Source organism: Microbacterium sp. CBA3102 (genome assembly GCF_007954505.1).
Lineage (GTDB): Bacteria > Actinomycetota > Actinomycetes > Actinomycetales > Microbacteriaceae > Microbacterium > Microbacterium aurugineum.
In genome coordinates this window covers 3,237,279-3,291,627 of the sequence record NZ_CP042412.1, presented here as the reverse complement: position 1 = coordinate 3,291,627, position 54,349 = coordinate 3,237,279, and the positions used below count along the sequence as shown (strand labels likewise).

Sequence of the window (54,349 nt, the reverse complement as noted above, 5' to 3'; positions counted from 1 at the left end):
CGCATCCCGGAATCGCTCGGAATATGCACGAACCGCCTTCGTGCGCGCCCGGTTCTCGGGACTCCAGTCGTACACAGGTATGGATCGGTGCTCGGGGAGCGGGAGCCGCGGACCAAGAATCCAATGCCCAGCGTGGTCGTCGGGCTCTCGATGCGCCTGCTCAAACTTCTGCAATCGCTCCAGAACGGCTTTCACCCGGGTAACACCCGCGGCCTGCGCCAGCCGCACCAGGTCGTCGGTGCTACGTCGCGCTTCCGACGACATGCTGCCCAGCAAGAACTCGGCTGTTCGCGCTTCGGACCGCCACAACGCAAGCTGCGAACCCACCTGATCGAGATCGACAAGCTCGGGATAAACGGTCGCTATCCGCGGCGCCGCTGCCTCGAGCGCGTCCAGAGTCTCGATGTCTCGAAGCGCTGCTGCGAGCCGCCCAAACCATGAGTCGAAATACTTCATGGTTCGGCGACCCCAGAACCGGGGGTCTAATTGAGCCTGTAGCGCGTAGTGCCGAAGATGAAGGCTCGCAGCGTTCCACTGCTTGGCTTTGTAGGCATGCATCGGACTGGCGTACTTCACCCTCGTATAGTTGCACGACCATAGTGCCGCCAAGCCTCAACGCTCGAGATTACGGGCCAGCGCTCGTCGCGCTCGGCGGCCAGAGCTGTTTCGAGGTCGCGCCGGGCCGGCGTAAGACGCGCGAAGTTCGTATACTCACCATCGCGGCGACGGGTGCGAAATCGATTGAGCGCGTTGTCGCTCAACTCGAGCGCGACTCCGCGAAAGTGCCGAGAGTTTCACCGGCATCGCGAAGTGTTGCGTAGTCCTTCGACTCGAGCTTTCGTTGGAGGGCTGAGTTCAGCGAGGAGGCAGCTTTCGCATCGATGGTTACCAGCGAGAGCAATACTTCCGTGGCTTGCCGAAGCTTCTCTGCGCTGACTTTGATTCCGTCAACATCGGACGAAGTTATCGCCTCGAGTCTTAGGGGGTCGGTGATCGCTCGAGCGACGTCTTCCATAGCTGCCGTAACTGCGGGTGCCGTTCTGAGAAAAGCGGTCAGTCGATCGATCTCCTTCATGTGCGGAGTGATCTCTCCGCTCGTGACGCGCGTTGACTTGGCCCAGTTCTTTTGCATCGTGCGATTCACCCAGTCATGAAGGATGCCAGCGCGCGCACTCGCCCGCATCGCATCGAAGATCGCTGGGAGCAGCGAGTCACCTTCCGAACGCTGCACGAGGCCCTCGGCTAACCGGTTCTCTGGGAACACCTCGTTCGAAGTTGTATAGCGGAAGAGGCTGATACCGGCCAGGTCGGCGGCGTCCTTCGCCGCTCGCGTGTACCCCGAACTTGAGTAGAACAGCAATGCCTCAGCATGGGGTGCGGCACCACGTAGTCGCTGAACATCGGGCGACCCGATTGCGACGGCGTGGTGCTTCACCTGCGCGGCGGCACCCTCTGCCGTTACATCAATTCCACCATCGATGCCGTCGGGCAGTCGCCTGACTCGTTCGAAACCGAGGTTACGCATGTGAGCAGCTGCAAGCTCCTCAGCCATCTGCCACGAGAACACGATCACGTCCCGACCTTACCGGGGCGCTTTGACAGTTGGCGACTACGCAAGCTCCTGGCCGAACCAGACCTCGCTTCCCTCTGCGTTACTGCTGGGAAACGACGTTGCTGACGGCGCGACTGAGCACAGGAACACTCCACGACCGGAACAACCGAAGCGCTGGTAACGGGGATATTCTCATGCTGCATACAGACGACACCGTCGCGTTCTGTGAAGCAACACCTTCAGGAAGTTGAAGCCCAATACTGTGACGTGGCCGAGGCTATGGCTGCGCGGCGGCCAGAGGCGGTGGCAGCACTTCATTTCACCGACGTGTCGCAATACCACTTCTCGTAAACCCTCCACAGAGACCGTCGTGCGCAGAGGAGAGCTGCTTCGAGCGGGGGAGACGTTGGCAGGTCTCGGAGGGTGGGTACATGCATGAGCAGTCCACGAAGGCGCACACGCTCGCGAGCGGTCTGAGCGATTCTCCGATAGGCCTTGCTGCGTGGCTCATCGAGAAGTACACGAACTGGACGGACTGCGGTGGCGATGTGGAGGCGGTCTTCACTCGCGACGAGCTCCTGACCTGGGTCAGCGCGTACTGGTTCGGTAACTGCATCGGCTCATCCTTCGCGCCGTACGCCTCCGGAGGCTCCAAGCCGTGGCAGCGGGTAGTTGCGCCAACGGCGTCCACCATCTTCCCGAAGCACCTGGTCAACGCACCCCCGGAGTTCGCCGAGCGCTTCTTCAACGTGGAGCGCTGGGAGGAGATGCCTTCCGGTGGTCATTTCGCGGCGTGGGAGCAACCAGACCAATACTCGACAGGGATTCGAGCAGCGCTCATTCTTTCATCCGATTGACGTGCGACGGCGCCATGCGTTGGGCGCTCAGCCATCCTTGTTGCGGTCAAGCCCCCTGGCCTCCCCTCGTTGCCTCACCGAGATTGAGCGCCCGCTCGGCTCGGTGATAGTCCGGTATACACAGGGCGAGTAGCGGCCAGGGCGGCGATCCTCAGGAGCTCTCCGGTTAGCGGGCAGTCGCGGATGCTTCATCTACAGAAGCTGTCTCGGACGGGTTTCGCCGAATGCCTACTCATGCACACAGCCGGCTCCACGGGCGGAATCGCGCTCGTCGACGAAGTGCTCGAGGTGACAGAGATCGAGGCTTGAACGATGGGGATCGCTAACGATCAGTCGTCCTCGAGCTCTACCGCGTTACCCCACACCCAGCAACGAAAGGTGTGTGCCTGAGCGCGGAACTCGATCCCTGCGGCGAGGGGCGTTGAGCGCACGATCTTCGCCTCAACGCGGATTGATTCAGGACCGAACCTCACCCATGCCCGCACACGCCTCTGCAGGGCGTGAGGGTAGACCGTGAGGGGCTGTTCCCGTAGCGCGAGTTCGCGATCTGTAAGCGACTGCAGCGGGCCGCGCTTGGCCGCGGCGAGGATGGCTTGGTGTTGCGCCTGCATGTCGTAGTACGGGGCGAGTCGCTTGCTGGTTCCCATGCCGGCGCCCTTCCTCCGGCCTGAACCCAGACTAGCAACGTTCGAACATGCGTTCTATGTTCTGAGTTCCCTGGGGTTCGCGCCGATAGTCCGGATAAGGGGTCTTATCGTGCCCAATGGGCCAGACGTTGAAGTGAGGTGGGGCTGAGTTGCTGATCGGCGTCTGAGCAGTGCTCGAGCGGGATCGCGAGGGGTCGATCGTCTGCAAAGTAGATTCGGGCAGCAACCGGACCGATACGCTTCGACCGTGAACATGAAGTCGCTCGCCGCCGTCGCTGTCCTCGCTACCCTCCTCCTGAGTGGATGCTCAGCAACGACGAAGCCGTCGTTGCTCGACGCCCCCGAGGGGTACCAGAACATTGAGAATGAACTCGCAATTCGCGAGGCCCCGGACGGTACCGCGTGCTCTATCTCGAGCGTCGGATGCCGTGTTGTGGAGGCGTTCGCGATCCAGGACTGCCCGAATGGCGCCTACATCGAGGCGAAGGTGCTGGATGGGGGGGCGTCGTCATCGGTATGACGAACGCCACGCTCCCCGCTCTTAAGGCTGGTGACTATGGCAGGTTCGAGATGCTGATCTCGGAAGCCGGAGCTGCGAGCACGGAGCTATCGACCCTGAGGTGCAACTAAGCGAGGGCGACGGCGGGCTTCACGTGATCTCGCCAGCCTTCAGTGCGCGCTTGATCTCCTTCAGCGATCGCCAGGGGCGACTGCTCCCGTAGTGACGTTTCTGGAGTCGGAAGCCGCCTGCCCCAGCAACCGGGCGATCCAGGGCGGCGCTGTATAGCTCGGCGCGACCGGTGGCGCACCGCTCTTTGCGCTGGGCCTGATCGGGGGCAGCGTGATCGTTGCAGGAATCCTGCTCCTGCGCGCCCGCGGCCGAGCGCATACCACCTGACGCACACCAAAGAGCGGTGCCGACCGGGTGGGTGTGCCCGCTCTTCGATTAGGCGGTGAGGAACGCGCAATGTCGCCCTGTCGCTTGTAGCGCGCAGCCGCTAATCATCGTAGGACGAGTCGGGTCGATAGGATTCGGCTCATGAACGAGCAATCCGAGTCTCCGGCGGCACTGTCGGCTGGTCACCGTAAGCGGAATCTGATCATCGCGGCTGTCGCCGTCGTGGTTCTTGTTGCGGCGGGCATCACGACGGGTGTCGTTGTAGCGGATGCGAATGCTCGCGCCGAGGCCCAGGCTGCAGCCGATGCGCAAGCCGAGGCTGAGCGCGTCCAGGCGGAACAGGACCATGCAGACGCACTCGAGGAGGCGCAGACCGCGTTGGAAGCGGGCGAGTTTCGCTACGTCGAGTCAGAACCCTACGGCGACGCTGCGAAGCGGGAAGAGCTTCGGACGGAGATCGACTCCCTCACCAAATTGCTCGACTCGTCGGAGCCGACGACCGAGGAGTTGAAGGACGCGGCGACCTCTGTGGACATCGCAATCCTGCTGGTCGGTTCGAAAGAGCAACGCGATGCAGAGGTGGCAGCTGCGGCGGAGAAGGCGCTCGACAATCAGTACGAGACAATGGCGGCGTCATTCGAGGGGAACGGCATGTCCCCTCCATTCGACGGCCGCGAGTACTGCGAGTACCTGCACGAGTACTACACCCCAGACAACGTGTATCCGATGTTGTGGGGAGACCAGACCGAGTCACGTCAGATCGATATCGCCGCGGTGCGCGTGTACTGCCCGGAGTTTGCTCCGAAGATGGACATGGTGCTCGGTGGCTTTTACGACGGTGATCACATCGTCGGTCAGACGATCCAGCCGGGGACGTACCGGACGGCGACGGGAGTGAAGGACTGCTATTGGGAGCGCAACGACGGCTCCGGTGACATCCTCGACAACAACTTCGTCGGAGCCGCGCACAACGGCGTCACGGTGACGGTGAACTCTGGAGAGGGCTTCACGACGAACGGCTGCGGCCTATGGATTCCTGCGGGGTAGAAGGAGACCCCGGCGACCACTCACTTCTGCTCGATTGCTAGGAATATAAGACGAAGTGCCCCAGCAATCGAGCGCGGCAGAGCAGCGAGGATCCGCGTGCTTCTGGGGCAGTCGCGTGCGGGGTCATAAAGGGTGGCGACCCGTCGGGGCTTATGACCCCGCGCTAGATCTCGTACTAGCCTGCACGTCCTCAAGCCCAGACGAGTGGTCAGCGCGGCGTGAGATACGGTCGGGACATGGTGAAGCACTTCGATGACCTCTCTTCGGCTCTCCGAGAGTTCAGGATGCCCATGGAGAACCACGCCGCGATCTACCAGATCAAGAACGTGGTCGGGGGATTCGCGCCCGGGATCAAGGTGCGCAAAGACCTGATCATCGCTCAGCGCCTCGACGGAAAGCCTGAGATTCAGATCGGGCTGGGATCCGTTAGCGGTTTCGTCTCCGAGGAAGAAGCCGCGGTAGCTGCGGGCGGGCGTTCGAAGCGCCCGAGCGACCGCGGTAACGGCCTGTGGCGTGTGGACCTGCCTGTGCTCAGCCGCGGTTGAGCCCGTGGGTAATGCTGTCCAACGCTCGCTTGAAGTGACTCTCAGCGGCGTTAATATCCCGGAGTGGCGTCGAGGGGTCGAAGACCCGAAGTAGTGAGTATCGGAAGGTCGACGGATTTCGCTCCTTCAGCGCGACGTTGCCGCCGTGCCCATTGGTGGCGTAGGTGCGCCATCGCTGCAGGATGTTCTCGGCGCCGTCTGCCTTACCCACGTAGTGGCGACCGTCGCGGGTGTCGGTGATCAGATAGATCCCGACGACCGACGAGAGCGCTGTCTGCCAGGCGGCGTACCGACGCTCCTTCACGACGGCCCTCAGCATGTCGTACGAGACGACCAGTTGGTCGAATCCTGGGAAGCGCGGAGGCTGAGCATCGGCGACCTCGAGCACGGGATAGGTCGCGGCTGTCGGGCCGTAGACGCGCCACACCCGCCCCGCCTTCCATCCGATCACGAGTCGGCCACGCAGGTCTTGGAGGTGATCAGTCTCGACGAGGTCGAACTCCCGGAGCTCACCGTCGTTCGAGAGCTCTCCTCGGTTCTCGACGACGCGCCAAAGGCGCCCACGATCGCCGCCTTCCGGCATGAGCACGATCCAGAATCGCGGCGGGGCGACAGGGAAGATCTGCGACTTCGCCGACTGGCGGCGTGTGTACGCGAGGATCTCGTCGTCCATCGAGCCTGCGTGGACGCCAGCAAGGCGGCTCGACGCCGGCTCGGCGTTATAGGCATGCCTGATCACCAGTACGTCCTGGATGAACAGCGACTCCGAGTCGAGGATCGTTCCGAGCGTCAACGGCATGGGACTGAGACTATCGACCAGGAGGCCGAGAGACGTCGGTGACGGTGATCCGCTCGAGAACCCGAGGCTCCGGCAGAAACGGCCCCCGGCGGTGCGCCAGGGGCCGTTCGAGTAGTGCTCAGCAGATCACTGCAGGGTGAACGTCGCGCGCCCGATCTCGGTCATGCCGAGGTCGTTGGAGGCGACCAGCTCGACGGGGGTGGTCTCGTCGTCCAGCTCGTAGGCGACGGCATTGGCGACGGTCCCGCCGTTCTTAATGTCCTGAAGCTGCGAGTCGAGGAACTGAGCGTCCGGGAGGGAGGCGACGTTGAGCTCGTTCACAGCGTTCGGGTCGTTGTCCTGAATCGCAGTGAAGGTGCCGATCCAGGCGGTCGTCGGATCAATCGCGTCGTCGGAGGTGTTGGTGACCTCGTACCAGAACGCGATAACGGGCTTCTCGCCGTACTCGTTCCCGGGCTGGCCGACCGCGATCTTCTTCGAGTCCGTGATGGTGACCGTGTACTCGGGCAGGGTCAGCACGTTGTCGACGAACGATGCATCGCTGCTCGCCTCCTCGACGGTGGCCGTGTCCTCGGAGACAGCAGTGGTCGTCTCCGGCTTCGGCTCGGCGGCCGGAGCCGAGCATCCGCTGAGCAGCAAGGCGACGACCCCAAGAGCGAGCACGGCAGAGTTCTTCTTCGATAGGCGCATGAGCGCATCCCCCAACAAGTGTGTGTGTGAATGCCGACGACACGTCAGCGAATCTCAAGCTAGCGGCACACAGGCGCCGCACAGTGCGTGGATAGATTCGAGGAGGCGATCGTTATCAGCCCGTCATCGGACGGCACACGAGCATGCGGGGCATTCCTCGGCACTGCGTTGGGCGCTCGACGGGCTAGTGCTTTTTGAACCGCGCGACTGCCAATCCTGGAACTCGAAGCTCAAAGCGTGACCCAGCCGACCAGCCAGCTGAGGATGAACCAGGCGCTCGCGATGAGTCCGATCGTGCCCATGACGATCGCCGCGCCCCGACGCGGTGTGCCGCCGGCGGCAGTCAATCCCTGGTGGATCGACTTGATCCCGAAGACGACTCCGAGGATACCCAGAATGATCGCGAAGAAGTATCCCGCGCCGGTCCAGTAGGTGGCCGCCTGCATGCCAAGGTTCGGGTCGTCGCTGCGCGCGAGGGCGATGACCAGGACGAGAGTCAGGCCGATCATCAGGACGCTCGCGGCGGGCCAGATGAGGGCGTGGACACCCCGTCGGAGATCGAGCGGTACCGCGACAGGTGCGTGATCGGCGGTCGCAACGCGTGCGTCTGCGACTGCCGACGATGAGGCAGACGACGCTTGCACCGGGGTGACCTCGGCGTGCTGCGCCGCCCACCGCTCGTAGAAGTGCGCGGATAAGCCTGGTGAAGCGGCGACGGTCTCGGCTGTCGAGTCGGAGATCTCGAGACCCAGCAGCGGGCGCAGTTCCGGGTCTGTGAGCATGCGGGCGAAAACATCGGGGCTGACGTTCTCGGGTGTGAGCGGCATGTCGATCATTCTGGCAGGAGGGTGGGGAGATGGCGCGATGGGGTCCCCTGCCATGGTCCTATACCGGATCCCGCGCGATCCGCAGTCTCGCGGTACTCTCGCTGAAGAGTTGGACGATGGGGGAGCTGGTGGAGTTCAAAGGGTACGGCTCGAAGGTGCGCCTCGACGACGGGGTCCTTAGTGTAGAGGCATCTAACGGCGCGACGAAGATCGCACTGGGCGCGACAACTAGAGACATACCCGTTGCGGAGATCACGGCGCTACAACTGAAAAAGCCGACGCTTCTTGCCAACGGCCTGATCTCGATCCAAAGTGGTGTCGGTGTCACTCTGATCCACTTCCTGAAGAAATCGAGCGCTGACGCTGAGGCCCTTTTTCAGAAGCTGCAGGACGCCGCGAAAGCACCAACTGATGCGGTCCCGACCGGCAAGCTAGCGAACGAGAAGCTCGACGCCTGGGCCGCGAGACTTGCAGCCGATAACGCTCGAACTCGCGAGCGCATGGACGAGGTGAGGCGGAAGAGGCAGCGAGAATTTGAGCAGTGGAAGTCGGCCAATCAGGTGATCGCGGATGAATGGCGCGAACGCGCCGCGAACGCTAAAGCGTCACGTGCGGGCCTTGGCTCTTCAGCCGGCGAAGAGTCGGCATCGGAGATCGCGGCGGTGGCAACGATTCTTGATCTGGCTGAAGGAGAGGTGACTGCGCTTCCCAGCTCGAGCGAACTCGTCGACGTTGCCGGCGATCGCACCGTTTCGGAGGTCATTGACGAACTCCTGAATCTGGCAGGCAGCGCGGGCGGCGCTGGGGATGTGCTTCTCGAAGAGAAGTACATCCTCGATGCGACCAACTATGCGCGTGTTCACGGCGATCGCAAAGAACGCAAGCGCACCACCAGAGAGATCGAGCGCCGTGACGTCCAGGGTGAAGTGCGCGTTGGATCGCGGCGGATCGGCATCGTCGATTCGGAGGGCCTCCTCGCTCAATGGTCCCGGAAGGGAGCGCTAGTAGGTCCAGGGGGAAGCGACGCGAAGTCAATCGAGGTGAGGTCAGACCGAATCATCGCTGGGGATACTGCCCGGCTTGTCGACGAATATACGTCCGCGCAGGTGTACCTCGATGGACAGACTCAGGTGGTGCAGCGCCCTACACTCACTCGCATGGCATTGCTGTCGCCGCTTCCCGGTTCGGCGATCATCGCGGGAATGGCTCTTCAAAAGAAGACGACCATCGATACTCGTGAGGCGGAGTTTCAGATCGGCTCGGTGGGATGGCAGTTGAGGATCCGGATCGCACCAGGTGCAGTGAATAGTGCCCGGGCGATCGCGGAGCAGGTGAATCGAGTCGCGTCATCGCTCGAGAAGCCGCCGCTCGCCGAGTCGCCGACGGCTGTCGGAAGCTCTGAGAGTGCGAGCGGGGCGATCGAACAGCTCGAGCGGATCGAGTATCTCGTTGATCGCGGAGCTATCGACTCGGATGAGGCTGGGCGTTTGCGTGCCCTCATCTTGGATGCTCTGTGATCACCCCGAAAGCCCGCCAGCTGTGCGCAGAGCTCCTTCGAGGTTCTGCTCATTCGGTCATCGCAACGCCGTCAGAGGTGATGAGTTCGCACTGGCTCGTTTCGTCGTCCCGCTCTTCTGCAACGGCATTGGTCGCGGCGCGGCCCGTCATGGTCGCCTGGAGCAGGTAGCTAAGGTGACTACTCGATCTGTGCACGACGCGTGGAGACTGTCTCGGTGAGTGCATCGGTGCCCGCAAAGTGCGTGCTTGTCATCTCCTGTTCGGCTCCGCGGGAGAGCAACGAGCCTCCGCTCTCGAGCTCACAAGGAAGGTCGAGTTCGCCGCTTGTGTTCCTGAACGGGATAACGGGCCTGTAGTCGTCGTACGATCCGATCGAGTACCCGCTTCGCGATTCTGTTGACTGAGGGTCTGTCTCGGAACGCTCCTGCGACGCGAGGGCTGAGCGCATAGTAGATGCGGACAAGTGTTCTGCCGGGAGCGGTCGTGTTCAGACATTCATCCCTGAACTGGCGAAGGACGAGCACTTCCGCCGCATCGTACGAACCGTAGACGGCGGTTGCGATGTAGCAACCCCCGGACGACTTCGTGTCGGTCGAAGATTCCGGCTGCGGCCTTCGTGAGGCAACCGCGGACGTTGCTGCCATCGTCTGCGCTTCAACCTGCCGCAAGATGGAAAGCACCATCTGGACGCGTTTGGCGTGCTCCGAGTCCGAACCTCGAGAGGCCAGTGGGTCCGCCTCGGCTTGGGTAATGAGTCGCCTAGCTTCGCGCAGTAGAGGTTCGCCGCGGGCTACATCACCCGAGCGGTGTAAGGCCAGTGCGAGGTTGATTCTGAGAACGGCGCGCGCAACGGGGATGATCAAGCGCGTCTCGAAGTCCCGGGGGATCCCGTCCGCACCATAGGGGATTGCGTCGAGAGTTTCGTCTGCTCGAAAAAGCGCCCCTATCGCGGCCTGGACATCCTCGTTGTCACCGATAGCGATCTGGCGAGCGGCGAAATTGTTGTAGGAGCATGCGACGCTTCGGCGTGCCTCATACTGAAATCCCTGCGCATCCACCAAGCGAGACATCTGCTCGATGGTCCCGATAAGCGAAGCATCATCGGGAAGGCGCGACAGCGAGGTCTCCTGATCTTCGTCCGGTGACCCCTTGAGGATCAGTGCCTTTGGCAGCGCTTCCTTGTTGAGCGTGATGGGTCCTAGCGGGCGCTTGGTCGCGGCCATCGCGAGGCTGTCAGCGATGACAGACGGAACCGATGTCTGCCCGACCTGCTTGCGACCCCATGCGGCCACCTTCCCGGCTGTTGTAAGGGCAACAGCGAAATGTGTTCCAGCTGCGATGGCGGCCACGTCCCCGAGCCCGTCTGGGATGTCTGTTTGTCCGAACTCGTTTTGTCCCCAGCCGACCACCTGACCGTCTGCCCGTAGCGCGAGGCTGAAGGCACCGCCTCCCGCCACAGCCACGACGTCTTTGAGATTCGTCGGGGGCGTCAGGTTGGCGTCGCGAAGCTGGTCCTGTTCGGCCCAAGTCAGAACCGATCGGTCCTCCAGCACAGCCAGACCGTGAGCGAAACCGGCGCCGACGGATGCAACGCTCCGCGATGCCCCAGGCGGCGGATCCGGCACAGCGCCCATCATGAAGTCGCCTAACTTCTGCCGCGACACGGCGCCATTGGCATCGATCGACAGAGCAAAACCTCCGCTCTTCGAGACGACGGACGGCGGCGATGAGGCTTGCCACTCTATAGCGGCCATGGCGTCGTGCACGAAGTGCTTTCCCCAGCCGACAACTGTTCCATCGGTCTGCGTCGCGAAGCACATCCCACCTCCGGCCGCGATTGCTGTGACATCCCTCAGGCCATCCGGAACCTCGGTCGCGCCCCACCCGACGACTGAGCCGTCAGAGAGGAGGGCGAGACTCACAAATGTGCCGGCGGCGATTGCCGTGACGTCACGGAGGTTCTCCGGCGGAGGTTCAGCGTTCCCCCACGACAACACACGGCCGTCGGTGGTGAGTGCGAGGCAGTGCTCTGACCCTGCAGCAATTGCGCGGACCCTCATGCTCGGCAAACTCCATCCGATGTGATGCAGAACGTTGGGCTTGCGTGCCGGGAGCAGGTCATGAGGGGACTCTAGCGCTCGCCTGCACCTCGGGAAGACTGGGGTCGGCTTGCGGTGCATGCCGGCGCTGGCAACAGCGCGTTGAATGACCGCCAGCCACTTCCTCTAGTTCAGCTATCGCTATTTCGCGTAGCCGTCAGGTAGCGCAAGAGTATCCAGCGCACCGGTAGTTGAATGTCCACCTGAACAGGAAAATTCCAGTTGCGTAGCGAGGTAGCCCAGCGTCGAAGGTTCGCGGCGGGGGTGAGGTGTCTAGCCGTTCCATAGTCAAGATCGGCGGTTTCCTTGATTTACTCGCTACAAAGCTACAGTTCATTGAACTCCCAGGTCATGCTGCATTTTTTGTGTAGCGACTGGGTAGCGCCACTCAAGTACCGAGCTACAGCCTGGCTACTCGGGCGTTCGTCGCTCTATCTCCGTGCATATCCGGAAAGATATTGACCTGGTGGTGGCAACTGCCAGTGGTGCACGAGCAGACGGAGCTAGCCGTTGATGAGGGAAGGATCTTCATTCCATTAGCGTCGCTGCTTGCGCTACCCTCCAACCATGGCTATCGCGGCGACGAGCTGCTGCGAAAAGCCGTGCCCAGGTTGAGCTCGCGTGACACCGAGGCCCGCTTGTTCGCCCACCCACCAGAGGCATAGCTCTTCGAGCAGCGGATAGGGAACGTACGACGCGGTGAACCTTGGCATGAACAGTTGCGCAAAAACAGAGGATGTCCCCGTGAGCACCTGTTGAGTGAAACGGATGCGGCCGAGCGGTCCGAAGCGTGGACGTGCCTCGAATCGGTGGCCGGCCTACGTGGATCGCTGGCTCGGTACGACGATCGCGAACGGTCAACCGCTTCGTAAACGCTTCGAGACGGATCTCAGATCGACGAGAGCGCGCCCGCGGCGACTCTGACGGGCGGCGTGGAGGCCCAGTTGTGAGCTGAAGACAGGAGGCGCATCGAGCAGGCCGGATGCGTCTCCTGTTGTCGCACGTCTAACCTACGCTGTGCCTATGGACTCTCGAAAGCCCGCCCCGCCCGACCGCTCCCGCATGAAAGCGAGACCGTCTGAAGACGTCGTCCAGGCGCTCGCTGATGCGATCACGAGGCTCAACGGGGATGGCGACTTCATTGCTCGCGCGCTGACTGAGTCGCTCTTGTCGGAACGACCGATCGAAGCCGAGGAGGCGCTGTCGCCCCAGGAGATCGACTTCCTGATCAGCTCCGGAACGTTTACTGCCGAGGAGTTCGAGGAACTCTCTCTCAGCGTAGCCCGCGGGTATCTCCCCGCCCGGGCGGCATCGTCGCTCCTCGCGAGCTTGAACCAGAGCATGTCTGCGGACGATGCTGCGGCATTCCTAGATCTGACCCCGACAGAACTCCGAGACTCCGTCAGCGAAGGTCGACTTTACGCAGTCAACTTCGCGAGCCACCAGCGATTTCCGTCCTGGCAGTTCAGTCTCTCGTCGCCGGGCAAAGTGCTCCCGCACCTGAAGGAGATAGTCGCGCTTCTTGAGGGCCAGGACTGGATCTCGGTCTCGGGGCTGATGTCCACTCCGCAGTCGACCATGGTCGCTCATGGAGAGCAGACGCCCGTCGAGTGGTTCCGAAACGGGGGCGACATGGACGCCCTCGAGCAGATCTTGGAGCCCAAGAATGGGGGTAGGTCGCCGCATGACGCGCAAGAACCCGCGATGGATCTGGGGTGAGGTGAGAAGTGGGCTTTGATTGGCGAAGCGAGTGGTCGGCATTTCAGGTCGCCCTAGTTCATGAGACTGCGAAGCGCTACGTGGAGTGGCACAGACGGGCGTCGGAAGACTGGGACGCTTGGGACGAGTATGGCCCCCAAGGCCAGAGGGCTCTTGAGGATGAGTTTGCGGCGATGTTTCTCGCGCAAGATGAGGCGCGAATCGAGTTACTACGAACTGGCCTGACACCTCACTTGCCGAAGGGCGGGGAGTCAGCTTCGAAGCCAGCCAGCGCGTCTGTCTCAGGCTGAGGGATCCGCAAAGTCGCGGAACGTCCATAAGCGCCGCTGGCGAGTCGGCCTCGGCCAGGCGAGGTCCGCTGCTCGTGCGTTGCACACGTTGTACACGTTGTACACGTTGTACACGGTGCGCACGGTGCAAAGTCTGCATACGTCGTGCACGTCGCACACCTACATCGCAGTCAGGAATTCGTCGCGGCTTGCCGCGCAGGTGACGACGCGATGGACAGCAGCACGAGTGACTCGGATAGCTGCGATAACTGGTCTTATCGTCGGTAAAGGGCCAGATAGGGAAGTGAGATGGGCTGAGCAGGTGAGAGCGCGTTCCGCATGATTTCAGGCGACGCGCCGCCGCGTGATGACTTGATGCCCGGAGCGGCCAGGAGCCTCAGTCGCGGCCGTCCGCGACGATGAATGCGATGCCGTCCTCGTGCTGCCAGTGAGATGCGATGCCGAGGGAGCGCTTCTTCAGCTCATCCCGGAACGCCTGGATATCGTCGTCCGTGAAGGTCCACGCATGCCGCAGAAGACTCGCACCCAGATACCGGCTGCCAGCATCGTCGAATCCTGGAGACGCCCGCCGAAAACGATCGTTTGTGGCGGGACCGGAACCGTCGGCGCTTTAGAGGCGCCACAAACGATCACCGAAAACCCCTTACGGCAGGGATTTTCGGCGCATCGCTGCGAGGGGCGCGGTGTTGAATCCGACGCCGGCCCGCGAGACCTGTTCGGTGTCACGAGCCTTCGCGTGCAGGTCAGCCGCGGTCGCGTGCCATTCCTGCTTCGGTGTTACGGGTGCCGACCGTGATGCCGTGCGGGGATGCGGCGTCGATGCGTTGTCGGTCCGTGGTGTGTCATCGGTGAACCCGCCGATGACAGGATCAAGGGAACCGGTGTGGAGCTGGTCGGTGAGGATAGCTTCACTTCCCACTGTCCACACAACGGTTGCGTCGATCGACTCGGCGAATTTCTCGACGAGTCGCACGTCCTCCCCGGAGAGTTTGTCTGGGTCTGTGGTGTCTGTCCACGGTGGGTTGTGGGTGATTCCTACGCGTAGGTCGCCGCCCTGGGCAGCGCGGAGAGTGCCATCGACGTCGGCGGGTATCCCCGCGCACCCAACGAGCATCATTGCGGCTGCGACAATCCCGCCGATCGCGGACGCACTCGACCGGCGTTTGATTGACATCTGATTTCCCATCTGGTTGCTGTGGACAAGTGCGCGGTGTGATCGGCACCCACCTGCAGGCGACAATTCAGGCAGCGATTGCCCGGCTGAGGTCGTCATCCCACCCCGGGGATTGCGCCACGCCAGGGGGCTTCTGGGTATGGAACCGGGCATCACCCTGTTCCGACGGCGGGCCTGAGAGCCGGGATCCTCGACGAACGATGATCACCCGGATTCCTCTCGGGTCAGGCGGACACGACGGGATCTCGATCGGTTTACAGCTACGCGGCTTCGGCATGGTTCTGACACTCAATGCAGGCGGATGCATGGGGGACCACTTCGAGGCGCGCCGGCGCGATCTGCCGCCCGCATCGCACGCACTGACCGTACGTGCCCGCATCCAACCGCTCCAGAGCCGCGCTGATCTGTTGGATCGTGACACGGTGCGCCGCTGCTGTCTGGTACGCGACAGGGTCGATGGTCGGAATCGCGCGAGGCTCCAGCTCGGCCAGAAGACTCTGACGCTCCTGGAGACGTTGCTCGAGCTGTGTCCTCATGTCGAGGGTGTGGGGGGTCTCGACCGTTACGTCAGAGAGGGGGAAATTTGCCATGACTGCTCCTTTGGGTACAAAAAAAGCGCCGCTTCCGCGACGCGCTGGGTGACCGGGTAGCCCGACGACGGGTCTACGGGGATGCAGCGCGGGATGGGGACCGGAAGAGCAGGTCGCCGCCGGTGAACCGGGGCGGAAGGACCTCGTGCCGCGCACCTGCGATGTCGACCACACTCGTCACGACGGAGGCGTCTGCGAAGCGCTCCGAGCGAATGGGGTCAACACCGGTGGTCATGGCCCTCACCATAGCCTCACCTACAGAAAACGCAAGTTACCCACCTCGGTAGGCGAGCCGGTTGCGTTAACCCCCCGACTAGCTAGGGTGAGGGCATGGCAGCCCTTCTTGCTTCACGCAACGCTCTCGTTGCACAGCCGGCTGCCCGCTCCCGGGTTGCTGCGGATTCTTCCCCCAGTGACGGTTCGCGGTTCTTGCGTGTTCGACGGGCTCCACCGCAGCGCGCGTAACGCCTCGTAGCCACGTGCGCCGCGTCCTCTGGGACGCGCTCTCTTGCCGTACCCAAGGAAGCCCCATGACCACCGAACACAGCCCCGCCGTACTCATCGGCGAAGCCGCGACAGCGCGCATTGCCGCGCTGCAAGAAACGCTCCATCGTCTCCGCGAACGTGAAACCCGCACCACCGCCTCGCGCGCATCGTCCTTCGATGCGGAGATGCCATGCGAATGACACACCACCGCAGTTCGCGGCACTTCGTCGAGGTGACCGGCGACCCCCTGCAATGCCTCAGCGCCACCGCAGAAGCCAAAAGTTCTGCGTCCTTGCCACCGAGCGTGAGCGTCATCGGGATCGACGGCACCAGCGCGCACACCAGAGCAGGACTGGCAGCCCTCCTTCGCCGCCACAAGCGCAACACGTCGACAGTCCCCGCCTCGCTGTCTCACGTCATCGTCGTCATCGATCACCCCCACTGCACCGACGCGTGGACAACCTCGAAGGTTCACCGATGGGCCATGTCCATCCATCGACGCATCCAACGAGCACGCGGCATCGACACCGACGTCACCGCACTCCTGGTGAACCGAGACGTCGACCCCCACCTCATCTGCGAACGTATCCAAGAGCTCGCAGGGCGCCCTCCAGGAGTGAATCCGGCAGCAGTGCACACCATGCACGACATTCGTGCACACACCATTGCCCAAGCATCCGCAAACGACTTCATCTGAAAGGAAAGGCCTTTTCCTACACCGCGACTGCGCGGCGGATTGCAAAGTTGACTTCCCTTGGAAGACGGCTATGGTCAGAGGTTCATCCGCCAGCCAATAGGGGAAGCGAGTTCTGATGCCCGGTAAGTCACCAACCACACGTGGAGCGAAAAAGATCGCTCAGCTGTCGATCAAGGAAAAGCGAGCGGCCAAGCGCGAAAAGCGCGAACCCGACGTCTTCCTCAAGCCACGCAAGGGAGCGAGCCGCTGATCGGCTGACCGGGGGACCCCTTGGGTGCGAGGAGTTCCCCGGTCGCAAACCGACCGCTCGCAACCGTTCAGGAGCAGGATGCAACCCCCTACAGTGTTCACCATCGGTCACTCCACACACCCGATCGAGGAGTTCATAGCGCTGCTCGAAAACAACGGCGTGCAACAACTCATCGATGTGCGGACGGTTCCCGGCTCCCGACATAACCCGCAATTCGGCGCGCAGGCGCTTGAGGAAAGCCTGACGGACGCCGGCCTGCAGTACGCGCGGATGGAAGAACTCGGCGGTCTCCGCCACACCCCCGTGAACGTCGAGAGCATCAACGGCGCCTGGCGCAACAAAAGCTTCCGCAGCTACGCCGACTACATGCAAACCGAGCCCTTCTCGCGCGGAATAGACCGTCTGATCGATCGAGCAAAAGAGAAGACTGTGGCCATCATGTGCGCGGAAGCGGTCCCGTGGCGCTGCCACCGGTCTCTCATCGCGGACGCGCTGCTCGTTCGCCACATTTCTGTGAAGGACATCATGAGCGCCACCTCCACCAAACCCCACACACTCACGTCGTTCGCATCGGTGGAGGGCAAACGGGTCTGGTACCCGCCCACTAACCTGGAAGGGCAACCGTAGGCATAGCGAGCCTCTCGCCGATGTGACCGAGTTGTCATTCCGAGAATGGATGTCGTCCACCATGGGCACACTGCACTACGGCGGGTCGGAAGCGCCGATCCACATCGAGGAACGTGCCCTCGCACACCTCAAAGTGATCGTCGCCACCAAGCTCCGCCGCAACGAGTCCTTCACCCTGTCCTGGCGTCATCCGGAAGGGGACCCTGAAGGGCGCAGCACCATCTGGCTACACCCGTCGATCCCACTGCAATTCACCTTCGATGAGCTCGAACCCCCGCAACTCAACCTGCAATGGATCCACACGCTGATGGAGTCAGCCAACAGCTCCGGAGGCATCACGTTCCTCGAGGGAGTCCTGGAAACACCCACAGGATGACCCCCCACTCGAGTGGGAACGATACTACGCGGGCCCGCCTTGCGTATTGCGCGTTAAAGACTCTCTAGCCGAGGGGCAGCCTTCTCGAAACGATGAGTTCCCCAGAACCGAGGCTCCGAGAGGGCTCGTCACAGAAACGTGACATCGCCTCGTTGCGTGTGGCGTAGCGCCCCAGACGCTCCGCAAGTAGCCCCAGCTACTAACCAAACGTTACCATCCATGTCCCCCAAAAGGTGGACATGGCGGCCAAGCTGCAGCGGCGCGGCGATTGCTACGGGAACTTACCGCAGTGCCCTCTCGACGTGCCGACGAAGGTCCTCTACGACATCCGTCGCATACCACGGGTTCCTGGCATGCCAGCGAAAGTTCAGCGGCGAGGGGTGCACCAGCGGGAATCGTTCGGGAAGGAACTGCTCGTAGTTCCGCACGGTGTCGGTCAGAGTCTGTGTGGTGGCGATCGGTAGATATGCCTGCTGGGCATATCTACCGATGAGAAGGGTCAGTCGGATACTTGGCATCAACGAGAACAAAGGTGGGTGCCACCGAGCGGCGACGCCTGGTCGCGGAGGTGCATCGCCCGATCCGTTCCGACCGGGTCCCGGGTAGTAAAAGTCCATCGGCAGGAGAGCAAACTGTTCCGGGTCACGGAACTGTCTTTCCGTGACCCCCAGCCATTCCATGAGCGTGGCGCCACTCGCGTCGTCCCAGGGCACCCCGCTGGCTTGTGCACGCCGACCCGGCGCCTGACCGATGACAGCGACACGGGCGCTCGCGCCCGCCGTATATACGGGATCCATGCCCTGCTCTCGGAAACCGCTGTTGGCGACATCGTGGATCAGCTCATGGCGAAGCAGAGCGAAAGGATCAGGAGCTTCGACGTTGCTCAAGAGATCTCCTGACATCGACTCGTTCACCACACATCGGTGTCTCCTCCTCCCGAAGAAGAGTACGAGCGGCACCATCATGACAGGTCGCCGGAGACCCATCGCTGTACACCACTCTCCACCAAGGACTGTCATCTTCGAGCCGTGCCACCAGCCGGCCTGCCCTGCCTGGGATGAACCCCCACCAGCGAAGCAATCTCGCCGTACGTGATCACCTGCCCGAGGGAACTGCGTCGACGATTCGCCGAACCTCTTCCAGAAGACTCAAGGCTGCCTCCAAGTGCGGGGTCTGAGGAGTGCGTCTTCTACGTTAGCGAACGGCCCGACCACGAAGATCAGACGCAGATGCGCCTGCCGTACAACTATGTGGTCGGCCGTCGATCATGGACGCAACGTCTCACGCGGGTATCGGCCACACTGTGACTAGCACCGTAAGTAGGGTAGGTCGCATGGCGATCCTGTTTTACGGTCCAGGCACCGAGCCGATTCACATCGAAGATCGCGCGCTCGCTCATCTCAAACTGGTGATTGCGACGAAGCTCCGCCGCAATGAGAGTTTCACGCTCTCCTGGAAGCACCCCGTCGGCGAACCCGGCGGGCGTTCAACGATCTGGATTCATCCCTCGATTCCGTTGCGGTTCGTGTTCGAAGAACCGGAACCACCTCAGATCAACATGAAATGGGTGGAGCAGCTCATGCAGACGGCGAACTCCAGCGGCGGGATTGCGCTCGTCGATGAAGTGCTGGACACGCCCGAACTCGAGCAGGCCTAGAGCAGATCCCAGCTCCCCGACCCATTCAGCGAAAGCACGGCATCGTCGGAATCGACATGCACGTCCTCTTCAGAGATCACAACCCGGCTGCTCGGGGTGATCAGCGCTCTCACCCGTCGCTCATCCGCGGTTACGAAGAGCACTACCCTCCCCGTCCTCGTGACGGCAGCTTCCAGCCGATCACACAGCTGCTCGATGTCCTGCGAGGGAGCAAGGACAAAACTGGAGCCGTCGATGCTGACACGAGTCTGCACCACCGAACGCTCACGCATGCCAGAACCCTACATACGAGTGCTACGCGCTCGATGGGGGTTGCAATCACGCGCGGATTGAGGCAGTCTCCGAGTCGCGCTCCAACCGTGTTTCTTCTACCGGTTCAGGCGTGAGGTACAGCCCCGTGGGGGAGTTCGCGCCAAAGGCGAGAGCATCCACCCAGGCACGGTTGATCGCTGGCGCTCGACTACCGAAGAATTTGAACACCATCGAACTGCCCGGGTGGATCCAGACGCTTGTACGGCCCCCACCAGTGCCCACGTCTTCCTTCCACGTGAAAGTGAAAGGTTCACCGCGCCGCAACTTCGCAGTCATCACGAGCTGAAGATGCGTGAGAGCACGATCTTCGATCTCAACCTTCGGCCCACCCTCGTAAATAAACTTGCCCATGACGGATCCTTTTCTTGTCTCCACGGATACCCGACTTGGAGCCACGACGATAGTCGCTAGCCCCGTCCTTCAGTCTGTGATGTCCGAACACCACATTACTTCGGTGCGTCCACGAGACCTTTTGTCATCCGAGCAAAGGTGCGACCATGGATCTACCGCGCGGTGGGTCGGTCGGTACTGGGGAGTGGGCGCAACGCACTGTTCGAGCCGGCGTTTGAGCCGGGCTGGGCTGCCCCTAACGACACCCTGGTTCAGGGACAGCCCAGCAGTGACAGCCGGGGACTACTCTCGTCGCCCCCCGAAACGACAGATCTATGGCGTGGACGAGCTGCTGTAACTTCCGCCGATTGAACCGGGCTTGGACGTAGGGCAACGCTCTCGTCTGTTGCGGATTGCTGATAGTGACCCGCGTCACTGCGACGAATTATCACGGCGGCTGCTTAAGCAAGCCCCTCTGAACACCGGGGAGGCCCCGGCTACGTTGTTTGTGGCCGCGCTACGTAGGCGGTCTGGTCGGCGGAGTCCCCAGCGAAGCCGACCGGCGGTCCCGACCAGTTCCCCAGACTGAACCGGGACCGCTGCTGTGCCCCGCCACACTCTCAGCGGCTCATTCTTTTCCCCGCGGCCTCTTCAAGCAGTTTCACGGCGAGCAATTCGCCCGCGACAGATCCGAGCCGGTCGTTCGGCAGCGAGGTTCAGGAGCTGCCGAAATCGATCGTTTACGGCGAGGTGTCTCGTGCAGCGCTGAATAGGGGTGTGACTTGCGGCGATAAGTGTCGTGGTTCCCGCGCCGATTATCCTCCTATGAGGAGTGCTTCTTGGGCGGCGTCGACGGCCTCGGGGATGAGGTGCGTCTGCTTGTTGATGTCGAGTATGCGGTTGAAGAAGCAGATCGCCGAGTTGGAGAAGGTGAACGAGATCCTCCGGTCAACGAGCATGTTTTTCGCGACCGAGCTCGGCCGCCCCTCGTAGAGATGATCGCGTTCGTCGACAAGATGCGTGGTCGTTTCGGGGTCGAGCTCGTGTGCCGTGTGTTGCGGCAGGCCGAGGTGGGGTTCCTCACCGCCCGCGGATACCGGGCCACGAAAGCGCGTTCGGCGTCGGCGCGGCAGCAGCGCGATGAGCTATCGCTGGAAGCCCTCCTGAACGCGACCTCCAGCACGGTCGAGTTCGATCTCGATCTGAGTCGCAAAACGATCGTGCTGACTCTCCGTTAGGGGAATGGACAAAGCGGAAGCGCGATCTGGATCGAACTCTGTGAGCCGTCGCGGGAGGTACTTGCCCGCGCCGATCCAACGCGAGTTCGAGAGCAGTATGAGTTCAGCCGTTTTCTCGTAGAGGAGGGCCGCAAGTATGTGACGTTCAACCGGGTCGGTTGCGTCTCGATAGTCATCCAGCAAGTCCGTTATGACGTAGCGACGGAACGTTGCTTCCGTAGGGTCAAGGGTCGGCCCAGCCTCGTATTTGCAAGACCACTCGTGTTTGTACCTCTCGTGTTCGGTTGCGCCACGGACAGCGATCCCATCAATAAGCATCTGGACAATCACTGGTCGATGCTGTTCGAACCCGCGGTTCGCCCAGACCGTGAAGCCCGCTTCGGTATACGCGAAGACCTCAAAGATCTCGTCCTCGAAGCGGTACGCCGCCGCCAGACTCGTGCGGTCGTCGGCGAAGATCTCTTCACCGAGAAGGAGAAGGTCGATGTCGCTGGTCGAGGTCCTCGTTCCGCGAGCCGTGCTTCCCGCGAGCAGCGCGACACTCGCGTGCGGAAAGTGGTGCGAGACGAAGCGTTCGACGATAGCGAGATAACTCATGAGATAAGAGCATAGGAGCTGGGCTCAAAGCCGCGTCACACCGCTTAGGCTTCCGCCGGAAACGATCGTTTGTGACGTGCCAGCGCTTGCTCCGCGAAAAGCGGGGTCAGAAACGTCCGCCGATACTTAGTTTCGACGGACGTTTGCGGTGCGGTCGGTGACGATGGGTTGGCCCGTGGGTTCAGGGCGGGCTTTGCGCGCTTGGAGTGTTGCGGCCGTGAGAGATCCAATGGCGATGGCAGAGAGGGTTACGGCTGCTGCTAGCAGACTTGCGCCTCCGAGCCATCCGGCGATCGGGTAGGTGATCAGGAAGCAGGCGTGGGAGAGCGCGAACTGTGCCGTGTAGACGAGGTTCCGGTTCTGCGGTGTCGAGGCTTCGGCCAGCAACCGGGACGACGGCGTGTTCACCAGGGAGGTGCCCATGCCGAGCAGTATCCAGGTGAGAAGAGACGCGGGCCAGCCGGCTGTGGTGGCGGTGAGTAGCCCGGTGAGTGCCACGGCGGCGAGCAGCCCCACGACGATGAGCGGGTGCGGCGTCGCATGGCGACCTCTGCCGCCCGGTAGGTGCGCAACGTCTCGAGGGTTTGTCGGGCGAGGGCCTTCTGCTCCGAGACGTCGTCCTGCCAGTAGTGGCGCGTCGCTGAGCTCGCCGTCTCCGGCCGCGCAGGGATGGATAGAGGCTGCGTCGCGTTCGGGTCGAACGGGTGCGCGTCACTCATGCGAGGGAGAGGAAGAGCTTCTCCAACTCGTCCGGGGTGCTGGTGCCATCGGCGTCGGGATCGGTCATGCAGTCGCGCAGCGCGGTGGAGATGACGAGGAACCCTGCCCGGTCGAGAGCCTTCGAGACGGCCGCGAGCTGCTGGACGACGTCGCGGCAGTGTGCGTCGCTTTCCACGGCCGTGATGACGGCGGCGAGCTGCCCTTGAGCGCGCTTGAGCCGGTTGACGACCTTCCGCTTGGCCTCAGCGTCGTGGGCGAACTCTGCGATGGGGGTTTCGATTGCGCTCATCTTCGTTCCTTCCGGGGAGTTGACAATCACGATACCCCCTGGGGTATGCTGAGTCCACTCCAACCCAATACCCCAGGGGTATTACAGATTGAGGATTCACATGTGCAGAGCAACGAAGTGCCGAACCTGCGGGAAGACCACGTGGACTGGCTGCGGGCAGCACGTCGCGTCCGTGCGCAAGGGCGTGCCGGCGTCGGATTGGTGCAACGGCCAACACACCCGCGGTGAGGTCCAGGCCGCGCAGTCGCAGCGTGGCGGGTTCCTCTCCCGCCTGTTCGGGAAGTGACGCGCATGGCCACGATCGATCTGACCGGTGAGAGCTTCGGCGGCACGGTCGCGGGGGAGGGCATCGCCCTCGTCGACTTCTGGGCGGCGTGGTGCGGCCCGTGCCGCGCGTTCGCTCCCGTGTTCGAGGCCGCGTCCGAACGTCACCCCGACGTCGTCTTCGCGAAGGTCGACACCGAAGCGGAAGTCGGTCTCGCCACGGCGAACCGCATCACTTCCATCCCCACGCTCATGGTCATCCGTGACGGTGTCCTGGTCTACAAGCAGCCCGGCGCGCTCCCCGAACCCCAGCTTGAGCTTCTGATCAGCAAGGCCCGCGAACTCGACATGGACGACGTGCGCTGGCAGATCGCCGAATCGCCCATCGCGGCCTGAAAGGACCCCCTATGTGTGCACAGATCACCTGCTCAACCTGCGGCAAGCCCACCTGGGCCGGCTGCGGACAGCACATCGAACAAGCCCTCGCGGGCATTCCCCGTGACGAGCGCTGCAGCTGCGCTCACTGACAGCGACACGAAAGCCGAACCATGCTCCTCGAACGCCTCTATGACGACGACCTCGCCCACGCCAGCTATGTCATCGGCTGCCAGCGCACCGGCGAAGCGATCGTGGTCGACCCGCGCCGCGACGTGCAGGTCTACCTCGACCTCGCCGCGAAGAACGGCATGACCATCACCGCCGTCACCGAAACCCACATCCACGCGGACTACCTCTCCGGCACCCGCGAGCTCGCCGCCCGCACCGGAGCGACGATGTACGTCTCCACTGAGGGCGGTCCCGACTGGCAGTACGGTTCGGGGTTCCAGGACGCCACCCGGATGATGCACGGACACCGCATAACCATCGGGAACATCACCGTTGACGCGGTCCACACCCCCGGGCACACCCCCGAGCACCTGTCGTTCCTGGTCACCGACGGCGCCGCCTCCTCCGAGCCGGGATACGTCCTGACCGGTGACTTCGTGTTCGTCGGTGACGTCGGGCGACCAGACTTGCTCGATGAGGCCGCCGGCGGTGTCGACACCCGCTTCGACGGTGCTCGCGACCTGTTCGCCAGCCTCCGCGACCGTTTCCTCACCCTGCCCGACTACGTGCAGGTGCTCCCCGCTCACGGGTCGGGATCCGCATGCGGCAAAGCGCTCGGCGCCGTCCCCAGCTCGACCGTCGGCTACGAACGGCGCTTCGCGTGGTGGGCACCGTACCTCGCGGCCGGCGACGAGCAAGGGTTCATCGACACGCTGCTGAACGATCAGCCCGACGCGCACGCGTACTTCGCGCGCATGAAGCGGCAGAACCGCGTCGGGCCGGCCCTGCGCGGCCAGCTCAGCCCGCTGACCGAGTACTCGGCGTCCGAGCTTCACGAGGACATCGAGGGCGACCGAGTCATCGTGGTCGACACCCGCCACCACTCCCTCGTCCACGAGGGCACCGTGCCGGGCGCGCTGAACGTCCCCGGGGTCGCGAAGGCAGCCAGCTACGGCGCATGGGTCTACGACCCCGACACCGAAACCCGTCCGCTCGTGCTGCTCATCGACTCCTCGAACACCGCAGCCCAGTTCCGGGACCACCTGCTGCGCGTCGGTATCGACCAGGTCGACGGGTTTACCACCACCCTCGACGGTCTTCCCACGGTGCAGCCTAAGACGATCGCCCCGACCGACCTCGACCAGGTCGACGCGGCGCTCCTCCTCGACGTCCGCAACCGCACCGAGTACACCGCGGGCCACATCCCCGGCGCCAAGCAGCTCTCCGGCGGCCGTGCCCTCTGGCACACCGACGAACTGCCCGCCGGCAAAATACTGACCTACTGCCAGAGCGGGGTCCGCAACAGCGTCGTCGCCAGCGCCCTCCGCCGCGCCGGGCACGACGTCATCGAAATCGAAGGCAGCTACAACGCCTGGGTCGCCGCCACCGCACCCCAGACCACCGCCGCCTGACCCGACAAGGAGCTCGAGTGAGTACGTCCATCGTCATCGCCATGACCCTCGCGGTCCTGGTCGGTGTCGCACTCGGGCTCCTCGGCGGCGGGGGCTCCATCCTCACCGTCCCCATCTTCACTCTCGTCCTCGGCACCGGAACGAGAGAAGCGATCGTCTCCTCCCTCTTCGTCGTCGCCACCACCAGCGCGGTCTCCACCGCGTTCCGGATCGGTCGACGCGAGGTGCGGTGGAAGGTCGCAGCGATCTTCGCCGCGACCGGGCTGGTCGGGGGCGTAGCTGGCGGGGTGGTCGGCCAATTCCTTCCGGAACCTGTCCTCACCATCTTGTTCGCGACGATCATGATCCTCACCGCGATCGCGATGATGCGGCCCCGACATGAGCACGCTGAACCTCGTCAGACGCCGCCCGTTGTCCGCGGGATTCGAACGGCAGCCACGGGCCTCGGGGTCGGAGTTCTCACGGGAGCTCTGGGAGCTGGCGGCGGGTTCCTCATCGTCCCCGCCCTTACCTTTCTCGGCCTCCCCATCGCCGCAGCCGTGGGGACGTCGCTCCTGGTCATCGCCGTGAACTCGTCCGCTGGGTTCCTCACGCAGATCAGCACCGCGGCTATCCACTGGCCCACCGTCCTCACCTTCACCGCCCTCGCCGTCGCCGGTTCCTTCATCGGGCTGGCCCTTTCGCACCGCCTCCCCGCAGCCAGCATCCGCACCGGGTTCGGGGTCCTGGTGCTGGCCGTGGGGCTGACCATGCTCACCACCCTCATCATCCAGGCCCTCTCCGCCTGACCACCGCAGAAAGCCCTTCATGCCCAACGCGACCGACACCGCGCCCCGCACCGGGGAACACGTCGACGGATACGAGGTGCCCGTCCTCGACGAGCACGCCATCCGCATCGCCGCCGGCATCCTCCTCGCCGCCGGCATCACCGCCCTCGCCCTCACCCTCGTCTCGGGCAGCATCCGGCCGCTGCAAACATTCGGCCTGTTCTTCCTCGTCGACATGACAACCCGCATCCTGATCAGCGACCGGCTGTCTCTCACCCTCGCCCTCGCCCGGGCGCTGAGGCGTCGCTGTCGCCCGCTCTGGGTCGGCGCGCCGCAAAAGGTCTTCGCATGGTGGCTGGCGCTTGGCATTGCCGCCGTGTCATGCGTAACGATGAGCGCCGGAATCGTCCCCCTCACCGTGACACTCGGTCTCTGCGGGATCTGCTTCACTCTCCTCTTTCTGGAAGCCGTCTTCGGGTGGTGCGCGGGATGCGCCCTGCACCAACGCCTCACCCGGCAACCCACCCGCCACTGCACCAACGGCGCCTGCGACAGATAAACCCCCACCCAAAGCTCGAAAGGACGCTCTCATGCGCCGCCTCGCCCTCACCACCCTCACCGTCATCGCCGCAATCACCCTCACCTCCTGCGCCGCCACACCCGCACCGCAGGCCGACCTCGACCCCAACGCGGTCATCATCGACGTGCGCACCCCCGCCGAGCACGCCACCGGACACCTTGACGGTGCCCTCCTGCTCGACGTCACCGCAGGCGAACTGCAACCCGCACTGCCCGACCTCGACCCCGAAGCCGCCTACCTCGTCTACTGCCGGTCAGGCAACCGGGCAGGAGCCGCCATCGACCTCATGAAGGAGGCCGGCTTCACCGACCTCCGCAACCTCGGATCGCTCGAGGACGCAGCCAGTGCAACGGGACTCCCCATCGTCCAGCCCTAAGACGTGCGCGCTCGTCCCCCCACGAGCGCGCACCCCTGCGCGCCTCGCGCGCACACCGCATCGCTCGAGCTGGTCTCGCGATGCACAACCTACGCTCCCACAGGTGCCGAAAACGATCGTTACCGGTCAGTTCGCGCGATGACGTCCAGGAAGTCCCGTATGTGAGGGGGCGGAGTCGTCCCGGCCCAGATGGCGGTGAGCGGGCGGGTGATCTGGAGATTGTTGATCCGAACTCGCACGAGTCGGCCGGCGCGGGCGTCCTCGGACACGGCGAGGGAGCTCAACGCGCCGGGGGCTATGCCGGCCATAATCGCGCTGCGAACGCCGAGCGTGGTCGTCAGCACGGCTGCGGGCTCGGCTGCGAGAGGAAAGCCCGCCTCGGTGAGGGCGTTCTCGAGCGCTTGTCGGGTGCCGCTGCCGGTCTCGCGGAGCACCAACCCAGTGCCCGCCAGTTCACGGACGGACACCTGGCGGGTCTTCGCCCATCGGTGACCGTGCTGCACAACGACTTCGATGGTGTCGTAAGCGACGGTGACTGACCGGAGGCCGGCGGGAACGACAGGGGTCTCGATGAGCCCGAGGTCTGCGGTTCCCTCGCGTATGGCCTCGACGACCGTGCTGCTGTTGGCGGCTGTGAGTTGAACGACCGGGCCGTCATTGCCGTGAGAGATGCGCCACCGGGCGATCCATTCCGGTAGGAGGTGTTCTGCGATCGTGAGGCTCGCGGCGATGCGCATCATCTTCCCGCGATCCGTGCGGAGCGAGTTGACAGCATCCGAGAACTCATCGGCCGCCGTCAGCAGCGTTGTTCCCCAGCCGACAATCAGCTCGCCCGCCGGAGTCAATCGCGAACCCCGTGCAGAACGCACCAGGAGTCGCACGCGCAAATCTTTTTCCAGTTTCCGGATGCGCAGAGACACCGCCTGCTGACTCACGCCCAACTGCGTGCTTGCCGCCGACATGCTGCTTTCCTTCGCGACGAGCGCCAAGGCTCGCAGTGCCTCCAAGTCCGGCTCGTGGCGCATCTTCCGCCTCCCAAGCACAAGCATAACTTGTATGGCGGACGGTATCTGCCTCTACTCGCACGAGCGGTCCGAGGAAATGATGGATGCATGACCCATGCCCAGGACGTTGCGACTGCCCGACCGGAACACACGCTGCTTGCCCGAGTCCGCGCGCTGCTGCCCGGGCTTGTCCTCTGCCTCGCCGCGGCCGGAGCATCGTACGGGGTCAGCCTGCTGCTGCCGGGAGTCAGCCCGCTCATTATCGCGATCGTGCTTGGCGTACTCCTGGCCAACGTCGTCCGGCTGCCAGCGGCAGCCTCCGACGGCATAGACTTCTCCGCGAAAAAGCTCCTGCGCGCCGGCATCGTCTTCCTCGGACTCCAACTGGTACTGACAGACATCCTCGAACTCGGAGCCCCGATGCTGGTCGTCATCGTGTGCATTGTCGCCGGCGGACTGTTCGGCACCGTTCTCCTGGGGAAGCTGCTACGGGTTCCATCCGGGCTCTCGCTGCTAATCGCCTGCGGATTCTCCATCTGCGGCGCGGCAGCCGTGGCGGGCGCGGCAGGGGTCACCGATCCGGACGACGAGGCCGAGGAAGACACCATCACCGCGGTCGCCCTCGTGGTGATCTTCGGAACGCTGATGATTCCCGTCGTCCCACTGATCACGGACCTGCTTGGCCTGGGCTCCGAGACGGCCGGGATGTGGGCAGGGGGTTCCATCCATGAAATCGCGCAAGTCGTCGCCGCTGGAGGCATCATCGGTGGCGGAGCGCTCACGGTCGCGGTCATCGTCAAACTCGCCCGAGTGCTGCTGCTCGCCCCTGTCGTGGCCATCCTTAGCATCCGGCAGCGCCGACTCAGCCGTACGGCAGGCGAACCCAGTCAACAGAGGTCGAGTTCGAAGCTGCCGCCCATCGTCCCGCTGTTCATCATCGGGTTCATCGCCATGGTGCTCCTGCGTTCCTTTATCCCTCTGCCGGACTTCGTGCTGACGACCGGCGGGCTGCTGCAGACAGGGTTGCTGGCTGCAGCGATGTTCGGACTCGGCTGCGGCGTCAAGATTCGGAACCTCATCAAGGTGGGCCTCAAGCCCTTCGCCCTGGCCGCGCTCTCCACCCTCCTCGTCGCCACCATCGCCTATTGCGGAGTCACCCTCGCCGGCTGAACATGGCTGGCACCAGGGCGTCACTACGCGCCGCAAACGATCGTTTTTGGCGTTACTGGCCCGGTGGCTCCTTATGAGGCGCCGCAAACGATCTCCGGAATCCCCTTTCGGCAGGGAACTTCGGCGCACCACGTCAAAAGGCCTTGTGTCGGTGATCGCTCAGACAGAACTAGCTGACAGCTGGAGGTGTGGGTGGCGTTCAGTTTGCGTCTGCGCTGCTGGGCTGATGTTCCACCGCTGGCGCGCGTCCTTCTTGGTACACGGAGGGTTCCGGTTCGGGGTGTCGTCGCCCCTGGACGATGAATAGGACGATGCCGAGGGCGACGACGACGAAGGATGCCCAGACGTTCGCGGGGATGCCGATGAGGGCGTCGCTGGTGGGGTCGATTCTGATGGCCTCGAGCCAGCTGCGTCCGAGGCCGTACCAGATGAGGTAGAGGGCGAAGGTGCGTCCCCACCGGAATCGGTATTTGCGCTCGAGGAGGAGGATGATCGCGACGCCGATCAAGTTCCAGATGATCTCGTACAGGAACAGCGGGTGGAACAGTGTTCCGTCCGGGAGGCCGTCCGGGAACATGGTGTCTGTCGGCAGGATCTCGAGCCCCCAGGGAAGGGTGGTGGGGAGCCCGAAGAGTTCGTGGTTGAAGTAGTTGCCGATCCGACCCATGGACTGCGCGATGAGCATCGCGGGCGCGAGAGCGTCGGCGAAGGACCAAAGCCGGATGCCGGTTCGTCGGCAGCCGATGTACGCGCCGACAGCGCCGCCCAGGAGGGACCCGTAGAGGGCGTTGCCGCCGTCCCAGATGGCGAAGATGTTTCCGAGGTTCGCGCCGGGATAGAAGTAGTCTCCGACGTGGGTGAACACGTGGTAGAACCGGGCTCCGATGATGCCGATCGGGACCGCCCAGATGACGATGTCGATAACCACGCCGTCCTCCGCGCCGCGTGCTGACAGGCGTCGTTGGGTGATGATGACGGCGGCGATGATCCCGGCGATGATGCACAGCGCGTAAGTGTGGATCGTCAGGGGCCCGAGAGTGAACTGTGCCCAGGATGAAGGCGGGCTGGGAAGACTGGTTGGAAGCACTGCGTACCGCTCCTCATCTGGCATCGGTTCGAATGCCCTCATACATCATCGTCTAGGTCCAGGCTCGCCGGGACCGCACCTACCGGAAGGGTTCTCCTCTTACGTGGTCGTGGCTGACTCAGTGACCGGCGCCGAGGTTGCCGGCGAGGCGGCCGTGGAAGGCTGCTGCGGTGTCGTTGAGTCCTTCGATGGTGACGTTCGTTCCGTGGTTTTCGTACTTGGTGACGATCGCGTCGAGGGCTGCAACGGTGGATGCATCCCAGACGTGGGACCGGCTCATGTCGATGACCACCGTGTCGGGGTCGTCGGCGTACTCGAACTGGGTGGTGAGGTCGTTGCTGGACGCGAAGAACAGCTCTCCATCGACGGCGTAATGCGCTGTGGCGCCGTTGTCGCTGAGGGTGCGGGTGACACTGACGAAGTGGGCGACCCGTCGAGCGAACATGATCATCGCGGCGATGACCCCGAGGATGACGCCGACGGCGAGGTTGTGCGTCCAGACGGTCGCGATGACGGTGATGAGCATGACGGCGGTCTCGCTCTTCGGCATGCGCTTGAGAGTGCTCAGGCGGATGCTGTGCCAGTCAAAGGTCGCGATCGAGACGAGGATCATCACGGCGACGAGGGCTGCCATGGGGATGATCGACACCACGTCACCGAGCGCGAGCACGAGGACCAGCAGGAAGACACCGGCAAGGAAGGTCGAGATCCTGGTGCGGGCGCCAGAGGCTTTGACGTTGATCATCGTCTGGCCGATCATCGCGCAGCCTCCCATGCCACCGAACGCGCCGGACAGGACGTTCGCGGCGCCCTGGCCGAGTGCCTCGCGGGTCTTGCGGGAGTGGGTATCGGTGATGTCGTCGACGAGCTTCGCGGTCATCAGCGACTCGAGCAGGCCGACCACGGCCATCGCCAGCGCGTAGGGGGCGATGATCTGCAGCGTCTCGAAGGTGAGCGGCACATTCGGAATGAACAGCTCCGGCAGGCTCTCGGGGAGTTCTCCCTGGTCGCCCACGTTCGGCACGTTCCAGGCGAAAACGACGACTGCCGCGGTGAGCAGCACGATCGCGACGAGTGGCGCCGGGATGACCTTCGTGATCCGCGGCATCAGATACATCACCAGCAGGCCGACCGCGACGAGCGGGTAGACCAACCAGGGAACGCCGATGAGCTGCGGGAACTGCGAAGTGAAGATCAAGATCGCCAGGGCGTTCACGAAGCCAACCATCACCGAGCGCGGAATGAACCGCATGAGCTTGGCGACACCGAGCAATGCGAGGACGATCTGGATGAGTCCGCCGAGCAGGACCGTGGCGATGAAGTAGTCCATGCCGTACTCACGAGCGACGGGTGCGATGACGAGCGCGATCGCTCCGGTGGCCGCGGTGATCATGGCAGGCCGTCCTCCGAGGAACGCGATCGCGACGGCCATGATGAAGGACGAGAACAGCCCGACCCGGGGGTCGACGCCGGCGATGATCGAGAACGCGATCGCCTCCGGGATCAGGGCAAGTGCGACGACGAGGCCAGCGAGGACTTCGCGGGTGAGCAGTCGCGGGCTGCGCAGAGCCTGCATGACGGTGGGTTCGATGCGGTAACGCGACGCGGAGTCGCGGGTGGGGGTGACGGCAGTCATGTGCCCTCCGGGTGTTGGGCTCTCTCGTGAGAGCGCGGGAAACGAACGGGAGCGCAGCGGCGCGCAGGCGTCGGTCAGGCCGACACGGGAAGATATAGGGAGCGGGCGCGAGAGCCGCGCCGATCTAGACTCTAACGTAACGTGAGTGTTGTGGGGAAAGCAATGGAAGACGAACACGTGACCGTCGAGACGATGCGGATCGGCGAGGTCGCCGAGCGCACGGCGCTCTCATTCCGCTCGCTTCGACACTGGGACGACGTGGGGCTCGTGCAGCCGTCCGCGCGCACGGAGGGCGGGTTCCGGCTCTACACCGAGAAAGACGTCGAACGCATCCTCATCATCCGCAGAATGAAGCCGCTGGGATACACCCTCGATGAGATGCGCGAACTTCTCGACGTCGTCGACGCCCTCACCGTCGAACCCACGGACGCTGCGTTGCGCGCTCGCCTTGACGACATCCGCGAGAGCGCCGATCTGCGCCGGCAGAAGCTCACTGAACAGCTCGCCATGGCCGATGAGTTCGTTCAGCTGCTCGGCCAGCTGTAGCAACGACTAGCACCCTGCACTCAGGCTGATGTCGATCGAACGGAACGGGGCTCATGCCTGACTGGCTCGTAGGCGTGGCCGGCGTCATCGGCGGCCTGGTGCTTCTGTGGGTGGCCCTCGTGGTGTTCCTGTTGGTCCAGCAGCGCCGTGCCGGCAACGATGTCGACTGGCGCGACATCGCTCGACTCGCCCCCGATATCGTGCGGCTCATCAAGCGCCTCGCCACCGATACCCGCGTGCCGCGCGGCACCCGCGCGTGGCTGGTCGCATTGATGATCTATCTCGTGCTTCCGATCGACCTCATCCCGGACTTCATCCCCGTGATCGGGTACGCCGACGACGCGATCATCGTCGCCGTGGCACTCCGGTACGCCGTGCGGCACGCAGGACTCGTCGCGATCGAGAGGAACTGGCCGGGTACGCCGGCAGGGCTGCGCAGCGTCCTTGTGCTTGTCGGTCTCGCAGACGCGTGAGCGAGGGGGCCGCAGCAGCCCGTTCGGCCGCAGAGCTGGTGACTCGAATCGGGAGGCTACGGACATTCGACAGCGGATCTTCCCCGGCCGCGTCTAGAGGCTTTTCGTGGCATGAGGGCGAACCGCCCCAGTGGTGTCGACAGCTCGAGCTTGAAGGATGACGCTGATCAGGGCGACGACGGCCACCAGAGTCAGGGCGACTGCTGCGCCGGTGAGGTTCACCGCTCCCAGCCACCCCGCGATCGGGTAGGTGAGCAGGAAGCAGGCGTGGGAGAGCGCGAACTGTGCCGTATAGACGAGGTTTCGGTTTGCGGGCGTCGATGCGTCGGCGAGCAGCCGCGACGACGGCGTATTCACGAGCGACGTCCCCATGCCCAACAGCACCCAGACGCCGAGCAGCGGGATCCACCCGGCTCCGGTGTTCGTCGCGATCATCGTCACCGTGACGGCTGCGACGAGGCCGATCATGATCACCGTGGCTCCGACGACCATGGTGCGGATCACGCCGATCTTGTCGACTACCCAGGGGATGTTCACCGCGACGATGAGCGAGCCGACGCCGTAACAAGCCAGCGCGAGTGCGAGCGCGGCATCACCCAGATGGAAGACGCCGCGGGCATAGACAACGGAGTTCACGAGGACGATCGCCGTGCCGGCCGCGACCAAGATGTTCGTGAGCATCAGGAAGCGCAGGGTCGGCGAGCGAACGAAGACTTTCGCACCCAGGGGGAGGCGCTGCCAGAACGTCATCGTCGGCCCCTCCGCAGTCGGGGCGGGTAGCCGCGACAGCAGCACGAGAATTGCTGAGCACGCGAACCCCACGGAGGTCCCTACGAACAAGTTGTTGTAACTGATCACTACGAGCAGCGCCGCAGCGATCGTGGGACTCAGGAGCGCCTCCAGGTCGTACGCCAGACGAGACAGGGACAGCGCGCGGGTGTAGTCCGCCGCCTCGGGCAACACCACAGGGATCAGCGATTGAAACGCGGGGGTGAACGTCGCCGACGCGGATTGCAGAACGAACACCAGCACGTAGATCTGCCAGGCCTCGGTCACGAACGGAAGCAGCAGCGCGATCGCCAGACGCACGACGTCCGCGGTGATCAGCACTGCTTTCTTCGGCAGCCGATCGACGACCGCCGCGATCAAGGGAGCGACACCGACGTAGGCGACCATCTTGATCGTCAAGGCTGTACCGAGCACCGAGCCAGCGGCGTCGCCGGCGATATCGAACGCGAGCAACCCCAACGCGACGGTGAGAAGACCCGTGCCCAATAGCGCGATCACCTGCGCGGAGAACAACTTCGCGTAGGTGGGGTTGCGGAGAACCCGCAGCATCAGCGGGTGTCCTCCGGCGCGGGGTGCTCGCCGCGATGATGGGCCGGATCATTGCTCAACGAGTGCTGTGCCTGGAAGATCGCGTCAGCCACCAACTGCCTGGCATGTTCGTTCGCGAGCCGGTAGAACACCTTCGTGCCCTCCTGACGGGCCAACACAATCCGAGCCAGGCGCAGCTTCGCAAGATGCTGAGAGACAGCAGCGGGTGACTTGTCAACAATGTCCGCGAGATGGTTGACCGAGAGCTCCGCATCGCGCAACGCGAGGATGATCCGCACGCGACTGGCATCAGCAAGCATCGAGAACACCTCGACCGCGAGCTCGACGTACTCACTCTCCGACGACAGCGAACACTTCGTATCTGCATTCATACGCAGATTATTGCATACAGGCGACGGGGCGGGCGATGCGCAGGCGTGCCGAGAGCGCAGTCCTCAACGGTTCGCTTTTCCGGGTGAAGCGAGCTGCGAGGCAATTCTTGCGTGAGCAGCGCTGGGCGGCGCATGCAGCGAGGCTTGGGGCGCTACTCGGAAAGGAGTATGAGTTGTTCATGACTTCTCCCGCTCGGTTGTTGCTAGCTCGTCATGGTCGTACTGCGTTGAACGCCGAGGGACGGTTGCGGGGACTTGCCGATCCCCCGCTGGATGAGGTGGGTGTCCGTGAGGCGGAAGGCCTGGCGGATGCGCTCGCGCCAGCCCGCTTCTTCGTGGTGTTGTCGAGCCCATTGGTGCGCGCGGTAACCACGGCGCAGCACATTGCGCTGGCTGCTGGCGTCCCACATCGGATCGACGAGCGGCTCAACGATCGTGACTACGGCCCGTGGACCGGGCACCTGAAGGCGGACGTTGTCGAGGAGTGGGGGAGCGTCGACGCAGCGCCGGGAGTGGAGTCATCCGAAGCCGTCTTATCGCGGGTCCTGCCGGTGCTGCAGGAGTTGTGGACGTCTTCGAGCAGTGCCGTCATCGTCACTCACGACGCGATCATTCGACCCGTGATCGATCATCTTGATCGGGGGCGGCAATTGTCGGTGCCGACCGCGTCATGGTGCGTCATGGTGGCGGGGACATCGGGCTGGGAAGTCGTCGACGTGGATCAGGTCGCACCTAGACGGGAGCGCTAGTTCATTCGCGCCATCGTGTGGTCGGATGCTGATGACAATCGTGCGTAGCGGTGCTATCGTGGCGAGAACGCGAGAGCGTTTCGGCGGTGGGGCTCGCCGACCCAAACCTCGGATATCCCGACAACAGTCCCTATCTCAGCACTTTTACGTGCGCGGAGATAGGAGACCCTCGTGGACCAGGCCGGCGCTTCAGCCCCCGTTCTCGTCATCGGCGTGATTCCGATGCAGGCTCCGGCCGTCATCGATGCCGCGATCAGCGTTGCTCTTGCGCTTCGTGCCCGTGTTGTGTGTGCGCATGTCGACACGACCCGTTTCGTCGTGGACGAACACCCCGACGGGTCCACCACATCAAGGCCGGTTGATTCGGACGCGTACGATGACGATCCCTCTCCGTTTCCCTACACGCTCGCAGAGCACCTGAGAGATCGGTTCGCACGTGCCGGTGTGGAATGGGACAGGTGTGAGCTGGCGGGCAATCCGGCGACCGCTCTCTCCCATCTCGCAGAGCGCGAGAGCGCGATGATGATCGTGGTCGGGACTCGCCGTCCCGGGATCCGTGGGGCGATGGCAGAGTTCTTCGACGGATCGGTGGCGGCGCATCTCGCTCACCAGCAGCACCGCCCGGTCCTTGTGGTACCGCAGGCCCCGGTGCGTGATGGCGCGCTGCCGTGGGAGTCGACATGAGCGGGACAATCGTGTTGCTGCGCCATGGAGAGAGCACTGCCAACGCCGCGGAGACTTTCACAGGCGTCTCGGATGCTCCCCTGACGGCGAGGGGGCGTCGCGAGGCTGCACAGGCGGCCCGCTTGCTGCGCGCAACGGGGATGACCGTCGGCGCAACGTTCGCCTCTGAGCTGACCCGCGCCACAGACACCGCCGCGATCCTCGCTCAGGAGGGTGTGGGGCCGGATGTTGCGTTGCGGGACTGGCGACTCAATGAGCGCAACTACGGCGCTCTGACGGGGCGAAGCAAAACGGAGATCCTCGCCGAGCATGGCCCAGCCCTGTTTCGCGAGTGGCGGAGGTCTGTTCACGCGGCTCCACCACCATTGACCGCCCGACAGATCGAGATCCTGCGCCGGAAGGAGCCGTTCCGCCACCTTCCCGCTGCGGCCCTCACGGCCACCGAGTCCCTCTTTGACGTGATCGCCCGTGTTCGGCAGTTCCACGGGGAACGAGCACGACCGCGACTGCAGGTGGGTGTGAACGTGCTGGTCGTCGCCCATGGGAACTCGTTGCGCGCCTACTGCGCGGTTCTCGATGACCTCACCGAACCAGAACTCGAGGACCTGAACCTCCCTACCGGCCAGCCCCTCGTCTACCGGCTGACCGCTGACGGCGCCCCACGGGTGCGCGGCGGCGAATACCTCGATCCGATCACCGCACGGCAGGCAGCCGCCACCGTGGCCCGACAAGGAGGAACGTGACATGAACGACTACACCGGTGCCCACCCGCACACGCTTGCCGGCGGCGGGGACTACATCACTCACCACGGCGATCGGCCCGTAGGGTTCGAGATGGTCGCCGCTTCTCAGATTCTGGATTCCCGCGGATACCCGACGGTCCAGGTCACCCTGACGTTGACCGATGGGGATACTGTCGAAGCATCAGCCCCGGCGGGCGCTTCCACGGGGGAGCATGAGGCGGTCGAGGTGCGGGACGGCGGCCATGCGTTCTCGGGGCGTGGAGTGCGTCGAGCCGTCGCGAACGTCGACGAGGAGATCGCGCCCTTGCTCACCGCCCACGGGTGGACCTCCCTGCGCGACCTGGACGCGGCCCTGCGTCAGCTGGACGGCACTGGCTCGCTATCGAGGCTCGGAGCGAACGCGGTGATCGCCGTGTCGATGGCGGCTACCCGCGCGTTCGCACATGCTGCAAGCGTTCCGCTGCACCGCTACCTCAGCCACCTTTCCGGCGCGGAAGAGCGGCTCCCCGTGCCACACTTCAACGTGATCAACGGCGGCGCTCATGCTCCCGGCGGTCTACCGTTCCAGGAGTTCATGATCGCCCCGGTGGGTGCCGCGAACGAGGAGCATGCCCTGCAGATGGGGGCGGAGATCTATCACGCCCTCGCGGGACTCGTGCGTAGTCGTTTCGGAATGGCCGGGTTGGGTGACGAGGGCGGATTCGCGCCGCCCATCGACGATCCTGAACAGGCCCTCGACCTGCTGATGGATGCGATCGCCGCCGCCGGATACACGCCCGGGCTCGACCAGGTCGCGATCGCGATGGACCCGGCGGCGAACGGTTTCGCGGTGGACGGCGCCTACCGCATCGGCTCCCGCACAATGAACAGTGAACAACTCGGCGACTACTACACAGGACTCGTCAACACGTACCCCATCCGCAGCATCGAAGACGGATTCGCAGAAAACGATCACCCCGGCTGGGCCCTACTGTTCGAGCGCCTCGCAGACAGGATCCAGCTCGTCGGCGACGACCTGTACGTCACCGACCCGGCCCGCATCCGCGACGGTGCAGAGCACCACTACTCGAATGCTGCGCTGATCAAACCCAATCAGATCGGCACCGTCACCGACACACTCGCCGCGATCAGTGCCGCCCGAGAAGCCGCCATGGCCTGCATGGTGTCCCACCGCTCCGGTGAGACCCTCGACACCTTCATCGCCGACCTGGCCGTCGGTACCGGGGTCGGCCAGATCAAATCCGGTGCCCCCGCTCGCGGCGAGAGACTCGCAAAGTACAATCGCCTCGCTCAGATCGAGGCCTCCAACGCCCATCTGTCGTTCGGACTGCGATGACCGCCGGTGCACAGACGCCAGATACGTCTCCGTTGCCGCTGGACAGCGACATCGAGGTCGACGACGCACGCACACCCGCGCCCCGCCCGGTCCATCTCCACTGGCGCTATCTTGGGCTCGTCGCGCTCGGCGGAATGATCGGCACCGGATTGCGCGAGGCGCTCAGCCTCGCGATCCCTCCCGTGGCAGGCATCCCCTTCACCACAGCAGCGATCAACATCGTCGGTGCGTTTGTGCTCGGGTTCCTCCTCGAGACGCTCGCGCACCGCGGCGAAGATGCCGGCCGTCGACGAGTTCTCCGGTTGTTCGCAGGCACCGGGATACTCGGTGGATTCACCACCTATAGTGCGCTTGCCACCGACACAGTCCTCCTCCTCCAAGACACCCCCGCTGTCGGGCTCGCCTACGCGGTCGGCACCTTACTGATCGGCGGTGCAGCGACCGCAGGCGGGATCATCAGCGCGGGAGCGATCCGACGAAAGGGCGCACGATGACGCCCTGGCTGTTCCTCGCCATCGCCGCATCGGGCGGCATCGGCGCGGCACTGAGATTCCTCATCGACGGGCTCATCCGCACCCGCACCATCGGCTCGTACCCGTTCGGCACAATGTTGATCAACGTGACCGGATCCTTCTTTCTCGGTCTGGTGACCGGATTGGCCGCAACCGCAGCCCTTCCCGAGGACCTGCGGTTGCTGGTAGGGACCGGTCTCCTCGGCGGATACACCACCTTCAGCACAGCGAGCTTCGAAACCATCCGCCTCGCCCAGGACAAACGCACCATCGCGGCCGCGACCAACGGGATTGGCACACTCGTCCTCACCGTCGGCGCGGCCGCCGTCGGATACACACTCGGCGCGGTTCTGTGAGAGATCAAGCCAACTCCTACATCGACCATTCGCGGATCGCTTGGTTGCTTCGCTTGGTTGCCCGACATCCGATCACCGTGTTCATCTGGTACCGCATCGCGCTCGGATTTTTCGTCGCCGCACCTCCGGCAACCGGCGTTCTCTCTCTAACGTGACCCATGTCGCTCCTTACAACCGGGCTCACCGTGCTGCTGCTCACCGCCGTGACATTCGTGATCGTCGGACGGTTGAATATCCCGCAACCCTGGTTGCAGCCGTGGGCGATCGTCCGCGCCTGCGTGCAGCTCGGCATCCTCAGCCTTCTGCTCAACGTCATCATCACCGAGCCATTGTGGGTGGGGGTGTTCCTTGTTGTCATGGCCGGTGCCGCTACCGGTGTGGTAGCGGGTCGGCTCCGCGTCGGATGGCGGCGCATCCCCGCCATCGCCTTGACGATCACCGTCGCCGCCTTGGTCCCAATCGCGATCATTTTCTCTACCACTGCCGTCGATTTCACGACCCGGTACGCCCTGGCCCTTACTGGCATCGTGATCGGAAACACGATGACAGTCACGACTTTGATGGGGCGGAACGTGCAGCATGCGCTGGTCACGGATCACGACGAAATCGAGGGATGGCTCGCATTGGGCGCGACACCCCGCCGGGCCACGCACCACTCCATCAGAACCGCAGCAGCAACGGCGCTCATCCCCTCGACCGATCAGGCTCGAACCACTGGGATAGTCACTCTTCCCGGCGCATTCGTCGGAGCCGTTTTTGCTGGCGCCTCCCCACTGGACGCTGCACAGTTTCAACTTCTCGTACTCGCCGCCATCCTCACCGCAGCCGCGATCGCCGCCACTCTAGTCACAGCATTCTTTGGTGCGCCCACCCAACTCCCGTCCATTCGCGGCTGACATCGACCGCTCCTCGCTGCGAACGGAAGAGACGCCGAGTCGGCGCTATACGGTGAATACGAACACCACGATTGGATCCATACATGCCTCACACAAATGAACCTGATGAGGGGGTCCCCGGGGAGCTGACGCAAGATAGTCAGAGCCTTCCCCGGCGTAGTACGCCGCTGTGGAGTCGCCTCACGCAGGGTGCGCATGCGCTTAGCGAACGGCTCGGCCCCAACGGGGCGCTGATCCTGATCCTGGCGTTCGGGCTGGTTCTCGTTGTCGCTCTAAGCTTCGCCGCCGCGCAGGTGTACGACAACATCGTCGACGCCGATGGAGTCGCGGGGATCGACCGGCCCCTGCTCGATTTCGCGATGACACTCCGATCACCCTGGCTCGACATCATCCTCACCGGCTACACCGAGATCGCCGGCCCGCTTGGCATGCCCATCATTGCCATCGCTGCAGCCCTAGTCCTTGGTCTTCGTCGCCGATCCTGGACCCCGGTCATTCTGATCGTCGCTGCCGGTAGCGGGTCACTTCTGATGACGGTTGTCGGGAAGAACTTGTTCGGGCGGGATCGACCACCGCTCTCGGATGCTGTTCCACCCTATGAATATTCCGCATCCTTCCCGAGTGGTCACACTCTGAACGCAGTCGCTGTCGTGGGGGTGATCGCTTATCTGATCATCCTGCGGCAAACGAAACACCAAGCCGTAATCATCGGCGCTGCCGCGCTGTTCGCCCTCACCACAGGCCTCGATCGGATCTACCTCGGGCACCACTGGGCAACCGACGTCCTCGGAGCATGGGCGCTCGGTGCTGCCTGGCTCGCTTTGGTCATCACCGCGCACCAGCTGTACCTCACGGTCCGTCGACGCCGCGAGGCTCACCCACCCGACACACCCCTCAGCAGATAAGTCCCGACCCAACCGCCGGGATCGTCAACAGGGGCGAAGCTGAATCCCGTCTGCCGCTGCGGTGACTCTCAAACGACCGTTCATGAGTCATCCGGAATTTTGGTCGGCCAGTTCGGCGAGTCGTGTCTCACGACCCGTGTCAGCAATCTATGTAAAACAAGCGGCGTTCACGTTACACTGAGGCATGGCCACGATCGGTTACGCCCGAGTCTCAACCCGAGACCAGAATCCCGACGGCCAAACGGATGCGCTCAATGCGGCGGGCTGCGACAAGATTTTCGTCGAGCACGCATCCGGCACCCTGGCGAAACGGCCGGCACTGACGGAAGCCCTCGGATATCTGCGCGAGGGAGACTCGCTCGTCGTGACGAAACTTGACCGGCTCGGCCGGTCGGTGAGAAACCTCAAACAGGTCGCGGACGAATTGCAACAGCGCGGGGTCGGTTTGAAGGCACTCTCGCAGGGCATCGACACGACGACGCCGGGAGGTCGCCTGTTCTTCCACATGCTCGCTGCGATCGCGGAGTTCGAACACGACCTCATCGTCGAACGCACCCACGACGGCCTCGCGGCCGCCCGCGCCCGGGGCCGAAAGGGCGGCCCGAAGTTCAAGATGACGCCAACGAAGATCCGGCAGGCCCGGGCGATGTACGACGAGGGCGGCCACACCGTCCAAGAGATTGCCGACACGTTCGGAGTGTCCCGGCCCACGATCTACCGGCACCTGGCCGAGCACGTCGAGCGGGCCTAACGAGGAATCATGGCGCACCTCAGCGACCGGCAGAAAGCCGAGCTTGTGCGCCAACACCAGGACGGGGTGCCCTGGACGCTGCTCGCGGCGCACTCCGGTGTCGCGGTGCGGACCTTGCAACGATGGGCCGCTCGGATGGAAACGGGACAGCTCTCACGGGCACCTCGCAGCGATAAGGGTTCGAGGCGCATCGACGCCGAGCTGGTGAAGGCGATTGAGGCGCTTGCTGTGCGGCGACCCGCGCCGACGATCGCGTATATCCACCGCCGCATCGGTGATATCACCAGGGGCCGAGGACTATCCGTCCCGGGGTACACCACGGTCCGCGAAATCGTGCACGCGCTCGACCCGGGCCTGACTGCTCTCGCGGACGGCGGGGACGCGGCCTATCGAGACAAGTTCGAGCTGGTCTACCGCCGCACAACCTCTGCGCCGAATGAACAGTGGCAGATGGACCACACTCTGCTCGATGTGATGATTCTCGATGACCGGCAGCAGGCCGTCCGCCCCTGGCTCACGATCGTGCTCGACGACTACTCACGAGCGATCGCGGGCTACGCGGTCAGCGTCTCAGCACCCACGGCCGAGCATTCCGCATTGGCGTTCCACCAGGCCATTACTCGGAAACGAAACCCGAAGTGGGTGGTGTCGGGCCTCCCGGACATCCTCTACAGCGATCACGGGTCCGACTTCACCTCGACCAGGATCGAACACGTGTGCCTCGACGTGCACGTGCGCTTGATTCATTCACGGATCGGCGTCCCGCAGGGACGCGGCAAGATCGAACGGTTCTACCGAACGATCACGACCGAGCTGCTGCCGCACCTACCCGGCTTCATCCCGCACGGCACCGGTGGATCGCCCATCACCGAACCCAGGTTGACCTTGCACCAGCTCGACGACGTTCTCGAGCGATTCATCGTCGACGAATACAACGAACGCATCCACTCATCGACGGGCGCTGCCCCGCACGAGCGATGGCGCAGCGACAGTTTCATCCCTCGAACACCCGCCCGCCCGGAAGACATCAATCTGCTTCTACTCACCGCAGCGACAACCCGCCGTGTGCAACGCGACGGGATCCGTTTCGCATCCACCCGATACATCTCACCAGTCCTCGCCGCATACGTCGGCGAAGACGTCACGGTGCGATACGACCCCCGCGACCTCGGAGAGATACGAATCTTCCACGACAACGCATTCCTCTGCCGCGCAATTGCCCCCGAACGCTCCTCGGAAACCGTCTCTTTTGCTGATCTGCAAACCGCGAGGAACGCGCGGCGTCGCGCCCTGAAGCAGCAACTCCGCGAGCTCACCGCTCATGCGGGTTCCCTTCCCGAAGACACGCGCCACCAACCCTTGATCGCAACGATGCTCGACAGCACACCTGACCATCTCGCGACACCTCCCACGCGACACGGATTAAGGACCTACGCCAGTGACTGATCCAGACGCTAAGCCCCAGTCTCTTCTCTTCACGCCTGACGATGACGGACGCCGATTCCTCAACGGTCATTTCGACGAGTTCACCGATGCACCCCCGCCCCGCGCAGATACCTTGCCCACATTCGTGACCACACGTGAGCACCGACGCTTCGCCGAGTTCGCAGACACCGTCCGATCCCACCGCTACATCGGACTCTGCTACGGACCACCCGGCGTCGGCAAGACACGCTCCGCACGCAACTACGCCGGCACCGACGAATGGGAGCAGTGGTACCCGCTCTCCCGCAGCAAAGGCGCACTGCCACCCGTGCCCGAAGCGGTACAACGAAGCCGCACGGCGTTCTTCACACCCACCGTCGCCGCGTCCATCAAACAGATTGATCAAGGCCTGCCCCGGGCATGCCAGCACATCTCCTGGGCCATCGACTACGCCCAGCACGGGCACGTTGATCCTTTCGTGCACGCCGAGTCCCAACACAGCGGGAACACCGAACTGCTCATCATCGACGAAGCCGACCGACTCAAAACCGCCGGCCTCGAACAAGTCCGCGACTTCTACGACCGCCACCGGATGGGCGTCATCCTCATCGGCATGCCCGGCATCGAAAAACGGCTCGCCCGCTACCCCCAGCTATACAGCCGCATCGGGTTCGCTCACGAGTACCGGGCGCTACGCAGTGACGAGCTCACGGCCGTCGTCGCGCAGCGCCTCCCGGACCCCGACCCAGACGACTCCGGTCTCGCACACACCGCAGCTCTCGCCGCAATAGTCCGGGCCACCAACGGAAACTTCCGCCTCGCCGACAGGCTCGTCACCCAGATCAACCGCATACTCGACATCAATAGGCAGACGCACCTCATCCCTGAGGCCGTCGACGCTGCCCAAGAAGCGCTCCTCATCGGACGATAAGCGACGCGGTAAACACGACATTTTCTGGCGCAAGTCACAGAATAGGGGACCAGAAACGTGCGCCGAAAGAGGGTTTCGGCGCACGTGTTCGGTGGAGAAGTGTCGAGCCTTGGCGCTCCGCTCCAGTCAGCTCAACGGTTGAGAAGCGTGGTCTGGATCTTCTCGGATACGGCCTGGCGAAGCGGGCGCACTGCGTCGCCGTCCTAGGACTCTGGGTTCGGGAACGACCACTCCAGAACCTCTCGGCGAGAGGTGGAAGGCAGTGTGAGGCCCGGTTTCATGAGCACCAAGACGTCGGCGGTGTCCAGGTCCTCGACCGCAACGGCAGGGGCGCGCGGGAGAGCGGCCGGCGTTGTGCTGGCTTCATGCTCTGAGAAGTTGCTCAGGGTGACTGGAGGTAGGCGATTCGCACGCCGTGAATGGTCCCGTCGAACGCGTTTGGCATCTTGTCGCGGTATTGAAGAGAGACGGCTCCGCCGAGGGCGCGACCGATATCGAGGCAGTCGTTCGCCGTGAAGAGCAGTGGTGCGCTCACCGGCACAATGCCCTCTGCCAGCAATGTCCCGTTGCCGGAGATCGTGATGTTCAGCGGGCCGGCTGGGCGGGGTTCGACGTAGGTCGTGCGCACCTCGAGCGTGGTGTCACCCGCAGGCAGCGCCTCCGCAGAGCGGATGAGCGTCCGATGGATGAGGAACAGGTTGTACTCATAGGTGAGGTATCCGTCGTCGAGGTAGCACGTCAATCCGCCGCCGGCGCCGCCGAGTTTGTAGAGCACGCCGTTGGCACGCTCCGGCAGCGTCAGGTCCATGCTGACCACGTTCGGCTTGTTGCCGAGGGCGGGTGCGCAGAATTCCGGGATGCGTGTCGTGGTTCCCGAGAACTCCCATTTGGAGTAGGGCGTGCTCAGCCGATATTCGGGATGCAGAGCGGCGACCCAGAGCCCGCCGCCCACCGGCATCACGTCGTTCCGCGCGGCTTCGATCGTGAAGAGCTCTTTCATCTGCTCAAGCTTCTCAGGGTGCTCGACGGCGAGGTCTCGTGCTTGACTCCAATCCTCGTCGAGGTTGTAGAGCTCCCATCGATCCTGGTCCGGGGTCCACGTCTTGATTCCAGGTGGGAGGCCGGGGACCCAAGGCAGTCGTGGTCCTTCTGCGGATGCCATCCAGCCGTCCGAGTAGATGGATCTGCTTCCCATCACCTCGAAGTACTGGGTTCGGCGCTGCCCAGGCGCTGAGGGGTCGGCCAGTGAGTATGCGAAGCTCACGCCGTCGATGGAGTCCTGATGGAAACCGTTCACAGTTTCGGGTAGGGAGATGCCAAGGATCTCGTAGATGGTCGGAACGACATCGATCACGTGGTGGAACTGCGTACGAGGTTCCTGGTCGGGTGAAAGCCGAGCGGGCCAGCGTACGACCAACGGGTTGCGGGTGCCGCCGAGATGGGACGCAAGCAGCTTCATGCCCTTGTAGGGGGTTGAGCCGGCCCATGCCCATCCGGCGTGGTACTGGTTGTCGGTCAGCGATGACCCGAGCACGTCGAGGCCGCCGAGATCGTCGAGAGCTGCGATGTGCTGCGGGATGGTGCTCGGAATCCCGTTTTGCGCGAGCAGTTCGCTGATGGTGCCGTTCTGGCCTTCGCCGGATGATCCGTTGTCTCCCCACATGTACATCACGATGGTGTTGTCGTCGTATCCGAGTCGTTCGATCTCGTCGAGCAGGCGGCCGACCTGGAAGTCGACGTGCTCGGCGTATCCGGCCGCTACCTCCATCAGGCGACGCTGGAACGGTCGCTCGTCCTCGGGGATGTCGTCCCAGGCAGGCATGTCCGGGTGCCGTTCTGTCAGTTCCGCGTCGGCGGGTATCCATCCCGCTTCGATCGCCCGGGCGTGGACGCGCTCGCGGTATGCGTCCCACCCATCGTCGAACGTACCGGCGTAGCGGTCGGCCCACTCCTTCGGGACATGGTGCGGTCCGTGGATTGCACCACTCGCCCAGTACATGAGGAATGGCTGATCGGGTGCGAGGGACCGGTGGGTTTCCAGCCAGGTGATGGCGTCCTCGGCGATGTCCTCGCTGAGGTGGTAGCCCTCCTCCGCTGTCTTGGGCGGCAGCACGGTCGTGGTGTTGCGGACGAGGTTCGGCTCGTACTGCGAGGCCTCGCCCGGCGGCATGGCCGCGGTGAAGATCTGGATAGGGCTACTGCTCATCCACCCGACGCTGTTTTTCATGCTCGGGTTCGCTTTCCGGCTCACCATCGACTCGATCGGGCAATGGGGCGACGACGGCTTCAAGAACCTGGTCATGCTGCTCGTGGCGATGATCGCTATCTTCCTGGCCGAAATCGCTCCCTTCGTTCTCGTCTCGTGGGCCACCAAACATCTAGCCGGCCAATCGTCATCCGGCAGCGCATCCCCCTCAACGCCGATCGGGGCGCAATCCCTTGCGTCGGCACGCAACAGCGGCGGCTCGACCGCCGCCCCGCGCTCGGCCCAAGCCGTTCGTGCGAACGCCACCCCGGCCAACGCCCAAGGGGCGACGGCGAGTATCGGGGCAAAGGGAGTATCGGGCGGCGGCGCAGCTGCCGGCCGCGGTGCAGCCCAAGCAGGTACAGCAACCGCAGGCCGCGGTGCAGCTGCAACCGCCAGTAAGGCAGCTGGGCCAGCCGTCGCCGCAGGCGCGGTCGCCCTCCAGGGCGCGAACACCGTGGGCCGCAAGGTCAACGAAACTGCGCACACTCCGGTGGGAGCCCCGCCGACGCTTGGAAAGGATCGCCCCGAATGAATGAGCAGGAACAGGCTGAGCAGCAGCGCGGCGTCTTTATCCTCGGGGGAGAGGGCAGCCACCGCGGATTCTGGGGAGAGAAGGCGAAGGGCCGCGGATGGGGCGTCGTCATCATCCTCGTCATTGCTTTCATCTTCGTGCCGTCCTTCGGCTGGCCGCCGATCGTCCTAGGCGTCCTCGCCGCAGGCGTGCTCGTGCTGATCACCAGCGCCACGCACAACGGATCGATTCTCGAGCGACGGGTGCGGCGGAAGCGTCACCGCGAGTCTGTGAAGACCCGCAGCGGCGACTACCACCCGTACGACCAGCAGCGCGTCACGATGCTCACGGCCGCACTGGAACAGACGGCGAAGACCAAGGACAAAGCCGAGCGTGCGGCGCGGGTCGAGTGGGCTCGCGAACTGGCCGCTATGCGGGCAACCCCGGACGGTGCAGACGGCATGGGCTGGCTGCAATCAGCTCGGGGAATCCCGGGTATCGCCTGGCACGGCCCCGTAGGCGAAGACCCGTACCTCTCGGTCGCATTCGCGGTCAGCGGTCAGCTGCGCGGGATGGAATCGCCAGACTCCACCCTCCGCAAAGCGGAGGGATTCGGCGCACTGCTCGCCGGCCGTGCGGCGCCGGGTTCGCTGCTGCGCTTCGTCCAGCCGGTGACCCGGATTCTGCCCGCCGACACGGCGCTGCAGGAATGGTGGGTCATGACCAACATCGACGATGAAGCGCCCGAGTGGGCCAAGAAGTCATACGAGGAAGTGCTGATGCTGTCGGGCACCGGGGCGATGGTGCAGCGCCACTACGTGGTCGCGAGCTGGCCCCTCAATGCCCGCTTTGCCGAGAAGGCACGCAAGTTCGGAGAGGGCCGCGACGGCTGGCGGCGGCTCATGGCCGCCGAGATTGAGTCCGCGCAGCGTGGTCTGCACGACGCCTACTTCGGTGAAGCCGTGGCACTTACGGCACGTGGCACCACGGCGGTGATCCGGCACATGCAGAACCCCAGCCGACCGCTCGACCTGGTGCGCGATCTCGCACCGACCGACCTCGGAGAGCGCGCCCGCGGGGGCGAGTTCTCCGCACATGTCGTCGAGGGCATCGACCCTGAGACGGGCGCACCGGTCGAGTGGTGGCACCGCACCGCGGCGATCCGCGCCGATCACCTTTCCGTGGCGCAGCGCACCCCGCTGTGGCTGCTGCCGCTGCTCACCGGAAGCAAGCTCGATGTGATCCGCACCGTGAGCTTCCACATCGAGCTGATCCCGGCATCCGAGGCTCGGCGCGCAGCTCGCAAAGACCTGGTGGCCGACATGGCTACTGAGCATGCGCAGACCGCAGGCGGTCGCATTCCGCTCGACGAGGGCAGCGTGCGCGTTCTCGCGGCGCAGCGTCGCCGTAACGACCTCGCAGAAGGCGGCGGCCACCACGGCACCAACTGGATCGGGTACGTCACGATCACGTCGGACAGCAAAGAGCAGCTGGCCTTGGACAGCCGCGAGCTGGAAGAGCTGTGCGACACCGACGCCGGCATTCACCGGCTCGAATGGCTCGACAGCTACCAGTCCGCAGCGAGCGGGCTCACCTGGCCGATCGGTCGCGGAATCAAGCCCGACGAGCCCACATGGGCTGCGCGCACCATGCGCATGCTCGCAGGCAAGGGAGAGAAGGAGGCGATCTCGTGAGCGACACCACAGCATCCGGGCGGCGCTCACGTCGACAGGCACAGGCCGTCGACGTCGAGGAAACGCAGCCCGTCGAGAATGTAGCCGGCGAAATCTCGCCGTACGAACTGCCAGGGCCAGCACGGCGCACGAACGTACGAAAAGCACGGCGCGGCTACTACGCCCCGAAACTGCCCGGAGCGCCGTCGACGACACGACAGGCCACCGTTCTGAACACCGCTCTCATCGGCCCCTCCACGGGCACGCAGGGCGTTGCGAACGGTCGCGACGTCCTGTCGCACAACCTGGTCACACACGACCCGGTGACTGCCTACAACTCAGTGCCGAGGCTGATTTCCTCCCCCAACACGGTTGTGGTTGGGGGAGTGGGTGGCGGTAAGTCGAGCTTCGTCAAAACGGTCTGCGTGATCCGGCCTCTCGTGATCCGCTACCGTCGCGCCGTCATCTTCGACAAGAAGAACCGCGGCGGCGAGGGTGAGTACGCCGAGCTGGTGCGCGAGTGGGGACAGGGCGAACCGATCCGGTTCACCCAGGACGGTTCAGGCTCCCGCCTGAATCTGCTCGATCCGCTCATCGTGAGTCAGATCGGGGACGCCGGCACCTACCGTCTGCTGCACGCGATCATCCGTATTGCCCGTGACGGGGCGCAGCTCGACGTCTGGGATGAGAAGGCAGCTCGCGCAGCCCTGTCCGAGACGCTCGCGACGTTTGACGCCGGCCGCATCGCCACACTGGGCGATATCCTCCCGTGGCTCGGCCGCGTCGACGCGGGCGACGACGACATGTCGCCAGCCTCCCGCGATCGGCTGCACCAAGCCGGCCTCGGCATCCGCTTCACTCTCGAAGGACTGTTGGACGAGTACGGCGGGCTGCTTGACGGCGAGACGAGCAAGGGCGTCGACCTGACAGGCAAGCTCACATCGTTCGATATCTCGCAGCTGCCCGCCGAAGGGCCGTCATCGAACGTCATCCGCGCGATCGGTAACCAGTGGATGCTAGGCCGACTGCGCACCGATCCGGGCTGGCAGACGACATGCATCAACGAGGAAGGCTGGGACATGGTCGAGGGACCGGCCGCCCACCTTCTGAAATCGAATCAGAAGCTCTCGCGCGGGCTCGGGCTGAACAACGTCTTCGTGTTCCACAAGGGAACCGATATCCCGAAGGACTCACCCGGACAGACCGTCATCAGTGAAGCGCAGTCGATCTACGTTTTCCGGCAGGACCGGAAAGACGACGCCGATTGGGCCGTGCGCACGTTCGGTTTCGATCCCAGCACCGCTGAGGTCTTACAGACGCTCCAGCCCGGTCACTTCGTCTTCAAGTATGGATCTGTGCCCGAGACGCACGTGCAGCACGTCCGTTCCGACATCGAGGTCACCCTGACCGACACCGACGAGGGGATGCGCGGCGACGCCCGCAAGGTGCAGTAATGAAGTCGTTCGGCCTGGCGGTGCTCGGCGGCATCCTTGCCGTCGCTCTCGGCGTGACCTTCCTGTTGGCATCGGTGCAGCGCAGCGACGCATCGACATGCCTCGCGGACCCGTCGAACTACCCCGCTGAGGGCATCAACGGCTACAAGGGTGACCAGCTCGCCAACGCGGCCGCGATCATCGGAGCTGCACAGCAGCTCTCGCTCGGCGAAGACGCGCAGATCATCGGCGTCATGACGGCGATGGGCGAGAGCAGCCTCAAAAACATCACCTACGGCGACGACATCAACGGTGTCGTGAACCCTGACGGAACCCCGACCAGTAGCATCGGCCTGTTCCAGCAGCAGGATTGGTGGGGGAGCGTTGAAGACCGCATGGACCCCACCAAGTCCGCAACGCTGTTCTTCGGCCGCCTCGTCGCCGTCGACGGCTGGCAGGACATGGAGCCCTCACACGCGATCTGGCGCGTACAGATCAACTCCGACAAGAACCACTACGCGAAGTACGAAACGGACGCTACGGCGATCGTGGAGGCTCTCAGCGGCCCGTGTGGATCGGGCGACTGGATTGTGCCGGCCCGCGGCACCGTCTCCGGTGTCTTCGGAGACAGTCGAGGCGATCATGCGCACATGGGAACCGACCTCGCGGACGGCACCTGCGACGGCCCGATCTGGGCCGCATCCGCAGGCGTCATCGACAACACCGGGGAGAACAAGGGCGGCGGCGGGTACATCTGGATCAAGCACGCCGACGGCGTGATGACCGGATACTTCCACATGAAGCCGATCAACTTCATGGTGGTCGAGGGGCAGGCCGTGCAGGCCGGCGACCAAATCGGGAAGGTCGGCAACGAGGGCAATTCGTACGGCTGCCACCTGCACTACGAAGTGAAGGTGGACGGCGAGTACGTGAACCCGCAGACCTTCATGGAAGGCGTCGGCGTCCCCCCTGCCGCGCTAGCACGATGCCCCCGGAACTGCTCAGCTACCTGGCCGGCGTCGTCACAGCCGTAGCCGGCGTGGGGATCATCGGCCTGTTCCGGCGCTCCCGCCGAGCTGCACGAGCCCGCGCACGCGAGCAGCAGCGGCGACAGGATGCCAGAGCCCGACACGACCGCCACGAGGCACAGAAGGCCCGCGTGCGGTTCATACCAACCGAAAAGCTCGAGGACGATTCATGAGCGACGACAACGACGTCTGGGCCGTCGACGACTGGGTGCCGGCAGATGTGAAACGCCGCAGCACCCGCGCTCTCGCCACAGTGCTGACGCTGACTATCATCGGCGGCGGGCTCTACCTCGCCGGCATCGTGACGATCCGGTCAGCTCTCGGGTGGCCGCTGTTCGTGAGCGGGCTGCTGGTGCTGCTCGCCGTCATCGTCCTCGTGACCGCAGCAAACCCATATCGGAGGGTCAGCGGCGACGCGGAACTACCCCGACACATCTTCCACCTCTCGCCCGAGCGATGGGACGAAGGAGCCACCGTCACGCTCGCAGTGCAACGGTGCCGCAAGAAGCAGTTCATCGCTGAGAACCGCTGGGGCAAGCGATCCCGGCTCGTCTACTTCTTCCCGCAGCGCCCGACGCGCCAGCAAGCGCTAGGGCAGACGCTCTCCGGTCGACGACGCCCCCGATATCTTTACGAGCTTGAAGTGCTGTCACCCTTCGACGCGGTGTACGAGCGCGTAGCCGCCAGAGCCACCACGGAGGACCTCACCGCGCGCGTGGTGCGCAGACAGCCCGCGCCCGCGTGGTCGCGGCGCCGTCTTTGACACGTAGGTGTCAATTGACTCTCACGACAGCGCCCCAAATCCTGCATCGAAGGGCTTGGGGTTGCGCTCCCCAGGTTCGCGGTCGACGCTGCCGACGGCGTCCAGTGCCTCGCCGAGTCGGGTGCGGTCCTCGCCACGGAGTGTGATGAGCCGCCACGTCGGCATTCGCGAACCATCCGAAGAACCTGTCGGCGCCGGCCGCGTCGAGAAAGATGTTGGCCCCGGGCCGAACTGGTTCGCAGTTCGCCCTTGGGTATGGTCCTCCCTTGGACGTCCTTGGAGGCGATCGAGCACAGGCACCGCCCCAGCGCGAACGCCGCCAGCCCGACCAGGATCACGACCCCGGCGACCAGGCCCTGCCCGAGCGCGGCGGTTCCGGCGATCACTCCCGCCGAAGCGGCCTGCACCAGAGCGCCGGAGATGAACACCCTCTTGCGGAACCGCACACGGACGATGAGTGGCGTGAGGAACGCCTGCGGGAGCATCGAGAGCGACTCGCGGATCGGCACCAGTAGGCCCGTCAGCGCCACGGGAACGCCGAGGGCGTTGAACAGCCACGGCAGCACGGTCGAGGCGTTGACGATCTGATCGCCCGAGGACTGGAGCGCGTTGGCGGCCACCAGTCGAAGTCCATTGGGCGCGAGATTGCGTCGCACCTCAGGATCGAGCTCCTGCTCGGCCCGCTTGTCCCGGTGCAACACCGCCGAGTAGATCCGCTCCCCAGCGCTCATACCCGGGAATCTAGACCGCGCCCGCGACATCCGCGAGACCTCTGTTCGACGCTCGCGTCTGCGCGCGGAACTCCATCCGTTATGCCCGTGTGCGCATAGTCCCACGACACGTCGGGCGGGCTGGTAGCGTGTAGCGCATGGCCGCCGCGCAGCGCATGCCTCTGACGCCGTTCGTCGACGTTCTGCCGTTGCCCGAGCGCCTGCTCGCGCGCGATCACAACGGCCGTCTGACGGTGCGGATCCGTACCGGCTCACACAGCTTCCATCGCGATCTGCCCCGGTCGCGTGTGTGGGGCTACGACGGCACGCTCCCAGGCCCGACGATCGAGGCTGAGCGCGGCCACCCGGTCCGCGTCGAGTGGCGCAACGAGCTTGACGGCGGGCTGCCCGTCATCGTAACGATGGTCGGCGACGAGGTCGACGCCGACGGTGTGCCTGTGCAGTGCAGTCCCGGTCTGAGCGGCGGCACGCCGGACCCGCACGCCGCGGCGCTGACGGGACACTCGGTCGTGCACCTGCACGGTGGCCTGACACCGGCCGTGTACGACGGCTGGACCGAGAACCTCTTCGCACCCGGCCAGCTCGCCGTATTTGACTACCCGATGGACCAACGCGCGACGCTGCTCTGGTACCACGACCACGTGATGGGCGTCACTCGGTTCGACGTATACGCCGGGCTGGCGGGACTGTGGATCATCCGCGACCAGCGCGAACGTGACCTCGGGCTGCCCGAGGGACCACCGTACGAGGTGCCGCTGCTGCTGCAGGACCGTAACTTCGGACTCGACGAGGGCGGTCGGCTGACCGGCCAGCTGGTGCACAAGACCGACCCTGGGGTGATGGAGGCCTTCGCGCCGTTCACGGTCGTCAACGGCAAAGTCTGGCCTATCCTCGACGTCCAGCCCGCCACGTACCGCTTCCGCGTGCTCAACGGCTCCAACGCCCGCACCTTCCGGCTCGTGCTGCTGCGAGACGGCGTGCCCGAATTCGATCGCATCACTCAGATCGGCACCGACTCGGGCCTACTCCGCGAGCCCGTCGCGCTGCCACCCGACGGGCTGGTCCTCGCCTCAGCCGAGCGCGCCGACCTGCTCGTCGACTTCTCGGACCTTCAACCGGGCACCGAGCTCACGCTCTACAACACCGCCGGCGCTCCGTTCGATGGCGCGCCCTTTCCCGCCGCTGATGCCGCCGATGCCGCGGATCTCGACGCGCTGCTGCCGTACCCCCAGGTCATGCGTTTCCGTGTCGTCCCGGGCCCGGTCGCGCACCGTCCGGTGCCCCGCGAACTGGCGACCGACTTCGCCCTGCCAAAACCCGAGGAGCTGGACGCGGCGCCGCGGCGTGCCATCGCGCTTGTCGAGCGCGAGTTCGAGGACGTACCCAACATGCTGACCATGCGTGAGCTCGCCGTTGTCGACGACGAGGACGAGACGACCGGTCCGCTGATCACCCTCACCGACGGCGACCACACGACGCGCTACCGCGCGGTTGCCGCCCACTTCGAGGACACCGCCACGTTCTTCCCGATGCTCGGCCAGTACGAGATCTGGCAGCTCATCAACCTCACCGATGACACGCACCCCATCCACATCCACCTCGATCCCTTCCAGGTCCTCGCGCGCCGGCCCATCGGCTGGGAGATCCCCGACAACGGCATCGGCGATCTCGACCTCAGCGCGCGGATCACTCTCGGTCGCGACCCCGACGACGAGCTCGACCACGTCATCGACGCCAACGAGCGCGGGCTCAAAGACACAGTCCGCGTCAACCCCCACGAAATCGTCGAGATCGCCGTCCGGTTCCACGCCTACAGCGGCCGCTACATGTACCACTGCCACATCCTCGAGCACGAGGATCGCGATATGATGCGGCCCTTTGTGACCATGCCTCCCGAACTCATGCCGTTCATGGCGTGACCCTGGCACGTCAGGAGCGCCAGGGAATACAATCGATTCGCCATGTTGAAGTGGGAGACGGGCAGCCACTTCTGCTGGCCCTGCACTGTACGACGCGTCAGGCCCGCGAACATCGAATCTGCTGGGCGCCCGTTCGCGTTTGAGAAGGAGTACGAGAATGGCTATTCAGGATAAGGTCGCATTGGTCACCGGAGCCGGGCAGGGGATCGGGCGCGGCATCGCGCTTCGTCTCGCCGCCGACGGTTTTGACATCGCCGTCGCGGACATCGAGCCGCAGCGCGAGAAGGGTGATTCGGTCGTCGCCGAGATCGAGCAGCTGGGCCGAAAAGCGGTCTTCGTCGCTGCGGACGTGTC

The 54,349-nt window shown here is 64.2% G+C and carries 62 protein-coding genes and 1 pseudogene (2 of these 63 only partly in view); 38 read left to right on the top strand and 25 right to left on the bottom strand.

Annotated elements, in window-relative coordinates:
- Together FGL91_RS15855 and FGL91_RS15850 are read right to left on the bottom strand one after the other, a co-directional pair.
- Positions 1–456 carry the beginning of a hypothetical protein gene (locus FGL91_RS15855; RefSeq protein ID WP_153244313.1) on the bottom strand. The gene continues 984 nt to the left of window position 1, outside the view, so 456 of the gene's 1,440 nt are visible here — the first part of the coding sequence; the start codon lies at positions 454–456; the stop codon falls past the left edge of the window.
- Between the two features lie 301 nt (positions 457–757).
- Positions 758–1,573, bottom strand: a complete 816-nt coding sequence (locus tag FGL91_RS15850; RefSeq protein WP_153244312.1) for a restriction endonuclease — start codon at positions 1,571–1,573, stop codon at positions 758–760.
- Between the two features lie 410 nt (positions 1,574–1,983).
- On the opposite strand from FGL91_RS15850, the gene FGL91_RS15845 reads away from it, so the two are divergent.
- Positions 1,984–2,409 (top strand): hypothetical protein, encoded by a 426-nt coding sequence (locus FGL91_RS15845; protein WP_153244311.1) that lies wholly within the window; start codon positions 1,984–1,986, stop codon positions 2,407–2,409.
- A gap of 329 nt (positions 2,410–2,738) precedes the next feature.
- Here FGL91_RS15845 and FGL91_RS15840 read toward each other — a convergent pair whose 3' ends face one another.
- A complete protein-coding gene (locus FGL91_RS15840) occupies positions 2,739–3,056 on the bottom strand; it encodes a hypothetical protein (RefSeq protein ID WP_153244310.1) in 318 nt (105 codons plus the stop codon).
- A 247-nt stretch (positions 3,057–3,303) separates the two neighbouring features.
- On the opposite strand from FGL91_RS15840, the gene FGL91_RS15835 reads away from it, so the two are divergent.
- From FGL91_RS15835 to FGL91_RS15825, 3 genes are all read left to right on the top strand, one after another.
- A complete protein-coding gene (locus FGL91_RS15835) occupies positions 3,304–3,576 on the top strand; it encodes a hypothetical protein (RefSeq protein ID WP_153244309.1) in 273 nt (90 codons plus the stop codon).
- A gap of 519 nt (positions 3,577–4,095) precedes the next feature.
- Positions 4,096–5,001: a hypothetical protein gene (locus tag FGL91_RS15830; protein ID WP_153244308.1), complete on the top strand. Its 906-nt coding sequence runs from the start codon at positions 4,096–4,098 to the stop codon at positions 4,999–5,001.
- A 290-nt stretch (positions 5,002–5,291) separates the two neighbouring features.
- The gene (locus tag FGL91_RS15825) at positions 5,292–5,546 is read left to right on the top strand and encodes a hypothetical protein (RefSeq protein WP_153244307.1); all 255 of its coding nucleotides are present in this window, start codon (positions 5,292–5,294) and stop codon (positions 5,544–5,546) included.
- Here FGL91_RS15825 and FGL91_RS15820 read toward each other — a convergent pair.
- The 3 genes from FGL91_RS15820 to FGL91_RS15810 all read right to left on the bottom strand — a co-directional run bounded on the left by FGL91_RS15820 (position 5,533) and on the right by FGL91_RS15810 (position 7,862).
- A complete protein-coding gene (locus FGL91_RS15820) occupies positions 5,533–6,345 on the bottom strand; it encodes a GIY-YIG nuclease family protein (protein WP_153244306.1) in 813 nt (270 codons plus the stop codon). The two genes, FGL91_RS15825 and FGL91_RS15820, sit on opposite strands and share 14 nt — an antisense overlap.
- Before the next feature lie 126 nt (positions 6,346–6,471).
- The gene (locus FGL91_RS15815; RefSeq protein ID WP_136040651.1) at positions 6,472–7,035 is read right to left on the bottom strand and encodes a DUF5067 domain-containing protein; all 564 of its coding nucleotides are present in this window, start codon (positions 7,033–7,035) and stop codon (positions 6,472–6,474) included.
- A 230-nt stretch (positions 7,036–7,265) separates the two neighbouring features.
- Positions 7,266–7,862 carry a hypothetical protein gene (locus FGL91_RS15810; protein ID WP_153244305.1) on the bottom strand — a complete coding sequence of 199 codons (597 nt, stop codon included), beginning with the start codon at positions 7,860–7,862 and terminating at the stop codon, positions 7,266–7,268.
- Between the two features lie 116 nt (positions 7,863–7,978).
- Between FGL91_RS15810 and FGL91_RS15805 the strand changes: the two genes are divergently transcribed.
- Complete coding sequence (locus FGL91_RS15805; protein ID WP_153244304.1) at positions 7,979–9,379, top strand: hypothetical protein; 1,401 nt, start codon at positions 7,979–7,981, stop codon at positions 9,377–9,379.
- 300 nt (positions 9,380–9,679) lie between these two features.
- Here the strand turns inward: FGL91_RS15805 and FGL91_RS15800 are convergent, their stop codons facing one another.
- Positions 9,680–11,200, bottom strand: a complete 1,521-nt coding sequence (locus tag FGL91_RS15800; RefSeq protein ID WP_227992084.1) for an RCC1 domain-containing protein — start codon at positions 11,198–11,200, stop codon at positions 9,680–9,682.
- A gap of 168 nt (positions 11,201–11,368) precedes the next feature.
- A pseudogene (locus FGL91_RS19430) lies at positions 11,369–11,440 on the bottom strand (RCC1-like domain-containing protein); the annotation flags it as partial.
- 1,062 nt (positions 11,441–12,502) lie between these two features.
- Between FGL91_RS19430 and FGL91_RS15795 the strand changes: the two are divergent.
- On the top strand, positions 12,503–13,198 hold the full coding sequence (locus tag FGL91_RS15795) for a hypothetical protein (RefSeq protein ID WP_153244302.1): 696 nt from the start codon (positions 12,503–12,505) through the stop codon (positions 13,196–13,198).
- A gap of 933 nt (positions 13,199–14,131) precedes the next feature.
- Here the strand turns inward: FGL91_RS15795 and FGL91_RS15790 are convergent.
- The 3 genes from FGL91_RS15790 to FGL91_RS18970 all read right to left on the bottom strand — a co-directional run bounded on the left by FGL91_RS15790 (position 14,132) and on the right by FGL91_RS18970 (position 15,487).
- Positions 14,132–14,662, bottom strand: coding sequence for a transporter substrate-binding domain-containing protein (locus FGL91_RS15790; protein ID WP_153244301.1), 531 nt, complete (start codon positions 14,660–14,662; stop codon positions 14,132–14,134).
- A 260-nt stretch (positions 14,663–14,922) separates the two neighbouring features.
- Positions 14,923–15,252, bottom strand: a complete 330-nt coding sequence (locus FGL91_RS15785; protein ID WP_219846244.1) for a TraR/DksA family transcriptional regulator — start codon at positions 15,250–15,252, stop codon at positions 14,923–14,925.
- 73 nt (positions 15,253–15,325) lie between these two features.
- On the bottom strand, positions 15,326–15,487 hold the full coding sequence (locus FGL91_RS18970) for a hypothetical protein (protein WP_194239382.1): 162 nt from the start codon (positions 15,485–15,487) through the stop codon (positions 15,326–15,328).
- Positions 15,488–15,782: 295 nt separating this feature from the next.
- Between FGL91_RS18970 and FGL91_RS15780 the strand changes: the two genes are divergently transcribed.
- From FGL91_RS15780 to FGL91_RS15765, 4 genes are all read left to right on the top strand, one after another.
- Positions 15,783–15,938 (top strand): hypothetical protein, encoded by a 156-nt coding sequence (locus FGL91_RS15780; RefSeq protein ID WP_153244300.1) that lies wholly within the window; start codon positions 15,783–15,785, stop codon positions 15,936–15,938.
- Positions 15,929–16,435, top strand: a complete 507-nt coding sequence (locus FGL91_RS15775; RefSeq protein ID WP_153244299.1) for a hypothetical protein — start codon at positions 15,929–15,931, stop codon at positions 16,433–16,435. The genes FGL91_RS15780 and FGL91_RS15775 overlap by 10 nt, the downstream gene beginning before the upstream one ends.
- A gap of 343 nt (positions 16,436–16,778) precedes the next feature.
- Positions 16,779–17,312: a DUF488 family protein gene (locus FGL91_RS15770; protein WP_265491356.1), complete on the top strand. Its 534-nt coding sequence runs from the start codon at positions 16,779–16,781 to the stop codon at positions 17,310–17,312.
- Between the two features lie 61 nt (positions 17,313–17,373).
- Positions 17,374–17,688 (top strand): hypothetical protein, encoded by a 315-nt coding sequence (locus FGL91_RS15765; RefSeq protein WP_153244766.1) that lies wholly within the window; start codon positions 17,374–17,376, stop codon positions 17,686–17,688.
- Between the two features lie 281 nt (positions 17,689–17,969).
- Here FGL91_RS15765 and FGL91_RS15760 read toward each other — a convergent pair whose 3' ends face one another.
- Positions 17,970–18,575 (bottom strand): uracil-DNA glycosylase family protein, encoded by a 606-nt coding sequence (locus FGL91_RS15760; protein ID WP_227991671.1) that lies wholly within the window; start codon positions 18,573–18,575, stop codon positions 17,970–17,972.
- Positions 18,576–19,021: 446 nt separating this feature from the next.
- Here FGL91_RS15760 and FGL91_RS15755 point away from each other — a divergent pair, with 446 nt between their 5' ends.
- A complete protein-coding gene (locus tag FGL91_RS15755; RefSeq protein ID WP_153244297.1) occupies positions 19,022–19,345 on the top strand; it encodes a hypothetical protein in 324 nt (107 codons plus the stop codon).
- Here the strand turns inward: FGL91_RS15755 and FGL91_RS15750 are convergent.
- The 6 genes from FGL91_RS15750 to FGL91_RS15725 all read right to left on the bottom strand — a co-directional run bounded on the left by FGL91_RS15750 (position 19,342) and on the right by FGL91_RS15725 (position 22,831).
- Positions 19,342–19,617: a hypothetical protein gene (locus tag FGL91_RS15750; protein WP_153244296.1), complete on the bottom strand. Its 276-nt coding sequence runs from the start codon at positions 19,615–19,617 to the stop codon at positions 19,342–19,344. The two genes, FGL91_RS15755 and FGL91_RS15750, sit on opposite strands and share 4 nt — an antisense overlap.
- Positions 19,618–19,663: 46 nt before the next feature.
- On the bottom strand, positions 19,664–20,008 hold the full coding sequence (locus FGL91_RS15745) for an ATP-dependent DNA ligase (RefSeq protein WP_153244295.1): 345 nt from the start codon (positions 20,006–20,008) through the stop codon (positions 19,664–19,666).
- 794 nt (positions 20,009–20,802) lie between these two features.
- Positions 20,803–20,946 (bottom strand): hypothetical protein, encoded by a 144-nt coding sequence (locus FGL91_RS19165; RefSeq protein ID WP_227991670.1) that lies wholly within the window; start codon positions 20,944–20,946, stop codon positions 20,803–20,805.
- A gap of 186 nt (positions 20,947–21,132) precedes the next feature.
- Positions 21,133–21,822 (bottom strand): nucleotidyltransferase domain-containing protein, encoded by a 690-nt coding sequence (locus FGL91_RS15735; protein WP_153244294.1) that lies wholly within the window; start codon positions 21,820–21,822, stop codon positions 21,133–21,135.
- A 126-nt stretch (positions 21,823–21,948) separates the two neighbouring features.
- Positions 21,949–22,338 carry a hypothetical protein gene (locus FGL91_RS15730; protein WP_194239251.1) on the bottom strand — a complete coding sequence of 130 codons (390 nt, stop codon included), beginning with the start codon at positions 22,336–22,338 and terminating at the stop codon, positions 21,949–21,951.
- Positions 22,339–22,537: 199 nt separating this feature from the next.
- The gene (locus tag FGL91_RS15725; RefSeq protein WP_153244293.1) at positions 22,538–22,831 is read right to left on the bottom strand and encodes a metal-sensitive transcriptional regulator; all 294 of its coding nucleotides are present in this window, start codon (positions 22,829–22,831) and stop codon (positions 22,538–22,540) included.
- Positions 22,832–23,122: 291 nt separating this feature from the next.
- On the opposite strand from FGL91_RS15725, the gene FGL91_RS15720 reads away from it, so the two are divergent.
- From FGL91_RS15720 to FGL91_RS15700, 5 genes are all read left to right on the top strand, one after another.
- Positions 23,123–23,491, top strand: coding sequence for a thioredoxin family protein (locus FGL91_RS15720; protein ID WP_153244292.1), 369 nt, complete (start codon positions 23,123–23,125; stop codon positions 23,489–23,491).
- A 152-nt stretch (positions 23,492–23,643) separates the two neighbouring features.
- Positions 23,644–25,053, top strand: coding sequence for an MBL fold metallo-hydrolase (locus tag FGL91_RS15715; RefSeq protein WP_153244291.1), 1,410 nt, complete (start codon positions 23,644–23,646; stop codon positions 25,051–25,053).
- Between the two features lie 17 nt (positions 25,054–25,070).
- Complete coding sequence (locus tag FGL91_RS15710) at positions 25,071–25,841, top strand: sulfite exporter TauE/SafE family protein (protein WP_153244290.1); 771 nt, start codon at positions 25,071–25,073, stop codon at positions 25,839–25,841.
- A gap of 19 nt (positions 25,842–25,860) precedes the next feature.
- Entirely contained in the window at positions 25,861–26,379 is a 519-nt protein-coding gene (locus FGL91_RS15705; protein ID WP_153244289.1) for a DUF4395 domain-containing protein, read from the top strand.
- Positions 26,380–26,410: 31 nt separating this feature from the next.
- Positions 26,411–26,776: a rhodanese-like domain-containing protein gene (locus tag FGL91_RS15700; protein WP_153244288.1), complete on the top strand. Its 366-nt coding sequence runs from the start codon at positions 26,411–26,413 to the stop codon at positions 26,774–26,776.
- Positions 26,777–26,895: 119 nt separating this feature from the next.
- On the opposite strand, the gene FGL91_RS15695 is transcribed toward FGL91_RS15700, so the two are convergent.
- Positions 26,896–27,801 (bottom strand): LysR family transcriptional regulator, encoded by a 906-nt coding sequence (locus FGL91_RS15695; protein ID WP_153244287.1) that lies wholly within the window; start codon positions 27,799–27,801, stop codon positions 26,896–26,898.
- Positions 27,802–27,888: 87 nt separating this feature from the next.
- On the opposite strand from FGL91_RS15695, the gene FGL91_RS15690 reads away from it, so the two are divergent.
- Entirely contained in the window at positions 27,889–28,950 is a 1,062-nt protein-coding gene (locus FGL91_RS15690; RefSeq protein WP_153244286.1) for a YeiH family protein, read from the top strand.
- 199 nt (positions 28,951–29,149) lie between these two features.
- On the opposite strand, the gene lgt is transcribed toward FGL91_RS15690, so the two are convergent.
- Positions 29,150–30,037: a prolipoprotein diacylglyceryl transferase gene (lgt, locus tag FGL91_RS15685; protein ID WP_227991666.1), complete on the bottom strand. Its 888-nt coding sequence runs from the start codon at positions 30,035–30,037 to the stop codon at positions 29,150–29,152.
- Positions 30,038–30,155: 118 nt separating this feature from the next.
- A complete protein-coding gene (locus FGL91_RS15680; protein WP_153244285.1) occupies positions 30,156–31,673 on the bottom strand; it encodes a SulP family inorganic anion transporter in 1,518 nt (505 codons plus the stop codon).
- Positions 31,674–31,835: 162 nt separating this feature from the next.
- Between FGL91_RS15680 and FGL91_RS15675 the strand changes: the two genes are divergently transcribed.
- Both FGL91_RS15675 and FGL91_RS15670 read left to right on the top strand, forming a co-directional pair.
- A complete protein-coding gene (locus FGL91_RS15675; protein WP_194239250.1) occupies positions 31,836–32,219 on the top strand; it encodes a MerR family transcriptional regulator in 384 nt (127 codons plus the stop codon).
- Positions 32,220–32,272: 53 nt separating this feature from the next.
- Positions 32,273–32,692, top strand: a complete 420-nt coding sequence (locus tag FGL91_RS15670; RefSeq protein ID WP_153244284.1) for a YkvA family protein — start codon at positions 32,273–32,275, stop codon at positions 32,690–32,692.
- A 93-nt stretch (positions 32,693–32,785) separates the two neighbouring features.
- Here the strand turns inward: FGL91_RS15670 and FGL91_RS15665 are convergent, their stop codons facing one another.
- Positions 32,786–34,030 (bottom strand): MFS transporter, encoded by a 1,245-nt coding sequence (locus FGL91_RS15665; RefSeq protein WP_153244283.1) that lies wholly within the window; start codon positions 34,028–34,030, stop codon positions 32,786–32,788.
- Entirely contained in the window at positions 34,030–34,401 is a 372-nt protein-coding gene (locus FGL91_RS15660; protein ID WP_153244282.1) for an ArsR/SmtB family transcription factor, read from the bottom strand. The genes FGL91_RS15665 and FGL91_RS15660 overlap by 1 nt, the downstream gene beginning before the upstream one ends.
- A gap of 179 nt (positions 34,402–34,580) precedes the next feature.
- Between FGL91_RS15660 and FGL91_RS15655 the strand changes: the two genes are divergently transcribed.
- The 11 genes from FGL91_RS15655 to FGL91_RS15605 all read left to right on the top strand — a co-directional run bounded on the left by FGL91_RS15655 (position 34,581) and on the right by FGL91_RS15605 (position 43,689).
- A complete protein-coding gene (locus FGL91_RS15655; protein WP_153244281.1) occupies positions 34,581–35,150 on the top strand; it encodes a histidine phosphatase family protein in 570 nt (189 codons plus the stop codon).
- Between the two features lie 171 nt (positions 35,151–35,321).
- Positions 35,322–35,834 (top strand): universal stress protein, encoded by a 513-nt coding sequence (locus FGL91_RS15650; RefSeq protein WP_153244280.1) that lies wholly within the window; start codon positions 35,322–35,324, stop codon positions 35,832–35,834.
- A complete protein-coding gene (locus FGL91_RS15645) occupies positions 35,831–36,577 on the top strand; it encodes a 2,3-bisphosphoglycerate-dependent phosphoglycerate mutase (RefSeq protein WP_153244279.1) in 747 nt (248 codons plus the stop codon). The genes FGL91_RS15650 and FGL91_RS15645 overlap by 4 nt, the downstream gene beginning before the upstream one ends.
- A gap of 1 nt (position 36,578) precedes the next feature.
- Positions 36,579–37,913, top strand: coding sequence for a phosphopyruvate hydratase (eno, locus tag FGL91_RS15640; RefSeq protein ID WP_153244278.1), 1,335 nt, complete (start codon positions 36,579–36,581; stop codon positions 37,911–37,913).
- Positions 37,910–38,407 (top strand): fluoride efflux transporter FluC, encoded by a 498-nt coding sequence (locus tag FGL91_RS15635; protein WP_153244277.1) that lies wholly within the window; start codon positions 37,910–37,912, stop codon positions 38,405–38,407. Before eno ends, FGL91_RS15635 begins: the two co-directional genes overlap by 4 nt.
- Positions 38,404–38,781 (top strand): fluoride efflux transporter CrcB, encoded by a 378-nt coding sequence (gene crcB / locus FGL91_RS15630; RefSeq protein WP_153244276.1) that lies wholly within the window; start codon positions 38,404–38,406, stop codon positions 38,779–38,781. The genes FGL91_RS15635 and crcB overlap by 4 nt, the downstream gene beginning before the upstream one ends.
- A gap of 185 nt (positions 38,782–38,966) precedes the next feature.
- Positions 38,967–39,677, top strand: a complete 711-nt coding sequence (locus FGL91_RS15625) for an ABC transporter permease (RefSeq protein ID WP_194239249.1) — start codon at positions 38,967–38,969, stop codon at positions 39,675–39,677.
- Positions 39,678–39,748: 71 nt separating this feature from the next.
- A complete protein-coding gene (locus tag FGL91_RS15620; RefSeq protein WP_227991657.1) occupies positions 39,749–40,582 on the top strand; it encodes a phosphatase PAP2 family protein in 834 nt (277 codons plus the stop codon).
- Between the two features lie 184 nt (positions 40,583–40,766).
- Positions 40,767–41,333: a recombinase family protein gene (locus FGL91_RS15615; protein ID WP_047253623.1), complete on the top strand. Its 567-nt coding sequence runs from the start codon at positions 40,767–40,769 to the stop codon at positions 41,331–41,333.
- A gap of 9 nt (positions 41,334–41,342) precedes the next feature.
- Positions 41,343–42,779, top strand: a complete 1,437-nt coding sequence (locus FGL91_RS15610; protein ID WP_153244274.1) for a Mu transposase C-terminal domain-containing protein — start codon at positions 41,343–41,345, stop codon at positions 42,777–42,779.
- A gap of 124 nt (positions 42,780–42,903) precedes the next feature.
- A complete protein-coding gene (locus tag FGL91_RS15605; RefSeq protein WP_227991656.1) occupies positions 42,904–43,689 on the top strand; it encodes an AAA family ATPase in 786 nt (261 codons plus the stop codon).
- A gap of 382 nt (positions 43,690–44,071) precedes the next feature.
- On the opposite strand, the gene FGL91_RS15600 is transcribed toward FGL91_RS15605, so the two are convergent.
- Positions 44,072–45,895, bottom strand: coding sequence for a sulfatase-like hydrolase/transferase (locus FGL91_RS15600; protein ID WP_227991654.1), 1,824 nt, complete (start codon positions 45,893–45,895; stop codon positions 44,072–44,074).
- On the opposite strand from FGL91_RS15600, the gene FGL91_RS19155 reads away from it, so the two are divergent.
- From FGL91_RS19155 to FGL91_RS15580, 5 genes are all read left to right on the top strand, one after another.
- Positions 45,858–46,469, top strand: coding sequence for a hypothetical protein (locus FGL91_RS19155; protein WP_227991653.1), 612 nt, complete (start codon positions 45,858–45,860; stop codon positions 46,467–46,469). The two genes, FGL91_RS15600 and FGL91_RS19155, sit on opposite strands and share 38 nt — an antisense overlap.
- On the top strand, positions 46,466–48,142 hold the full coding sequence (locus FGL91_RS15595; protein ID WP_042540889.1) for an SCO6880 family protein: 1,677 nt from the start codon (positions 46,466–46,468) through the stop codon (positions 48,140–48,142). The genes FGL91_RS19155 and FGL91_RS15595 overlap by 4 nt, the downstream gene beginning before the upstream one ends.
- Positions 48,139–49,575, top strand: a complete 1,437-nt coding sequence (locus tag FGL91_RS15590; RefSeq protein WP_153244272.1) for an ATP/GTP-binding protein — start codon at positions 48,139–48,141, stop codon at positions 49,573–49,575. The genes FGL91_RS15595 and FGL91_RS15590 overlap by 4 nt, the downstream gene beginning before the upstream one ends.
- Complete coding sequence (locus FGL91_RS15585) at positions 49,575–50,588, top strand: M23 family metallopeptidase (protein ID WP_153244271.1); 1,014 nt, start codon at positions 49,575–49,577, stop codon at positions 50,586–50,588. Before FGL91_RS15590 ends, FGL91_RS15585 begins: the two co-directional genes overlap by 1 nt.
- Positions 50,589–50,751: 163 nt before the next feature.
- The gene (locus tag FGL91_RS15580) at positions 50,752–51,345 is read left to right on the top strand and encodes a hypothetical protein (RefSeq protein ID WP_153244270.1); all 594 of its coding nucleotides are present in this window, start codon (positions 50,752–50,754) and stop codon (positions 51,343–51,345) included.
- Positions 51,346–51,366: 21 nt separating this feature from the next.
- Here FGL91_RS15580 and FGL91_RS15575 read toward each other — a convergent pair whose 3' ends face one another.
- Complete coding sequence (locus FGL91_RS15575; protein WP_227991652.1) at positions 51,367–51,510, bottom strand: hypothetical protein; 144 nt, start codon at positions 51,508–51,510, stop codon at positions 51,367–51,369.
- A 297-nt stretch (positions 51,511–51,807) separates the two neighbouring features.
- Here FGL91_RS15575 and FGL91_RS19285 point away from each other — a divergent pair, with 297 nt between their 5' ends.
- The 3 genes from FGL91_RS19285 to FGL91_RS15565 form a co-directional block, all read left to right on the top strand.
- On the top strand, positions 51,808–51,933 hold the full coding sequence (locus FGL91_RS19285; RefSeq protein ID WP_265491355.1) for a hypothetical protein: 126 nt from the start codon (positions 51,808–51,810) through the stop codon (positions 51,931–51,933).
- Positions 51,934–52,213: 280 nt separating this feature from the next.
- On the top strand, positions 52,214–53,995 hold the full coding sequence (locus tag FGL91_RS15570; RefSeq protein ID WP_153244269.1) for a multicopper oxidase family protein: 1,782 nt from the start codon (positions 52,214–52,216) through the stop codon (positions 53,993–53,995).
- A gap of 157 nt (positions 53,996–54,152) precedes the next feature.
- Positions 54,153–54,349, top strand: the 5' end (the start) of a protein-coding gene (locus FGL91_RS15565; RefSeq protein WP_025104939.1) for an acetoin reductase. 589 nt of this gene lie beyond the right edge of the window; only the first 197 of its 786 coding nucleotides appear in the window; the start codon lies at positions 54,153–54,155; the stop codon falls past the right edge of the window.

What these genes read in the sequence shown, in the direction of transcription:
- FGL91_RS15575 (WP_227991652.1), bottom strand. Translation starts at nt 51,510, where the DNA reads ATGCCGACGTGGCGGCTCATCACACTCCGTGGCGAGGACCGCACCCGA.
- eno (WP_153244278.1), top strand. Translation starts at nt 36,579, where the DNA reads ATGAACGACTACACCGGTGCCCACCCGCACACGCTTGCCGGCGGCGGG.
- FGL91_RS15800 (WP_227992084.1), bottom strand. Translation starts at nt 11,200, where the DNA reads ATGTGCTTCGCGACGCAGACCGATGGAACAGTTGTCGGCTGGGGAAAG.
- FGL91_RS15615 (WP_047253623.1), top strand. Translation starts at nt 40,767, where the DNA reads ATGGCCACGATCGGTTACGCCCGAGTCTCAACCCGAGACCAGAATCCC.
- FGL91_RS15595 (WP_042540889.1), top strand. Translation starts at nt 46,466, where the DNA reads ATGAATGAGCAGGAACAGGCTGAGCAGCAGCGCGGCGTCTTTATCCTC.
- FGL91_RS15735 (WP_153244294.1), bottom strand. Translation starts at nt 21,822, where the DNA reads ATGAGTTATCTCGCTATCGTCGAACGCTTCGTCTCGCACCACTTTCCG.
- FGL91_RS15715 (WP_153244291.1), top strand. Translation starts at nt 23,644, where the DNA reads ATGCTCCTCGAACGCCTCTATGACGACGACCTCGCCCACGCCAGCTAT.
- FGL91_RS15785 (WP_219846244.1), bottom strand. Translation starts at nt 15,252, where the DNA reads ATGGCAAATTTCCCCCTCTCTGACGTAACGGTCGAGACCCCCCACACC.
- FGL91_RS15830 (WP_153244308.1), top strand. Translation starts at nt 4,096, where the DNA reads ATGAACGAGCAATCCGAGTCTCCGGCGGCACTGTCGGCTGGTCACCGT.
- FGL91_RS15670 (WP_153244284.1), top strand. Translation starts at nt 32,273, where the DNA reads ATGCCTGACTGGCTCGTAGGCGTGGCCGGCGTCATCGGCGGCCTGGTG.
- FGL91_RS15725 (WP_153244293.1), bottom strand. Translation starts at nt 22,831, where the DNA reads ATGAGCGCAATCGAAACCCCCATCGCAGAGTTCGCCCACGACGCTGAG.
- FGL91_RS15765 (WP_153244766.1), top strand. Translation starts at nt 17,374, where the DNA reads ATGGGCACACTGCACTACGGCGGGTCGGAAGCGCCGATCCACATCGAG.
- FGL91_RS15775 (WP_153244299.1), top strand. Translation starts at nt 15,929, where the DNA reads ATGCGAATGACACACCACCGCAGTTCGCGGCACTTCGTCGAGGTGACC.
- FGL91_RS15820 (WP_153244306.1), bottom strand. Translation starts at nt 6,345, where the DNA reads ATGCCGTTGACGCTCGGAACGATCCTCGACTCGGAGTCGCTGTTCATC.
- FGL91_RS15585 (WP_153244271.1), top strand. Translation starts at nt 49,575, where the DNA reads ATGAAGTCGTTCGGCCTGGCGGTGCTCGGCGGCATCCTTGCCGTCGCT.
- FGL91_RS15790 (WP_153244301.1), bottom strand. Translation starts at nt 14,662, where the DNA reads ATGTCAATCAAACGCCGGTCGAGTGCGTCCGCGATCGGCGGGATTGTC.
- FGL91_RS15600 (WP_227991654.1), bottom strand. Translation starts at nt 45,895, where the DNA reads ATGAGCAGTAGCCCTATCCAGATCTTCACCGCGGCCATGCCGCCGGGC.
- FGL91_RS15695 (WP_153244287.1), bottom strand. Translation starts at nt 27,801, where the DNA reads ATGCGCCACGAGCCGGACTTGGAGGCACTGCGAGCCTTGGCGCTCGTC.
- FGL91_RS15815 (WP_136040651.1), bottom strand. Translation starts at nt 7,035, where the DNA reads ATGCGCCTATCGAAGAAGAACTCTGCCGTGCTCGCTCTTGGGGTCGTC.
- FGL91_RS15660 (WP_153244282.1), bottom strand. Translation starts at nt 34,401, where the DNA reads ATGAATGCAGATACGAAGTGTTCGCTGTCGTCGGAGAGTGAGTACGTC.
- FGL91_RS15570 (WP_153244269.1), top strand. Translation starts at nt 52,214, where the DNA reads ATGGCCGCCGCGCAGCGCATGCCTCTGACGCCGTTCGTCGACGTTCTG.
- FGL91_RS15680 (WP_153244285.1), bottom strand. Translation starts at nt 31,673, where the DNA reads ATGACTGCCGTCACCCCCACCCGCGACTCCGCGTCGCGTTACCGCATC.
- FGL91_RS19165 (WP_227991670.1), bottom strand. Translation starts at nt 20,946, where the DNA reads ATGCTCGTTGACCGGAGGATCTCGTTCACCTTCTCCAACTCGGCGATC.
- FGL91_RS18970 (WP_194239382.1), bottom strand. Translation starts at nt 15,487, where the DNA reads ATGACCACCGGTGTTGACCCCATTCGCTCGGAGCGCTTCGCAGACGCC.
- FGL91_RS15700 (WP_153244288.1), top strand. Translation starts at nt 26,411, where the DNA reads ATGCGCCGCCTCGCCCTCACCACCCTCACCGTCATCGCCGCAATCACC.
- FGL91_RS15750 (WP_153244296.1), bottom strand. Translation starts at nt 19,617, where the DNA reads ATGCGTGAGCGTTCGGTGGTGCAGACTCGTGTCAGCATCGACGGCTCC.
- FGL91_RS15675 (WP_194239250.1), top strand. Translation starts at nt 31,836, where the DNA reads ATGGAAGACGAACACGTGACCGTCGAGACGATGCGGATCGGCGAGGTC.
- FGL91_RS15780 (WP_153244300.1), top strand. Translation starts at nt 15,783, where the DNA reads ATGACCACCGAACACAGCCCCGCCGTACTCATCGGCGAAGCCGCGACA.
- FGL91_RS15635 (WP_153244277.1), top strand. Translation starts at nt 37,910, where the DNA reads ATGACCGCCGGTGCACAGACGCCAGATACGTCTCCGTTGCCGCTGGAC.
- FGL91_RS15610 (WP_153244274.1), top strand. Translation starts at nt 41,343, where the DNA reads ATGGCGCACCTCAGCGACCGGCAGAAAGCCGAGCTTGTGCGCCAACAC.
- FGL91_RS15805 (WP_153244304.1), top strand. Translation starts at nt 7,979, where the DNA reads ATGGGGGAGCTGGTGGAGTTCAAAGGGTACGGCTCGAAGGTGCGCCTC.
- FGL91_RS15745 (WP_153244295.1), bottom strand. Translation starts at nt 20,008, where the DNA reads ATGGGCAAGTTTATTTACGAGGGTGGGCCGAAGGTTGAGATCGAAGAT.
- FGL91_RS19155 (WP_227991653.1), top strand. Translation starts at nt 45,858, where the DNA reads ATGGCCGCGGTGAAGATCTGGATAGGGCTACTGCTCATCCACCCGACG.
- FGL91_RS15690 (WP_153244286.1), top strand. Translation starts at nt 27,889, where the DNA reads ATGACCCATGCCCAGGACGTTGCGACTGCCCGACCGGAACACACGCTG.
- FGL91_RS15720 (WP_153244292.1), top strand. Translation starts at nt 23,123, where the DNA reads ATGGCCACGATCGATCTGACCGGTGAGAGCTTCGGCGGCACGGTCGCG.
- crcB (WP_153244276.1), top strand. Translation starts at nt 38,404, where the DNA reads ATGACGCCCTGGCTGTTCCTCGCCATCGCCGCATCGGGCGGCATCGGC.
- FGL91_RS15665 (WP_153244283.1), bottom strand. Translation starts at nt 34,030, where the DNA reads ATGCTGCGGGTTCTCCGCAACCCCACCTACGCGAAGTTGTTCTCCGCG.
- FGL91_RS15580 (WP_153244270.1), top strand. Translation starts at nt 50,752, where the DNA reads ATGAGCGACGACAACGACGTCTGGGCCGTCGACGACTGGGTGCCGGCA.
- FGL91_RS15645 (WP_153244279.1), top strand. Translation starts at nt 35,831, where the DNA reads ATGAGCGGGACAATCGTGTTGCTGCGCCATGGAGAGAGCACTGCCAAC.
- FGL91_RS15825 (WP_153244307.1), top strand. Translation starts at nt 5,292, where the DNA reads ATGGAGAACCACGCCGCGATCTACCAGATCAAGAACGTGGTCGGGGGA.
- FGL91_RS15810 (WP_153244305.1), bottom strand. Translation starts at nt 7,862, where the DNA reads ATGCCGCTCACACCCGAGAACGTCAGCCCCGATGTTTTCGCCCGCATG.
- FGL91_RS15840 (WP_153244310.1), bottom strand. Translation starts at nt 3,056, where the DNA reads ATGGGAACCAGCAAGCGACTCGCCCCGTACTACGACATGCAGGCGCAA.
- FGL91_RS15845 (WP_153244311.1), top strand. Translation starts at nt 1,984, where the DNA reads ATGCATGAGCAGTCCACGAAGGCGCACACGCTCGCGAGCGGTCTGAGC.
- FGL91_RS15655 (WP_153244281.1), top strand. Translation starts at nt 34,581, where the DNA reads ATGACTTCTCCCGCTCGGTTGTTGCTAGCTCGTCATGGTCGTACTGCG.
- FGL91_RS15705 (WP_153244289.1), top strand. Translation starts at nt 25,861, where the DNA reads ATGCCCAACGCGACCGACACCGCGCCCCGCACCGGGGAACACGTCGAC.
- FGL91_RS15755 (WP_153244297.1), top strand. Translation starts at nt 19,022, where the DNA reads ATGGCGATCCTGTTTTACGGTCCAGGCACCGAGCCGATTCACATCGAA.
- FGL91_RS15795 (WP_153244302.1), top strand. Translation starts at nt 12,503, where the DNA reads ATGGACTCTCGAAAGCCCGCCCCGCCCGACCGCTCCCGCATGAAAGCG.